The 57,671-nt window shown below is 32.5% G+C and carries 53 protein-coding genes (2 of these 53 running past the window's edge); 49 read left to right on the forward strand and 4 right to left on the reverse strand.

The features are described from left to right. The 3 genes from pyrE to JG553_RS03135 form a co-directional block, all read left to right on the forward strand. Positions 1 to 239, forward strand: the 3' end of a protein-coding gene (gene pyrE, locus JG553_RS03125; protein ID WP_001040251.1) for an orotate phosphoribosyltransferase. It extends 373 nt beyond the left edge of the window; 239 of the gene's 612 nt are visible here — the last part of the coding sequence; the start codon falls outside the window, past its left edge; it ends in the stop codon at positions 237 to 239. Positions 240 to 268: 29 nt separating this feature from the next. Continuing rightward, positions 269 to 481, forward strand: coding sequence for a hypothetical protein (locus JG553_RS03130; protein ID WP_000998557.1), 213 nt, complete (start codon positions 269 to 271; stop codon positions 479 to 481). 436 nt (positions 482 to 917) lie between these two features. Then, positions 918 to 1,319, forward strand: coding sequence for a VOC family protein (locus JG553_RS03135; RefSeq protein ID WP_000354184.1), 402 nt, complete (start codon positions 918 to 920; stop codon positions 1,317 to 1,319). 262 nt (positions 1,320 to 1,581) lie between these two features. On the opposite strand, the gene JG553_RS03140 is transcribed toward JG553_RS03135, so the two are convergent. Beyond that, entirely contained in the window at positions 1,582 to 3,279 is a 1,698-nt protein-coding gene (locus tag JG553_RS03140; protein ID WP_000312769.1) for an Rqc2 family fibronectin-binding protein, read from the reverse strand. 274 nt (positions 3,280 to 3,553) lie between these two features. Here JG553_RS03140 and gmk point away from each other — a divergent pair, with 274 nt between their 5' ends. The 5 genes from gmk (at position 3,554) to JG553_RS03165 (ending at position 9,677) form a co-directional block, all read left to right on the forward strand. Beyond that, entirely contained in the window at positions 3,554 to 4,177 is a 624-nt protein-coding gene (gmk, locus tag JG553_RS03145; protein ID WP_000368227.1) for a guanylate kinase, read from the forward strand. Next, positions 4,177 to 4,395: a DNA-directed RNA polymerase subunit omega gene (rpoZ, locus tag JG553_RS03150; protein ID WP_000933956.1), complete on the forward strand. Its 219-nt coding sequence runs from the start codon at positions 4,177 to 4,179 to the stop codon at positions 4,393 to 4,395. Before gmk ends, rpoZ begins: the two co-directional genes overlap by 1 nt. A 215-nt stretch (positions 4,396 to 4,610) precedes the next feature. Continuing rightward, a complete protein-coding gene (gene coaBC, locus JG553_RS03155) occupies positions 4,611 to 5,810 on the forward strand; it encodes a bifunctional phosphopantothenoylcysteine decarboxylase/phosphopantothenate--cysteine ligase CoaBC (protein ID WP_000722165.1) in 1,200 nt (399 codons plus the stop codon). Next, positions 5,810 to 8,218 carry a primosomal protein N' gene (priA, locus tag JG553_RS03160; RefSeq protein ID WP_000560841.1) on the forward strand — a complete coding sequence of 803 codons (2,409 nt, stop codon included), beginning with the start codon at positions 5,810 to 5,812 and terminating at the stop codon, positions 8,216 to 8,218. Before coaBC ends, priA begins: the two co-directional genes overlap by 1 nt. Before the next feature lie 505 nt (positions 8,219 to 8,723). Further along, positions 8,724 to 9,677, forward strand: coding sequence for a hypothetical protein (locus JG553_RS03165; protein ID WP_000751704.1), 954 nt, complete (start codon positions 8,724 to 8,726; stop codon positions 9,675 to 9,677). A 162-nt stretch (positions 9,678 to 9,839) separates the two neighbouring features. On the opposite strand, the gene JG553_RS03170 is transcribed toward JG553_RS03165, so the two are convergent. Next, positions 9,840 to 10,043: a TM2 domain-containing protein gene (locus JG553_RS03170; protein WP_001198024.1), complete on the reverse strand. Its 204-nt coding sequence runs from the start codon at positions 10,041 to 10,043 to the stop codon at positions 9,840 to 9,842. 298 nt (positions 10,044 to 10,341) lie between these two features. Here JG553_RS03170 and JG553_RS03175 point away from each other — a divergent pair, with 298 nt between their 5' ends. The 9 genes from JG553_RS03175 to JG553_RS03215 all read left to right on the forward strand — a co-directional run bounded on the left by JG553_RS03175 (position 10,342) and on the right by JG553_RS03215 (position 19,296). After that, positions 10,342 to 10,830, forward strand: coding sequence for a peptide deformylase (locus JG553_RS03175; protein WP_000985293.1), 489 nt, complete (start codon positions 10,342 to 10,344; stop codon positions 10,828 to 10,830). Next, a complete protein-coding gene (gene fmt, locus JG553_RS03180; RefSeq protein ID WP_000161299.1) occupies positions 10,823 to 11,758 on the forward strand; it encodes a methionyl-tRNA formyltransferase in 936 nt (311 codons plus the stop codon). Before JG553_RS03175 ends, fmt begins: the two co-directional genes overlap by 8 nt. Then, complete coding sequence (gene rsmB, locus JG553_RS03185) at positions 11,755 to 13,062, forward strand: 16S rRNA (cytosine(967)-C(5))-methyltransferase RsmB (protein ID WP_000572227.1); 1,308 nt, start codon at positions 11,755 to 11,757, stop codon at positions 13,060 to 13,062. The genes fmt and rsmB overlap by 4 nt, the downstream gene beginning before the upstream one ends. Positions 13,063 to 13,064: 2 nt before the next feature. Next, the gene (rlmN, locus tag JG553_RS03190; protein WP_000626897.1) at positions 13,065 to 14,159 is read left to right on the forward strand and encodes a dual-specificity RNA methyltransferase RlmN; all 1,095 of its coding nucleotides are present in this window, start codon (positions 13,065 to 13,067) and stop codon (positions 14,157 to 14,159) included. 6 nt (positions 14,160 to 14,165) lie between these two features. Further along, entirely contained in the window at positions 14,166 to 14,909 is a 744-nt protein-coding gene (locus JG553_RS03195) for a protein-serine/threonine phosphatase Stp1 (RefSeq protein WP_000888494.1), read from the forward strand. After that, a complete protein-coding gene (gene pknB, locus JG553_RS03200; protein ID WP_000579564.1) occupies positions 14,906 to 16,900 on the forward strand; it encodes a serine/threonine protein kinase Stk1 in 1,995 nt (664 codons plus the stop codon). The genes JG553_RS03195 and pknB overlap by 4 nt, the downstream gene beginning before the upstream one ends. A 227-nt stretch (positions 16,901 to 17,127) precedes the next feature. Then, entirely contained in the window at positions 17,128 to 18,003 is an 876-nt protein-coding gene (gene rsgA / locus JG553_RS03205; RefSeq protein WP_000847933.1) for a ribosome small subunit-dependent GTPase A, read from the forward strand. Beyond that, positions 18,004 to 18,648: a ribulose-phosphate 3-epimerase gene (gene rpe, locus JG553_RS03210; RefSeq protein ID WP_000164332.1), complete on the forward strand. Its 645-nt coding sequence runs from the start codon at positions 18,004 to 18,006 to the stop codon at positions 18,646 to 18,648. It abuts the gene before it with no gap. 6 nt (positions 18,649 to 18,654) lie between these two features. After that, positions 18,655 to 19,296: a thiamine diphosphokinase gene (locus JG553_RS03215; RefSeq protein WP_000547905.1), complete on the forward strand. Its 642-nt coding sequence runs from the start codon at positions 18,655 to 18,657 to the stop codon at positions 19,294 to 19,296. Between the two features lie 380 nt (positions 19,297 to 19,676). On the opposite strand, the gene rpmB is transcribed toward JG553_RS03215, so the two are convergent. After that, positions 19,677 to 19,865 (reverse strand): 50S ribosomal protein L28, encoded by a 189-nt coding sequence (rpmB, locus tag JG553_RS03220; protein WP_000517908.1) that lies wholly within the window; start codon positions 19,863 to 19,865, stop codon positions 19,677 to 19,679. 442 nt (positions 19,866 to 20,307) lie between these two features. On the opposite strand from rpmB, the gene JG553_RS03225 reads away from it, so the two are divergent. The 17 genes from JG553_RS03225 to rplS all read left to right on the forward strand — a co-directional run bounded on the left by JG553_RS03225 (position 20,308) and on the right by rplS (position 38,570). Continuing rightward, positions 20,308 to 20,682 (forward strand): Asp23/Gls24 family envelope stress response protein, encoded by a 375-nt coding sequence (locus JG553_RS03225; RefSeq protein ID WP_000171418.1) that lies wholly within the window; start codon positions 20,308 to 20,310, stop codon positions 20,680 to 20,682. A 14-nt stretch (positions 20,683 to 20,696) separates the two neighbouring features. Continuing rightward, positions 20,697 to 22,319, forward strand: a complete 1,623-nt coding sequence (fakA, locus tag JG553_RS03230) for a fatty acid kinase catalytic subunit FakA (protein ID WP_202106766.1) — start codon at positions 20,697 to 20,699, stop codon at positions 22,317 to 22,319. A 189-nt stretch (positions 22,320 to 22,508) separates the two neighbouring features. Then, the gene (gene recG / locus JG553_RS03235; RefSeq protein ID WP_001151499.1) at positions 22,509 to 24,569 is read left to right on the forward strand and encodes an ATP-dependent DNA helicase RecG; all 2,061 of its coding nucleotides are present in this window, start codon (positions 22,509 to 22,511) and stop codon (positions 24,567 to 24,569) included. Positions 24,570 to 24,771: 202 nt separating this feature from the next. Continuing rightward, a complete protein-coding gene (gene fapR / locus JG553_RS03240) occupies positions 24,772 to 25,344 on the forward strand; it encodes a transcription factor FapR (protein ID WP_001548538.1) in 573 nt (190 codons plus the stop codon). A 4-nt stretch (positions 25,345 to 25,348) separates the two neighbouring features. Continuing rightward, complete coding sequence (plsX, locus tag JG553_RS03245) at positions 25,349 to 26,335, forward strand: phosphate acyltransferase PlsX (protein WP_000239744.1); 987 nt, start codon at positions 25,349 to 25,351, stop codon at positions 26,333 to 26,335. Continuing rightward, the gene (gene fabD / locus JG553_RS03250; RefSeq protein WP_000047348.1) at positions 26,328 to 27,254 is read left to right on the forward strand and encodes an ACP S-malonyltransferase; all 927 of its coding nucleotides are present in this window, start codon (positions 26,328 to 26,330) and stop codon (positions 27,252 to 27,254) included. Before plsX ends, fabD begins: the two co-directional genes overlap by 8 nt. Further along, entirely contained in the window at positions 27,247 to 27,981 is a 735-nt protein-coding gene (fabG, locus tag JG553_RS03255; RefSeq protein WP_000167269.1) for a 3-oxoacyl-[acyl-carrier-protein] reductase, read from the forward strand. Before fabD ends, fabG begins: the two co-directional genes overlap by 8 nt. Before the next feature lie 242 nt (positions 27,982 to 28,223). Continuing rightward, entirely contained in the window at positions 28,224 to 28,457 is a 234-nt protein-coding gene (locus JG553_RS03260) for an acyl carrier protein (protein ID WP_000426914.1), read from the forward strand. A gap of 115 nt (positions 28,458 to 28,572) precedes the next feature. Beyond that, positions 28,573 to 29,304, forward strand: a complete 732-nt coding sequence (gene rnc, locus JG553_RS03265) for a ribonuclease III (RefSeq protein ID WP_000043237.1) — start codon at positions 28,573 to 28,575, stop codon at positions 29,302 to 29,304. Between the two features lie 146 nt (positions 29,305 to 29,450). Continuing rightward, positions 29,451 to 33,017, forward strand: coding sequence for a chromosome segregation protein SMC (gene smc, locus JG553_RS03270; RefSeq protein WP_000262704.1), 3,567 nt, complete (start codon positions 29,451 to 29,453; stop codon positions 33,015 to 33,017). Beyond that, complete coding sequence (ftsY, locus tag JG553_RS03275; RefSeq protein WP_000007683.1) at positions 33,017 to 34,267, forward strand: signal recognition particle-docking protein FtsY; 1,251 nt, start codon at positions 33,017 to 33,019, stop codon at positions 34,265 to 34,267. The genes smc and ftsY overlap by 1 nt, the downstream gene beginning before the upstream one ends. After that, the gene (locus JG553_RS03280; RefSeq protein WP_000531320.1) at positions 34,254 to 34,586 is read left to right on the forward strand and encodes a putative DNA-binding protein; all 333 of its coding nucleotides are present in this window, start codon (positions 34,254 to 34,256) and stop codon (positions 34,584 to 34,586) included. The genes ftsY and JG553_RS03280 overlap by 14 nt, the downstream gene beginning before the upstream one ends. 25 nt (positions 34,587 to 34,611) lie before the next feature. Then, positions 34,612 to 35,979, forward strand: a complete 1,368-nt coding sequence (ffh, locus tag JG553_RS03285) for a signal recognition particle protein (RefSeq protein WP_000863479.1) — start codon at positions 34,612 to 34,614, stop codon at positions 35,977 to 35,979. 434 nt (positions 35,980 to 36,413) lie between these two features. Further along, the gene (gene rpsP / locus JG553_RS03290) at positions 36,414 to 36,689 is read left to right on the forward strand and encodes a 30S ribosomal protein S16 (RefSeq protein ID WP_000268754.1); all 276 of its coding nucleotides are present in this window, start codon (positions 36,414 to 36,416) and stop codon (positions 36,687 to 36,689) included. 187 nt (positions 36,690 to 36,876) lie between these two features. Beyond that, a complete protein-coding gene (gene rimM, locus JG553_RS03295) occupies positions 36,877 to 37,380 on the forward strand; it encodes a ribosome maturation factor RimM (protein ID WP_001261987.1) in 504 nt (167 codons plus the stop codon). After that, positions 37,380 to 38,117 (forward strand): tRNA (guanosine(37)-N1)-methyltransferase TrmD, encoded by a 738-nt coding sequence (trmD, locus tag JG553_RS03300; protein WP_000687328.1) that lies wholly within the window; start codon positions 37,380 to 37,382, stop codon positions 38,115 to 38,117. The genes rimM and trmD overlap by 1 nt, the downstream gene beginning before the upstream one ends. 102 nt (positions 38,118 to 38,219) lie before the next feature. Continuing rightward, a complete protein-coding gene (gene rplS / locus JG553_RS03305; RefSeq protein WP_000181404.1) occupies positions 38,220 to 38,570 on the forward strand; it encodes a 50S ribosomal protein L19 in 351 nt (116 codons plus the stop codon). Positions 38,571 to 38,813: 243 nt separating this feature from the next. Here rplS and yfhO read toward each other — a convergent pair whose 3' ends face one another. After that, positions 38,814 to 41,420, reverse strand: a complete 2,607-nt coding sequence (gene yfhO, locus JG553_RS03310) for a lipoteichoic acid-specific glycosyltransferase YfhO (protein WP_000915229.1) — start codon at positions 41,418 to 41,420, stop codon at positions 38,814 to 38,816. A gap of 400 nt (positions 41,421 to 41,820) precedes the next feature. Between yfhO and ylqF the strand changes: the two genes are divergently transcribed. The 15 genes from ylqF to rpsB all read left to right on the forward strand — a co-directional run. Further along, complete coding sequence (gene ylqF, locus JG553_RS03315) at positions 41,821 to 42,705, forward strand: ribosome biogenesis GTPase YlqF (RefSeq protein ID WP_000236722.1); 885 nt, start codon at positions 41,821 to 41,823, stop codon at positions 42,703 to 42,705. Continuing rightward, on the forward strand, positions 42,689 to 43,456 hold the full coding sequence (locus tag JG553_RS03320) for a ribonuclease HII (RefSeq protein WP_000176394.1): 768 nt from the start codon (positions 42,689 to 42,691) through the stop codon (positions 43,454 to 43,456). Before ylqF ends, JG553_RS03320 begins: the two co-directional genes overlap by 17 nt. A 108-nt stretch (positions 43,457 to 43,564) precedes the next feature. Beyond that, a complete protein-coding gene (gene sucC, locus JG553_RS03325; RefSeq protein ID WP_001020801.1) occupies positions 43,565 to 44,731 on the forward strand; it encodes an ADP-forming succinate--CoA ligase subunit beta in 1,167 nt (388 codons plus the stop codon). Between the two features lie 21 nt (positions 44,732 to 44,752). After that, positions 44,753 to 45,661: a succinate--CoA ligase subunit alpha gene (gene sucD, locus JG553_RS03330; RefSeq protein WP_000110253.1), complete on the forward strand. Its 909-nt coding sequence runs from the start codon at positions 44,753 to 44,755 to the stop codon at positions 45,659 to 45,661. A 226-nt stretch (positions 45,662 to 45,887) separates the two neighbouring features. Continuing rightward, positions 45,888 to 47,006: a LysM peptidoglycan-binding domain-containing protein gene (locus JG553_RS03335; RefSeq protein ID WP_001041662.1), complete on the forward strand. Its 1,119-nt coding sequence runs from the start codon at positions 45,888 to 45,890 to the stop codon at positions 47,004 to 47,006. 27 nt (positions 47,007 to 47,033) lie between these two features. Next, the gene (fmhC, locus tag JG553_RS03340; protein ID WP_000672867.1) at positions 47,034 to 48,278 is read left to right on the forward strand and encodes a FemA/FemB family glycyltransferase FmhC; all 1,245 of its coding nucleotides are present in this window, start codon (positions 47,034 to 47,036) and stop codon (positions 48,276 to 48,278) included. Positions 48,279 to 48,450: 172 nt separating this feature from the next. After that, positions 48,451 to 49,323 carry a DNA-processing protein DprA gene (gene dprA / locus JG553_RS03345; protein ID WP_000593192.1) on the forward strand — a complete coding sequence of 291 codons (873 nt, stop codon included), beginning with the start codon at positions 48,451 to 48,453 and terminating at the stop codon, positions 49,321 to 49,323. A gap of 173 nt (positions 49,324 to 49,496) precedes the next feature. Then, on the forward strand, positions 49,497 to 51,572 hold the full coding sequence (gene topA, locus JG553_RS03350; RefSeq protein WP_001548566.1) for a type I DNA topoisomerase: 2,076 nt from the start codon (positions 49,497 to 49,499) through the stop codon (positions 51,570 to 51,572). A gap of 155 nt (positions 51,573 to 51,727) precedes the next feature. Then, positions 51,728 to 53,035, forward strand: coding sequence for a methylenetetrahydrofolate--tRNA-(uracil(54)-C(5))-methyltransferase (FADH(2)-oxidizing) TrmFO (gene trmFO, locus JG553_RS03355; protein ID WP_000195254.1), 1,308 nt, complete (start codon positions 51,728 to 51,730; stop codon positions 53,033 to 53,035). A 416-nt stretch (positions 53,036 to 53,451) separates the two neighbouring features. Beyond that, on the forward strand, positions 53,452 to 54,348 hold the full coding sequence (gene xerC / locus JG553_RS03360) for a tyrosine recombinase XerC (RefSeq protein ID WP_001015597.1): 897 nt from the start codon (positions 53,452 to 53,454) through the stop codon (positions 54,346 to 54,348). Next, on the forward strand, positions 54,345 to 54,890 hold the full coding sequence (gene hslV / locus JG553_RS03365) for an ATP-dependent protease subunit HslV (RefSeq protein WP_000072681.1): 546 nt from the start codon (positions 54,345 to 54,347) through the stop codon (positions 54,888 to 54,890). The genes xerC and hslV overlap by 4 nt, the downstream gene beginning before the upstream one ends. A gap of 65 nt (positions 54,891 to 54,955) precedes the next feature. Continuing rightward, a complete protein-coding gene (gene hslU / locus JG553_RS03370; RefSeq protein ID WP_000379054.1) occupies positions 54,956 to 56,359 on the forward strand; it encodes an ATP-dependent protease ATPase subunit HslU in 1,404 nt (467 codons plus the stop codon). Positions 56,360 to 56,383: 24 nt separating this feature from the next. Further along, complete coding sequence (codY, locus tag JG553_RS03375) at positions 56,384 to 57,157, forward strand: GTP-sensing pleiotropic transcriptional regulator CodY (protein ID WP_000055337.1); 774 nt, start codon at positions 56,384 to 56,386, stop codon at positions 57,155 to 57,157. A 50-nt stretch (positions 57,158 to 57,207) separates the two neighbouring features. Beyond that, complete coding sequence (locus tag JG553_RS03380; RefSeq protein ID WP_001790530.1) at positions 57,208 to 57,300, forward strand: hypothetical protein; 93 nt, start codon at positions 57,208 to 57,210, stop codon at positions 57,298 to 57,300. A 198-nt stretch (positions 57,301 to 57,498) separates the two neighbouring features. Beyond that, a protein-coding gene (rpsB, locus tag JG553_RS03385) for a 30S ribosomal protein S2 (protein WP_000268484.1) crosses the window boundary here: on the forward strand, positions 57,499 to 57,671 show its 5' portion. 595 nt of this gene lie beyond the right edge of the window; 173 of the gene's 768 nt are visible here — the first part of the coding sequence; the start codon lies at positions 57,499 to 57,501; its stop codon lies off the right edge, out of view.

The raw sequence follows: 57,671 nt of genomic DNA on the forward strand, positions 1-57,671 counted from the left end.
CAGGGGGATCTTCAGTCACAGCAGTTGAAGCCTTAAAACTAGCAGGTGCAGAAGTATTAGGTGTTGTAGCTATCTTTACTTACGGTTTGAAAAAAGCAGATGATACATTTAGCAATATTCAACTACCTTTTTACACTTTAAGTGATTACAATGAATTAATTGAAGTAGCTGAAAATGAAGGTAAAATTTCTAGTGAAGATATCCAAACATTAGTTGAATGGAGAGACAACTTAGCATAATATAGACACTAGAAGGAGGAATTCAACAAATGAATGACAAAACATCTAATGATTTATATGGGAAGATAAAACATTGTAACGAATTTATCAATCATTCAAATGATTCCAATCTATCTAGTAGTCACGATGTCGACGAAAGTTCAACGAAGCAAAAACATATAAAAAATAAAACAACTATAGATCATAATGATGATTTATTTAAACATGTAAAGGATATATTACGTAAACAAGGACAAATTTAAAAACAAAAAAGCTATAGTGTTTAATATCAGGGGCTGCTTAACCACATCCGAATATTACAAACACTATAGCTTTTATTATATAAAAAATTTATTAGCGGATAATTAACTTTATTAAAATCCAACCAATTAAGAATACGAGTAATAGGACTAATACTGGAATCACATAATGTAACATAACGTCCCTCCTTTAACTTAATTTTAATTGTAATCAAATTTGACAATAAGTCAAAACATTAATACCTATGATAAGTATCATTTATTAACATATGTATCATATTTTTAATCTTGCGTAATTTTTATCGTTAACTATGTGATTTAATCAACAGGCCAATAAGACGTTTGTCATTCGTGCACATAACGGTACGACGCGCTTTTGTCATTTTAATTATGTTAAGATAATAGTAGTTATAGAAGTTCAATCTATAGGAGGCATAGCATGGATATTCCAAAAATCACGACATTTTTAATGTTTAATAACCAAGCTGAAGAAGCTGTTAAACTATACACAAGCTTATTTGAAGATAGTGAGATTATAACAATGGCTAAGTATGGTGAAAATGGACCTGGTGATCCCGGGACTGTACAACACTCAATATTTACATTAAATGGACAAGTATTCATGGCGATTGATGCTAATAGTGGCACAGAATTACCAATGAATCCTGCGATTTCATTATTTGTTACAGTAAAAGATACTATTGAAATGGAACGACTATTTAATGGATTAAAAGATGAAGGTGCCATTTTAATGCCAAAAACGAATATGCCACCATACAGAGAGTTTGCTTGGGTTCAAGATAAGTTTGGAGTAAGTTTTCAATTAGCATTACCTGAGTAAAAGGATTCGCACAGCGTTGAATGATAAAGAAACACTTTTTCTTATGCATGCGTTTTACCTATGTATTTCTATTTTAAGTACACATTAGCATTTTAGTTTCGCTCATTTTTAAAATCACAAAGATAATTTGTAACTTAAATGATGATACGTTATTTAAAAACACGATACTTCGTTTCAATGAACGCATTAAATAATAAATAAACACCTCACCATAAGAAAGGACTACTTTCTTTTGTGAGGTGTTTATTTGTCGACAACTTGATTATGATTGTTTCATTTTTTGAATAAGTTCATAATCAGGTGTAGCATACAAAGTTTTTTGATTGTCATATGTTACAAACCCAGGCTTTGCACCTGATGGTTTATGCACATTTTTAATTAATGTATAATCAACAGGTATTTGTCCAGAATTACCAGCTTTTGAAAAGTATCCTGCTAACATAGCCGCTTCCTTGATTGTCGTATCACTTGGTGCATCATTAAATATAACGACATGTGAACCAGGAATATCTTTTGTGTGTAACCATGTGTGAGTTTTTTTAGCTTTTTTATTTGTTAAATAATCATTTTGCTTGTTATTCTTACCAACATATATATCGTCGCCATCAGTTGATACATAATGTTGTAATTGAATCTGCGCTTTCTTTTTCTTAGTTTGATTTTTACGCTGTTTCATAAAGCCTTGTTCTGCTAATTCATCTCTAATTTCATCAATGTCATGGACAGAAATATGATGTAATTGTTGTTCGATTGTTGAAAAATAATCTATATTGTCTTTCGTCAATTGAATTTGATGTTGTAATTCACGTTCTCTCGTTTTCATACGATTATATTGTTTATAATAATATTGAGCATTTGCTGATGGGGATTTTGTAGGATTTAAAGGAATGACAACTTCTTCATTCGTATAATAATTCAATGCCGTCACTTCTTTATCGCCTTGCTTAATTCGATATATATTAGCAGTGATCAATTCACCATATAACTGTTCAGTATCTTTATTTTTAGACTGCTCATATTCTTCAATCAACTTCGCTAATTTATTTTGATATTTGTGCAACTGCTGTTGAACAAATCGAACTAAATCATTCGCACGTTGTTTAACGCGTTCACGTTCGCCACGCGCATCATAAAAACGATCAAGCAAATCATTTAATGAATCGTATGTAACTGTATCATCATTAAATTGATTTAACTTTATAAAATAGAAATCCTCTTTACCTGTTTCATGATTTTTATGAAAAATAGGAGTAGGTGGTAACTTGGTTTCTGCCATTACTTCGTCAAATGCTTCTGGTAATGTTGATGAAGTCATAAATTGACGACGACTAACGATTTCATTCGTAATTAAAGGGCTAAATCCTTCAAACTGATTCAATAATTGTTTAGCAATATTACCTGCGTTAAAATCGATATATTTCAACACCTCTGCACCTGTAATATCATACGGATTTATTTTGTGCTGAGTAGGTGGTGCTTCATAATTAAATCCTGGCATTACTGTACGATAGTGATTCGTATTTGGTGTTAAGTGTTTAAATCCTTCAATTATTTTGCGATTTTCATCTACTAAAATTAAGTTACTATGTTTACCCATAATCTCAAGGATGACAGTGCGGTAAATAGTATCGCCAATTTCATCTTTACTCTTTATATCGATTTCAATGCGACGATCATTACCAATTTGCTTAATCGATTCGATAATACCACCTTCTAAGTGTTTTCTAAAAACACGCGCAAACATGGGTGGATTAAATGGATTATCATATTTTTTAGTAGTCAATTGTAATCTTGAAAAGTTTGGATGGATTGACAATAACAATTGATGGTTTTGTCTATTTTGACGTACAACCATTAGTATCGTGTCATTATCAGGTTGATTGATTTTGTGAACACGTCCTGTTGTTAAAAATTGTAGAGACTCAACCATTTTCTTTGTAAATAAGCCATCATAAGCCATAATTTATCTTCCACCTTCTTCATATCATTCGTTTCATTTTAACATGATTGTAACTTTTCAGTATAGTTATTGAACCATACATTATGCCATACATTTTACATTATCTAAAAGTTTGCAATTCAATTTATTTAATTAAAATTAATCGTGCAATATAACGATATTGTTAGACTTAATAGAAATTATGGCATGCAATTTCAAATATGCTATACAATATAAAGAACAATGTGATATCATATTTAAATAATAGAAGATTAGCTTAGAGAGGTCGTAAGGCATGGATAATGAAAAAGGATTGTTAATCGTTTTATCAGGACCATCTGGAGTAGGTAAAGGTACTGTTAGAAAACGAATATTTGAAGATCCAAGTACATCATATAAGTATTCTATTTCAATGACAACACGTCAAATGCGTGAAGGTGAAGTTGATGGCGTAGATTACTTTTTTAAAACTAGGGATGCGTTTGAAGCTTTAATCAAAGATGACCAATTTATAGAATATGCTGAATATGTAGGCAACTATTATGGTACACCAGTTCAATATGTTAAAGATACAATGGACGAAGGTCATGATGTATTTTTAGAAATTGAAGTAGAAGGTGCAAAGCAAGTTAGAAAGAAATTTCCAGATGCGCTATTTATTTTCTTAGCACCTCCAAGTTTAGAACACTTGAGAGAGCGATTAGTAGGTAGAGGAACAGAATCTGATGAGAAAATACAAAGTCGTATTAACGAAGCGCGTAAAGAAGTTGAAATGATGAATTTATACGATTACGTTGTAGTTAATGATGAAGTAGAACTTGCGAAGAATAGAATTCAATGTATTGTAGAAGCTGAGCACTTAAAAAGAGAGCGCGTAGAAGCTAAGTATAGAAAAATGATTTTGGAGGCTAAAAAATAATGTTAAATCCACCTTTAAACCAATTAACGTCACAAATTAAATCAAAGTATTTAATTGCAACAACTGCAGCGAAAAGAGCGCGTGAAATTGATGAACAACCTGAAACTGAATTATTAAGTGAATATCATTCATTTAAACCAGTTGGTAGAGCGTTAGAAGAAATTGCTGACGGTAAAATTCGCCCTGTTATTTCAAGTGATTATTATGGTAAAGAATAGTTTCGACCATTAAAAATATGTGAAGCTAGACGTACATCAAATACGTCAAGGCATATCCAAATCAAACGCACCTATGTAGGTGTGTTTTTTTAGTTTATCCAATGATTGATGTTATAATAATACTAAATTTGTATCTATAAAAAAGTAATGAGCATTTGTGCGCATATGATGATGTAAAGCGTAAATGTCATAGTGATATTTAAGGGAGATTGAATATGAAGAAAATATTATTAGCCGTTACAGGTGGCATTGCGGCATATAAAGCAATTGATTTGACAAGTAAGTTAACACAATCTGGGTATGAAGTTCGCGTTATGTTAACGAATCACGCACAAAAATTTGTGACACCATTAGCATTTCAAGCAATAAGTCGAAATGCTGTTTATACAGATACTTTTATAGAAGAAAATCCTTCAGAAATACAGCATATTGCATTAGGTGATTGGGCAGATGCAATCATTGTTGCACCTGCAACGGCAAATACAATTGCAAAATTGAGTGTAGGTATTGCTGATGATTTGGTGACATCAACGTTGCTAGCAACAGAGACACCGAAATTTATTGCGCCTGCTATGAATGTGCATATGTATGAAAATAAACGTACGCAGCAAAATATTAATATTTTAAAAGAAGATGGGTATCATTTTATCGAACCAGGAAGCGGATTTCTAGCATGTGGTTATGTTGCTAAAGGACGTATGGAAGAACCGCTTCAAATCGTTTCTGTAATTGATGCTCATTTTCAAAATAGTAATCGTTTAGCTAATAGTTCATTTCAAGATAAACGCGCATTGGTTACAGCAGGACCAACTATTGAAGTTATCGATCCAGTCAGATTTGTATCCAATCGTTCTTCTGGAAAAATGGGCTATGCAATAGCTGAAGCATTGCGAAATCGAGGAGCTATCGTGACGTTAGTTGCTGGTCCTACAACACTAGAGGATCCAAAAGATATTGAAGTTATTCATGTTCAAAGTGCTGAAGAAATGTTTGAACAAGTGACAAGCCGATTTGACGAACAAGATATTGTTGTAAAAGCAGCAGCCGTATCTGACTATACACCGGTTGATGTATTAGAACATAAGATGAAAAAGCAGGATGGTGATTTGTCAGTATCTTTTAAACGTACTAAAGACATTCTTAAATATTTAGGTGAACATAAAACATCACAGTATTTAATAGGCTTTGCAGCAGAGACTGAAGATATTGAAAATTATGCACAACAAAAATTACGCAAGAAAAATGCAGATGTGATTATTTCAAATAATGTTGGGGATATGTCTATCGGATTTAGTTCTGATGATAATGAATTGACAATGCATTTTAAAAATAATGAAAAAGTAAATATCAAGAAAGGAAAAAAAGTAGTATTAGCTGCACAAATTTTAGATGAACTAGAAACTAGGTGGCAATAATGATAGCGAAAGTCATAGTCGATGTCGCGTCGAAGAGCGTTGACTATAAATTTGATTATATAATTCCCGAACAACTCGAATCTGTCATCCAACCTGGTGTGCGTGTAATTGTACCTTTTGGACCAAGAACGATTCAAGGTTATGTAATGGAAGTAACAGCAGAACCTGATGCACAACTTGACGTTTCGAAGTTAAAAAAAATCATAGAAGTGAAAGATATACAACCAGAATTAACATCAGAATTAATAGCTTTAAGTGAGTGGATGGGTTCAACTCATGTCATTAAACGTATTTCTATGCTAGAAGTGATGCTTCCGAGTGCTATTAAAGCGAAGTATAAAAAAGCATTTAAGATGAAAGATGACATAGAGCTACCTTCAGCTTTATTACAAAAATTTGATAAGCATGGTTACTATTATTATAAAGATGCGCAAAAAAATAATGATATTCAATTGCTTATGAAGTTGTTAAAAGATGATATCGTTGAAGAAAAAACGATTCTCACACAAAATATAACTAAAAAAACCAAGCGTGCTGTTCGTGTCATTGAAGGGTATCATCCTGATGAAGTATTAGCTAAGTTGGAGAAAGTTATTAAACAATACGATTTGTATGCTTACTTGTCTGAAGAACAACATAAAACAATATTTTTAACTGATATTGAGGATATGGGCTTTTCAAAATCCAGTTTAGATGGACTTATCAAAAAAGGTTATGTTGAAAAATATGACGCGGTTGTTGAAAGAGACCCATTTAAAGATCGTGTTTTCGAACAAGAATCAAAACAGCAATTAACAGAAGACCAATATAAAGCATATGAAGCGATTAAAGCTAAAATTGTAAGCCAAGAGCAAGAAACATTTTTACTTCATGGTGTGACGGGATCAGGTAAAACAGAAGTATATTTACAAACGATAGAAGATGTTTTAAGCCAAGGAAAACAGGCGATGATGTTAGTTCCTGAAATCGCTCTAACACCGCAAATGGTTTTACGCTTCAAACGTCGATTTGGTGATGACGTTGCTGTATTACATTCTGGCTTATCTAATGGGGAACGTTATGATGAATGGCAAAAAATTAGGGATGGTCGTGCGAGAGTAAGTGTTGGTGCAAGGTCAAGTGTGTTCGCACCTTTCAAAAATTTAGGGTTAATCATCATTGATGAAGAACATGAATCTACATATAAACAAGAAGATTATCCGAGATATCACGCTAGAGAAATTGCCCAATGGCGAAGTGAATATCATCACTGTCCAGTCATTTTAGGAAGTGCAACACCATGTCTTGAAAGTTATGCACGAGCTGAAAAAGGCGTTTATCATTTGCTATCATTACCAAACAGAGTGAACCAACAAGCTTTACCTGAAATTGATATAGTAGACATGCGTGAAGAATTGAGTGAAGGTAATCGGTCAATGTTTTCAAAAGATTTACGTGAAGCCATACAATTAAGATTAGATCGACAGGAACAAGTTGTTTTATTTTTAAATCGACGTGGTTATGCATCGTTTATGTTATGTCGGGATTGTGGATATGTACCGCAATGTCCAAACTGTGATATTTCATTAACGTATCATAAAACGACAGACTTATTAAAATGTCACTATTGTGGTTACCAAGAGACGCCACCGAATCAATGTCCAAATTGTGAGAGTGAACACATTCGACAAGTAGGTACTGGTACTCAGAAAGTTGAAGAACTATTGCAACAAGAATTTGAAGATGCGCGCATAATTAGGATGGATGTAGATACAACCTCAAAGAAAGGTGCACATGAAAAGTTATTGACTGAATTCGAAAAAGGTAACGGTGACATTTTACTAGGTACTCAGATGATTGCGAAAGGATTAGATTATCCAAATATTACTTTAGTTGGTGTGCTGAATGCAGATACAATGTTAAATTTACCTGATTTTCGGGCGAGCGAACGTACTTATCAACTATTAACGCAAGTGGCTGGTAGAGCTGGTCGTCATGAAAAGGCAGGTCAAGTCATCATTCAAACGTATAATCCAGATCATTATTCAATATTGGATGTTCAAAAAAATGATTATTTAACATTTTATCGTCAGGAAATGGAATATCGTAAATTAGGAAAGTATCCACCGTATTATTATTTGATTAATTTCACAATCTCACATAAAGAAATGAAGAAGGTTATGGTAGCATCGCAGCATGTTCATAAAATTTTATTACAGCATTTAACAGAAAAAGCGCTTGTACTAGGTCCATCTCCGGCAGCACTTGCGAGAATCAACAATGAATTTAGATTCCAAATTTTAGTGAAATATAAAAGTGAACCTGGATTATTACAAGCCATTCAGTTTTTAGATGACTATTACCATGAAAAATTTATAAAAGAAAAATTAGCATTGAAGATTGATATTGATCCACAGATGATGATGTAACATTACTAATTATTAGAAACAAGTTCAGTATGTACGAGTATTTGAACCAGTGTTTGAATATTTACTTTAAGTACAGAAAAAGGGCAGAATATACAACTGTTAACTATTTAAATTAGCAGTTTATATTCTGTCTTTTTATATGGCTTTATAACTTACGTGATTTTGGTTTGATAAGGAATTTATTAGTATTTTCATTTACGAATTCTGATTTTAATGCAAGCGCCATACTTACTGATGAATAAAAGTACTAATGATTAAACAAACTATTTTTAAATGGCAAATTGAAATAGTGCGAATTTTAAACTTATAAATTAATGGCTATAAACTATTTTATATCTATCTATGTTTTAACTACTTAAATTATTAGACAAAACAATTTTCTTAAATTATCAATTAAAGTATTTAAAAATATTGATGGTTAATGTAAAATATCAATATAAATAAGTTTTTTAAATTTATGTATGTTTATTTGATTCAAACAAAATAACTTAAGAGGAGAAAGTTTATGAAAAAGACACTGGGATGTTTACTTTTAATTATGCTTTTAGTCGTAGCAGGTTGTTCTTTTGGTGGGAATCATAAATTATCATCAAAGAAATCAGAAGAATCAAAACAAGAAACTGTAAAAAAAGAATCGGAAGAAGAGAAAGATCCAGATTTAGAGAAATATGAAGAAATAGAGAAGAAAATGAAAGGAATTAAAGATGCGCCATCTCTTGATAAGTTGGATCCATTAATGACAGAAAAGTCGTTTACGAATAGTAAAGGGATTCAAGGATGGAAAGATTACAAAGAATTAATGGGTAAAGTGGAACTTGCAGATTATAGATTTACTAAAGATTCAAAAGGATCTTCAATAAAAGATGTTGATGCATTCTTTAAAGGTAAGAAAGGTATAAAAAGGAAAGTGATTGAAACACACGATGATGTAAAACAAGTTGATTATTGGTATGTAGATCCAGATGGAAAGAAAATTGGCAATTCAAACACACCTGTTTTTTACGCAGAAATTATGACAAAATATAAAGATGGAAAGTTAGTTTATGCATCAGTCGAACCAGGATCTTACGTAATACATAAAGATGATGCAATTAAATATGACGATTATTCTAAGTTAAAAAAATTAAGTCAGCTAACTAAACTTGATCATCCAAAACCAGTTCCATATAGCGTAGCTCAAATCAAATCTTTCGGAGTACCTTTAACAAGCGTTTCATTTATGACACATGGATCAAAGGATACTAAAGATGAAGTGTTGCCGGCATTGGCCTATTTCACTTTTTCACCAAAAAATTATGAAGACAAGTCTAATCCAGATCCAAAAGTTTTAAATTTAGTACATATGGATTTCTTAAATGCATCTAGTGATTTTGGTAACGCACATTTTGTTGTTTTAAGTAAATATATTAAAGAGTATGAATCAAACTATGAAACAGCGTCAGATGATTCTTTAAAATAGTATTTACTGTGTGAAAAATAAATAGTGTACTACATTAAATAATCGCAATAATAATCCCGATAAACAATCAGCATTACTGCTTATCACATAGAGTTCGTAATAACTATAACTCTATGATTCGCAAATAATAAATGATTGTCATCGGGATTTATTTTTATCAATTTATAAAGTGACATTACCTTGTTCATCAGCAGGTTTGAAAACAGTAATCACTGCACTAATAATTGCTAAAATGTGTGGGATACCTGTCCAACAGAATATTAAGTGTAGAATACCTTGCATATTCTTGCCGGCATAAAATTTATGAATACCAAAACTACCTAAGAACAATGCTAATAAAATATAAATAACTTTGTTTACTTGCATTTCTTTCCCTCCAGTTGAATTGCTTATAATGACATTAGCTTCTCTTTTTATTATACCCACTTTTAGTTCAAACATTCTAGTTTAAGCATTCCCAATCATCTAAATTTCAGTTATTCAATCCTTACAATAAATTTAGGATTACATTTCAGTTGCATTGTATTATTTTACGTGTGAAATATACGTAATGAATCACATGACAATCTTCAAATTGAAAAATATACATTCTATGATGTAAGGTCGCATTTTTAATATATTTACGTTATAATAGTTTGATGAATTTTATTGAGGAGTAAGAGTTATGGCGATTAAAAAGTTAGTACCAGCATCGCATCCTATTTTAACGAAAAAAGCGCAAGCAGTTAAAACATTTGATGATTCGTTAAAAAGATTATTACAAGATTTAGAAGATACAATGTATGCACAAGAAGCTGCTGGCTTATGTGCACCTCAAATTAATCAGTCATTGCAAGTGGCAATTATTGATATGGAAATGGAAGGATTATTACAACTTGTTAATCCGAAAATTATTAGTCAATCAAATGAAACAATAACAGACTTAGAAGGTTCAATTACATTGCCAGATGTTTACGGCGAAGTGACAAGAAGTAAAATGATAGTTGTCGAAAGTTATGACGTCAATGGGAACAAAGTTGAACTAACTGCACATGAAGATGTAGCAAGAATGATTTTGCATATTATAGATCAAATGAACGGTATCCCTTTTACAGAACGTGCGGACCGTATTTTAACAGATAAAGAAGTGGAGGCATATTTTATAAATGACTAAAATAATATTTATGGGTACACCAGACTTTTCAACAACTGTTTTAGAAATGCTTATTGCAGAACATGATGTCATTGCAGTCGTAACGCAACCAGATCGACCTGTTGGACGTAAACGTGTTATGACACCACCACCAGTTAAAAAAGTTGCAATGAAATATGATTTACCTGTATATCAACCTGAAAAATTAAGTGGATCAGAAGAATTAGAACAATTGCTTCAATTAGATGTAGATTTAATTGTAACTGCTGCTTTTGGACAATTATTACCTGAATCATTGTTGGCATTACCAAATCTTGGGGCAATTAATGTACATGCATCATTGTTACCGAAGTATAGAGGTGGTGCACCAATTCATCAGGCAATTATCGATGGTGAACAAGAAACCGGCATAACAATTATGTATATGGTTAAAAAATTAGATGCGGGTAATATTATTTCGCAACAAGCAATTAAAATAGAAGAAAATGATAATGTCGGTACGATGCATGATAAATTAAGTGTATTAGGGGCAGATTTATTAAAAGAAACTTTACCATCTATTATAGAGGGCACAAATGAAAGCGTACCTCAAGATGATACGCAAGCAACATTTGCTTCCAATATTCGACGCGAAGATGAGCGAATTAGCTGGAATAAACCAGGAAGACAAGTGTTTAATCAAATTCGTGGATTATCACCATGGCCAGTTGCTTATACAACTATGGATGACACTAACTTGAAAATATACGATGCTGAACTCGTTGAGACTAATAAGATAAACGAGCCTGGAACCATTATAGAAACGACTAAAAAAGCCATTATTGTTGCTACAAATGATAATGAAGCTGTTGCAATTAAAGATATGCAATTAGCTGGGAAAAAGAGAATGTTAGCTGCCAATTATTTAAGTGGTGCGCAAAACACACTAGTAGGGAAGAAACTTATATGATAGAAAACGTGAGAAGTCTTGCTTTTGACACGATTCAAGATATATTAAATGAAGGTGCGTATAGTAACTTGCGTATCAATGAAGTGTTGTCAGAAAATGAATTAAATGCAATGGATAAGGCTTTATTTACAGAAATTGTCTACGGAACCGTTAAAAGAAAATATACGTTAGATTTTTATTTAAAGCCTTTTGTGAAAACAAAGATTAAGGCATGGGTTAGGCAATTATTATGGATGAGTATTTATCAATATGTTTATTTAGATAAAGTTCCAAATCATGCCATTATTAATGAAGCAGTTGAAATAGCAAAAGAACGCGGTGGCTATCATAATGGTAATGTCGTAAATGGTATTTTACGTACAATGATGCGTAGTGACTTACCTGATTTTAATGAAATTGCAGATCCTAAAAAAAGAATGGCAATCGAGTATAGTATGCCGAAGTGGATTATAGATCATTGGGCAACACATTATGGTCTCGAAGAAACTGAAAAAATTTTACAGTCATTTTTAGAAACGACATCAACAACTGTGCGTGCCAACCTGACGCGAGCATCATTAGATGATATTATTGAAAAGTTGCAAGACGAAGGTTATGACGTTGAAAAAGATCATGACTTACCTTATTGTCTCCATATAGGAGGACAACCAATTATTCATTCTCGTTCATTTAAAGATGGATTCGTTTCAATTCAAGATAAAAGCTCAATGTTTGTTGCACACATTATGAATGTAGACCGACATGATCACGTATTAGATGCATGTAGTGCACCTGGCGGTAAAGCTTGTCACATTGCTGAAGTTTTAATGCCAGAAGGGCAAGTTGACGCTTCAGATATACATGATCACAAAATAGACTTAATTAATTTTAATATAAAAAAATTACGATTAACAAATATTAAAGCTTTTCAACATGATGCGACAAAACCTTATGATAAAACATACGATAAGATACTTGTTGATGCACCATGTAGCGGATTAGGTGTAATGAGACATAAGCCGGAGATTAAGTATACTCAAAGCAAACAACATATTGAGTCACTAGTTGAATTACAGCTTGAAATATTGGAAAATGTAAAAAACAATGTAAAAATAGGTGGAGAAATCATCTATTCAACATGTACAATTGAGCAACTAGAAAATGAAAACGTGATTTATACGTTTTTGAAAAATAATAAAAACTTCGAATTTGAACCGTTTCAACATCCGATAACTGGAGAGTTGGTCAAAACGTTACAAATCATGCCGCAAGACTTTAATTCAGATGGATTCTTTATCACTAAGATAAAAAGAAAGGACAATTAGGAATGATAACTGCTGAAAAGAAAAAGAAGAATAAATTTCTTCCAAATTTTGACAAGCAATCAATATATTCATTGCGATTTGACGAAATGCAAAACTGGCTCGTTGAACAAGGGCAACAAAAATTTCGAGCGAAACAGATTTTTGAATGGTTATATCAAAAAAGAGTAGATTCGATTGATGAAATGACGAACTTATCGAAAGACTTACGACAGCTTTTAAAAGATAACTTTACTGTTACAACTTTAACAACTGTAGTAAAACAAGAAAGTAAAGACGGTACAATTAAATTCTTATTTGAATTACAAGATGGCTATACAATTGAAACTGTTTTAATGAGACATGATTATGGAAATTCAGTATGTGTAACGACACAAGTAGGTTGTCGCATCGGATGTACGTTTTGTGCTTCTACACTTGGCGGCTTAAAAAGAAACCTTGAAGCTGGCGAAATTGTTTCACAAGTTTTAACAGTTCAAAAAGCCCTTGATGCTACAGAAGAGCGCGTATCTCAAATTGTCATAATGGGTATCGGTGAACCATTTGAAAATTATGATGAAATGATGGACTTTTTAAGAATCGTCAATGATGATAACAGTTTAAATATTGGTGCACGTCACATTACAGTATCAACATCAGGTATCATTCCTAGAATATATGACTTTGCGGATGAAGATATTCAAATTAATTTTGCTGTAAGCTTACACGCCGCAAAAGATGAAGTGCGATCACGCTTGATGCCAATTAACCGTGCATATAATGTTGAGAAGTTAATCGAAGCAATTCAATATTATCAAGAAAAAACAAATCGTCGTGTTACTTTTGAATATGGTCTGTTTGGTGGTGTGAATGACCAACTAGAACATGCAAGAGAATTAGCACATTTAATAAAAGGCTTAAACTGCCATGTTAACTTAATTCCTGTCAACCATGTTCCAGAAAGAAATTATGTGAAAACGGCTAAAAATGATATCTTTAAATTTGAAAAAGAATTAAAGAGACTAGGAATTAATGCCACAATACGTCGTGAACAAGGTTCGGATATTGACGCAGCTTGTGGTCAATTAAGAGCAAAGGAACGACAAGTAGAAACGAGGTAAAGACAAATGCTAGAGGCACAATTTTTTACTGATACTGGACAACATAGAGATAAGAATGAAGATGCGGGTGGTATTTTTTATAATCAAACTAATCAACAACTTTTAGTTCTGTGTGATGGTATGGGTGGCCATAAAGCAGGAGAAGTTGCAAGTAAATTTGTTACAGATGAGTTGAAATCCCGTTTTGAAGCGGAAAATCTTATAGAACAACATCAAGCTGAAAATTGGTTGCGTAATAATATAAAAGATATAAATTTTCAGTTATATCACTATGCACAAGAAAATGCAGAATATAAAGGTATGGGTACAACATGTGTTTGTGCACTTGTTTTTGAAAAATCAGTTGTGATAGCAAATGTCGGTGATTCTAGAGCCTATGTTATTAATAGTCGACAAATTGAACAAATTACTAGTGATCACTCATTTGTTAATCATCTTGTTTTAACGGGTCAAATTACGCCGGAAGAAGCATTTACACATCCACAACGTAATATTATTACGAAGGTGATGGGCACAGATAAACGTGTGAGTCCAGATTTGTTTATTAAGCGATTAAATTTTTATGATTATTTATTATTAAATTCAGATGGATTAACTGATTATGTTAAAGACAATGAAATTAAGCGTTTGTTAGTAAAAGAAGGTACAATAGAAGATCATGGTGATCAATTAATGCAATTGGCATTAGATAACCATTCGAAAGATAACGTTACTTTCATACTCGCGGCTATTGAAGGTGATAAAGTATGATAGGTAAAATAATAAATGAACGATATAAAATTGTAGATAAGCTTGGCGGCGGTGGCATGAGTACCGTTTATCTTGCTGAAGATACGATACTTAACATTAAAGTTGCAATTAAGGCGATTTTTATACCACCTAGAGAAAAAGAAGAAACATTAAAACGTTTTGAACGAGAAGTACATAACTCATCACAGCTATCACATCAAAATATAGTAAGTATGATCGATGTTGATGAAGAAGATGACTGTTACTACTTAGTAATGGAATATATCGAAGGTCCGACTTTGTCTGAGTATATTGAAAGTCATGGGCCATTAAGTGTTGACACAGCGATTAATTTTACGAATCAAATATTGGATGGCATTAAACATGCGCATGATATGCGTATTGTACATAGAGATATTAAGCCACAAAATATATTAATTGACAGCAATAAAACGTTGAAAATATTTGATTTTGGAATTGCTAAAGCTTTAAGTGAGACGTCTTTAACTCAGACTAATCATGTGTTAGGTACTGTGCAGTACTTTTCGCCAGAACAAGCAAAAGGTGAGGCAACGGATGAATGTACAGATATTTATTCTATAGGTATTGTGTTATATGAAATGCTTGTTGGTGAACCACCCTTTAATGGAGAAACTGCAGTTAGCATTGCGATTAAACATATTCAGGATTCTGTGCCAAATGTGACAACAGATGTACGTAAGGATATTCCGCAATCTTTAAGTAATGTCATTTTACGCGCTACAGAAAAAGACAAAGCGAATCGTTACAAAACAATTCAAGAAATGAAAGATGATTTGAGTAGTGTTTTACATGAAAATCGAGCGAATGAAGATGTCTATGAACTCGATAAAATGAAAACGATAGCGGTACCTTTGAAAAAAGAAGATCTAGCAAAGCATATTAGTGAACATAAGTCGAATCAACCTAAACGTGAAACGACGCAAGTACCTATTGTAAATGGGCCTGCTCATCATCAGCAATTCCAAAAGCCAGAAGGTACGGTGTACGAACCAAAACCTAAAAAGAAATCAACACGAAAGATTGTGCTCTTATCACTAATCTTTTCGTTGTTAATGATTGCACTTGTTTCTTTTGTGGCAATGGCAATGTTTGGTAATAAATACGAAGAGACACCTGATGTAATCGGGAAATCTGTAAAAGAAGCAGAGCAAATATTCAATAAAAACAACCTGAAATTGGGTAAAATTTCTAGAAGTTATAGTGATAAATATCCTGAAAATGAAATTATTAAGACAACTCCTAATACTGGTGAACGTGTTGAACGTGGTGACAGTGTTGATGTTGTTATATCAAAGGGCCCTGAAAAGGTTAAAATGCCAAATGTCATTGGTTTACCTAAGGAGGAAGCCTTGCAGAAATTAAAATCGTTAGGTCTTAAAGATGTTACGATTGAAAAAGTATATAATAATCAAGCGCCAAAAGGATACATTGCAAATCAAAGTGTAACCGCAAATACTGAAATCGCTATTCATGATTCTAATATTAAACTATATGAATCTTTAGGCATTAAGCAAGTTTATGTAGAAGACTTTGAACATAAATCCTTTAGCAAAGCTAAAAAAGCCTTAGAAGAAAAAGGGTTTAAAGTTGAAAGTAAGGAAGAGTATAGTGACGATATTGATGAGGGTGATGTGATTTCTCAATCTCCTAAAGGAAAATCAGTAGATGAGGGGTCAACGATTTCATTTGTTGTTTCTAAAGGTAAAAAAAGTGACTCATCAGATGTCAAAACGACAACTGAATCGGTAGATGTACCATACACTGGTAAAAATGATAAGTCACAAAAAGTTAAAGTTTATATTAAAGATAAAGATAATGACGGTTCAACTGAAAAAGGTAGTTTCGATATTACTAGTGATCAACGTATAGACATTCCTTTAAGAATTGAAAAAGGAAAAACAGCAAGTTATATTGTTAAAGTTGACGGTAAAACTGTAGCTGAAAAAGAAGTCAGCTATGATGATGTATAAATATAATTGAAGTAAATGTACCGAGGTTTCTATTTGGAAGTCTCGGTATTTTTATGTTGAGATTGCGGTAGTTTTAAAATGCTTCATGTCATCATATACAGGTGAGCATTGTCTATCAATTCTGTATCACTCTCACAATATTTATATCATTTGAAATGATCATTTATATATTAATTTTCCAGTCTTTGATATAATAAATGCAGTAAAATTAATCGAGAGGTGCCATTTTGAAGACAGGTCGAATAGTGAAATCAATTAGTGGGGTATATCAAGTAGACGTTAATGGCGAACGTTTCAATACAAAACCACGAGGATTATTTAGAAAGAAAAAATTTTCACCGGTAGTTGGTGATATAGTGGAATTTGAAGTTCAAAACATTAACGAAGGTTATATTCATCAAGTGTTTGAGCGGGAAAATGAGTTGAAAAGACCACCTGTAAGTAATATAGATACACTAGTAATTGTAATGAGTGCTGTCGAGCCAAATTTTTCAACGCAATTATTAGATCGATTTTTAGTTATTGCACATTCGTATCAGTTAAATGCGAGAATTTTGGTGACTAAAAAAGATAAAACACCAATTGAAAAGCAGTTCGAAATAAATGAGTTGTTGAAAATATATGAAAATATTGGCTATGAGACTGAATTTATTGGAAATGATGATGATCGAAAAAAAATTGTAGAAGCTTGGCCAGCTGGACTTATAGTACTTAGTGGTCAATCAGGTGTCGGTAAGTCCACTTTCTTAAATCATTATCGTCCAGAACTTAATCTTGAGACAAATGATATATCAAAATCATTAAATCGAGGAAAGCATACTACAAGACATGTCGAACTATTCGAACGTCAAAACGGTTATATTGCAGACACACCTGGATTCAGTGCTTTAGATTTTGATCATATAGATAAAGATGAAATAAAAGATTATTTTCTTGAATTAAATCGATATGGTGAAACATGTAAGTTTAGGAATTGTAATCATATCAAAGAACCTAATTGTAATGTTAAGCATCAATTAGAGATAGGGAATATTGCGCAATTTAGATACGACCATTATTTACAACTATTTAATGAAATTTCAAATAGAAAGGTTAGATATTAAATGACAAAACTATATCCATCATTATTATCTGTTGATTTTTTGGATTTACAACATGAATTAAAACGACTTGAAGAAGCAGGCGTCGACGGAGTTCATTTTGATGTTATGGATGGTCAATTTGTGCCTAATATATCTATTGGTTTACCAATATTAGATGCAGTAAGAAAAGGCACAACATTACCTATAGACGTACATTTGATGATTGAAAATCCAGAAAAGTATATTGCATCATTTGCAGAACATGGTGCCGATATGATTTCAATTCATGTCGAATCAACGCCTCATATTCATCGTGCTATTCAAATGATTAAACATTTAGATAAAAAAGCTGGTGTAGTAATTAATCCTGGTACACCAATATCACAAATTGAACCTATTTTAGACATTGTTGATTATGTACTAGTGATGACAGTTAACCCAGGGTTTGGTGGTCAATCATTTATTGATCAATGCGTAGAAAAAATAGCGGGTCTTAATGCTATTAAAATGGAACGTCAATTAAACTTTGATATTGAAGTTGATGGAGGCGTAAATACCGATACAGCGAAAGTTTGTGTTGAAAATGGTGCTACAATGCTAGTAACAGGTTCATTTTTCTTTAAACAAGAGGATTATAAAAAAGTCACACAAGCATTGAAAGGTTGAGTGTATATGCATATAAATTTATTATGTTCTGATCGACACTTGCCGCAAGATATTTGGGCCAAAAGTAATGAAGGTAAATGGGGCGGCGTTGATAGAGGTGCTTTGATTTTATTGAAGCATCAAATTATCCCTTTTTTCTCAGTGGGAGACTTTGATTCAGTCAGTAAAGAAGAACGCCAACTTCTAACAGAACAGTTACAAATCAAACCAGTTCAAGCTGAAAAAGCTGATACGGATTTAGCTTTAGCGGTTGATAAAGCTGTTGCACTTGGATTTGATAGTATTACAATTTATGGTGCAACAGGCGGACGATTAGATCACTTTTTTGGGGCAATTCAGTTATTATTGAAAAAAGCATATTATAAACATGATGTTCATATAGAAGTTATCGATCAACAAAATAAAATTGAATTATTGCCTAAAGGTCAACATACAGTTGAAAAAGATAAGAGTTATCCGTACATTTCATTTATACCGATGACTGATGATGTAGAACTTTCTCTAGCAGGTTTTAAATATAATTTAGCTAGACAAATGCTTAATATAGGTTCTACTTTAACTATTTCAAATGAAATTGAGTCTTTGCAAGCGAAAGTAACTGTACATGATGGGTTGATTTTGCAAATTAGAAGTACAGATTTAAATTAAGTATATTCAAATTTGTGAGGATTTTTAATAAAGTGCATGAGTTATTTAATAAAGTGACGTTTATAGATAGAATTTATAACATAATAATAGATGAATCACGCTGTAATTAATGAAGATTATGGCGTGATTTATTATTGAAAGGAAAATTGTAGGTCCTAGTACATTGATTTATGTGCCAAAATCGATATTGAACCCATAAGTCCAATTTGACAGAGAACCATTATTAAACGTATTAACCAAATTATATTGATAGTTCGAATTTCACTATGAACCATTATGTATTGTTTGGTAACAAAAAAAGAACTAAGAGGTTGAGCTCTTAGTTCTTAAGTAAATGTGTCCTCCACATAAGGTCACATTTTTTATGTGCAATATATTTATTAAACTCTAGTTACTTTACCAGATTTTAAAGCACGTGCAGAAACCCAAACTTTTTTAGGTTTACCGTCAACTAGGATTCTAACTTTTTGAAGGTTAGCGTTCCATCTACGTTTAGTAGAGTTTAAAGCGTGTGAACGTCTGTTACCAGTCGAAGCTTTACGACCTGTTACGAAACATTGTTTACCCATATGAGTACCTCCTTTAATAAATATAAATACACATAACTACTTATATACTTAATTAAGATAGCATAGTTTCATTTGAAAAACAATGAATAATTTTCACATAAAAGTCAAAAATACTGAGTTTTGTGATATAATTGTAGACTGTGAAGTTATGTAGTATGATATTTTAGAGAAATAAGTGAATGAAACATTTAAAATTTTTATTTAATGATACTACATCTATTAAAAGAAAACGCCTATAGATAATCGTCATGAGTGTAAATTCAGTTTACTCAAAATATAATAGGTGATTTAAGCGTAAGTCATTCTGATAAGTTGTACCATTGATATTTTATAAAAATAATCAATGAAACTTAAAGCGTTTATGACTACACTAAGTGGTAAAATTTTAAAAGTGATTAGGGAAAACGAATAATAAACTTTGAAATTTAGGAGGGACAAAGATATGACATTAGAGATTTCAAATGATTACGGTAAAATTGATATTTCAAACGAAGTGATTGCTTCGGTTGTAGGTGGAAAGGCCGTTGAATGTTATGGTATTGTAGGTATGGCATCTAGACAACAAGTTAGAGATGGTATTGCGGAAATACTAGGACATGAAAATTATGCTAAAGGCATCAAAGTAACTGAAAATAATGGCGTAGTGGATATAGATATGTACATTATTGTAAGTTACGGTGTGAAAATATCTGAAGTTGCCAATAATGTACAATCAACAGTGAAATATACTTTGGAAAAATCACTTAATGTATCAGTAAATTCAATCAATATATATGTACAAGGTGTACGTGTGAATAATACAGGCAAGAAAGCTTAGGAGGACAACTTGAAATGATTAGCAAAATTAATGGTAAATTATTTGCCGATATGATTATACAAGGGGCACAAAATTTATCTAACAATGCAGATTTGGTAGATTCTTTGAATGTGTATCCAGTGCCAGATGGTGATACAGGAACAAATATGAATCTTACTATGACTTCAGGTCGCGAAGAAGTAGAGAATAATTTGTCGAAAAATATCGGCGAATTAGGTAAAACATTCTCGAAAGGTTTACTAATGGGTGCAAGAGGTAACTCTGGTGTCATCTTGTCACAATTATTCAGAGGATTTTGTAAAAATATTGAAAGTGAATCTGAAATTAATTCAAAATTGTTAGCTGAAAGTTTTCAAGCTGTTATGAAACCAGTTGAAGGTACAATACTTACAGTTGCAAAAGATGCTGCGCAAGCTGCAATAGAAAAAGCAAATAATACTGAAGATTGTATAGAATTAATGGAGTACATTATTGTAAAAGCCAATGAATCACTTGAAAACACACCAAACTTATTAGCTGTACTTAAAGAAGTTGGTGTTGTTGATAGTGGCGGTAAAGGTTTGTTATGCGTTTACGAAGGATTCTTAAAAGCGCTTAAAGGTGAAAAAGTTGAAGCCAAAGTTGCAAAGATAGATAAAGATGAATTTGTACATGATGAACATGATTTCCATGGTGTAATTAATACTGAAGATATTATTTATGGCTATTGTACTGAAATGATGGTTCGTTTTGGAAAGAATAAAAAAGCCTTTGATGAACAAGAATTCAGGCAAGATATGAGTCAATTTGGTGATTCTTTATTAGTCATTAATGATGAAGAAATTGTGAAAGTTCACGTGCATACCGAATACCCAGGTAAAGTGTTTAATTATGGTCAACAATATGGTGAATTAATTAAACTTAAGGTTGAAAATATGAGAGAACAGCACCGTGAAGTGATTCGAAAAGAACAGCACACAGCTAAACCGAAAATGGAAACGGTTGAAACAGCAATTATTACTATTTCTATGGGTGAAGGTATTTCAGAGATATTTAAATCAATGGGTGCCACACATATCATTAGTGGTGGACAAACGATGAATCCTTCTACAGAAGATATCGTTAAAGTCATTGAACAATCAAAATGTAAACGTGCAATTATTTTACCGAATAATAAAAATATCTTAATGGCAAGTGAACAAGCAGCGAGTATTGTTGATGCAGAAGCTGTTGTTATTCCAACGAAATCTATTCCTCAAGGTATAAGCGCACTATTCCAATATGATGTGGACGCAACACTTGAAGAAAATAAAGCGCAAATGGCTGATTCAGTAAATAACGTTAAATCTGGTTCATTAACGTACGCTGTTCGTGATACGAAAATTGATGGCGTTGAGATTAAAAAAGACGCGTTTATGGGCTTGATTGAAGATAAGATTGTAAGCAGCCAAAGTGATCAATTAACAACGGTTACTGAGTTGTTAAATGAGATGTTAGCAGAAGATAGTGAAATATTGACTGTGATTATTGGTCAAGATGCAGAGCAAGCAGTTACAGATAACATGATAAACTGGATCGAAGAGCAATATCCAGATGTAGAAGTGGAAGTTCATGAAGGTGGACAACCAATTTATCAATATTTCTTTTCAGTAGAATAAAAATTTAAAATAAAAAACTACCAATGATAAATCATCAGTTGGTAGTTTTTTATTTTGCTATTTTAGTGATATTGCGGGTTAAAAGTATCGTTCTCGAGTTGCTAACAATGTCATGTTCAACTTAGTCATGATAAAATAAATAACATACTAAATGATACGTAAAATCAAATAAAACATAGGTGATTTATTTTGGCTAAAGTAAACTTAATAGAAAGTCCATATTCTCTTTTACAATTAAAAGGTATAGGTCCTAAGAAAATAGAAGTATTGCAACAACTAAATATTCATACAGTGGAAGATCTTGTTCTTTATTTGCCAACTAGATATGAAGATAATACAGTGATTGATTTGAATCAAGCAGAAGATCAATCTAACGTTACGATAGAAGGACAAGTATATACAGCTCCAGTAGTTGCATTTTTTGGAAGAAATAAATCAAAATTAACCGTTCATTTAATGGTAAATAATATTGCTGTCAAATGTATTTTTTTCAATCAACCGTATTTAAAAAAGAAAATCGAATTAAATCAAACTATAACTGTTAAAGGTAAGTGGAATAGGGTTAAACAGGAAATTACTGGTAATAGGGTTTTCTTTAATTCACAAGGGACACAAACTCAAGAAAACGCAGATGTTCAATTAGAACCAGTCTATCGTATTAAGGAAGGTATTAAACAAAAGCAAATACGAGACCAAATTAGACAAGCGTTAAATGATGTGACAATTCATGAATGGTTAACTGATGAACTAAGAGAAAAATATAAATTAGAGACCTTGGACTTTACTTTGAACACATTACATCATCCTAAAAGTAAAGAGGATTTATTACGTGCTCGTAGAACCTATGCATTTACTGAACTGTTTTTATTCGAATTACGTATGCAATGGCTAAATAGATTAGAAAAGTCATCTGACGAAGCAATTGAAATTGATTATGACATAGACCAAGTTAAATCATTTATTGATCGTTTACCTTTTGAACTAACTGAAGCACAGAAATCCAGTGTTAATGAAATTTTTAGAGATTTAAAAGCACCAATACGTATGCATCGATTACTTCAAGGTGATGTAGGTTCAGGAAAAACAGTAGTTGCTGCAATTTGTATGTATGCGTTAAAAACTGCTGGTTATCAATCAGCATTGATGGTACCAACTGAAATTTTAGCAGAGCAACATGCTGAAAGTTTAATGGCTTTATTTGGAGATTCTATGAACGTTGCATTGTTAACTGGGTCAGTAAAAGGTAAGAAACGAAAGATACTTTTAGAACAACTTGAAAATGGTACGATTGATTGTTTAATTGGAACCCATGCTTTGATTCAAGATGATGTGATTTTCCATAATGTTGGTTTAGTAATTACAGATGAACAACATCGATTTGGTGTGAATCAACGCCAGCTTTTAAGAGAAAAAGGTGCAATGACGAATGTGTTATTTATGACAGCAACGCCGATACCAAGAACACTAGCAATATCAGTTTTTGGTGAGATGGATGTGTCTTCAATTAAACAATTACCAAAAGGTCGTAAACCTATCATTACTACTTGGGCAAAGCATGAGCAATACGATAAAGTTTTGATGCAAATGACCTCAGAGTTGAAAAAAGGTCGTCAAGCATATGTCATTTGCCCGCTAATAGAAAGTTCTGAGCATCTCGAAGATGTTCAAAATGTTGTCGCATTGTACGAGTCTTTACAACAGTATTATGGTGTTTCCCGTGTAGGGTTATTGCATGGTAAGTTATCTGCCGATGAAAAAGATGAGGTCATGCAAAAGTTTAGTAATCATGAGATAAATGTTTTAGTTTCTACTACTGTTGTTGAAGTAGGTGTTAATGTACCGAATGCAACTTTTATGATGATTTATGATGCGGATCGCTTTGGATTATCAACTTTACATCAGTTACGCGGTCGTGTAGGTAGAAGTGACCAGCAAAGTTACTGTGTTTTAATTGCATCCCCTAAAACAGAAACAGGAATTGAAAGAATGACAATTATGACACAAACAACGGATGGATTTGAATTGAGTGAACGAGACTTAGAAATGCGTGGTCCTGGAGATTTCTTTGGTGTTAAACAAAGTGGATTGCCAGATTTCTTAGTTGCCAATTTAGTTGAAGATTATCGTATGTTAGAAGTTGCTCGTGATGAAGCAGCTGAACTTATTCAATCTGGCGTATTCTTTGAAAATACGTATCAACATTTACGTCATTTTGTTGAAGAAAATTTATTACATCGTAGTTTTGACTAATTGCCATGCTGATTTGTCAATTTGAGTGCAACACTTCGTTAATTGAGTGATATGACACTTGAACTATTTAAATGTAAAGTGGTATTTTAACAATTTATAAATTTTCGACTAAATAATAGCTAAATATTACAGTTATTTGTTGAGTCGGTTAAATAGAAAGTGTTATGATATGTGAGGAATGTTTAAGACTAGGTACTAAAAAATGAGGGGTGAGACGTTGAAACTAAAGAAAGATAAACGTAGAGAAGCAATCAGACAACAAATTGATAGCAATCCCTTCATCACAGACCATGAACTAAGCGACTTATTTCAAGTGAGTATACAAACAATTCGTTTAGATCGCACTTATTTAAACATACCAGAATTAAGGAAGCGTATTAAATTAGTTGCTGAAAAGAATTATGACCAAATAAGTTCTATTGAAGAACAAGAATTTATTGGTGATTTGATTCAAGTCAATCCAAATGTTAAAGCGCAATCAATTTTAGATATTACATCGGATTCTGTTTTTCATAAAACTGGAATTGCGCGTGGTCATGTGCTGTTTGCTCAGGCAAATTCGTTATGTGTTGCGCTAATTAAGCAACCAACAGTTTTAACTCATGAGAGTAGCATTCAATTTATTGAAAAAGTAAAATTAAATGATACGGTAAGAGCAGAAGCACGAGTTGTAAATCAAACTGCAAAACATTATTACGTCGAAGTAAAGTCATATGTTAAACATACATTAGTTTTCAAAGGAAATTTTAAAATGTTTTATGATAAGCGAGGATAAAATTATGGTTAAATTAGCAATTGATATGATGGGTGGCGACAATGCGCCTGATATCGTATTAGAAGCCGTACAAAAGGCTGTTGAAGACTTTAAAGATCTAGAAATTATACTTTTCGGTGACGAAAAAAAGTATAATCTGAACCATGAACGAATCGAATTTAGACATTGTTCTGAAAAGATTGAAATGGAAGATGAGCCTGTTAGAGCGATTAAACGTAAAAAAGATAGCTCAATGGTAAAAATGGCTGAAGCTGTGAAATCTGGTGAAGCAGATGGATGTGTGTCAGCAGGTAATACTGGTGCTTTAATGTCAGCTGGTTTATTCATTGTTGGACGTATTAAAGGTGTAGCTAGACCGGCTTTAGTAGTAACATTGCCAACGATTGATGGAAAAGGTTTTGTCTTTTTAGACGTTGGTGCAAATGCTGATGCTAAACCTGAACACTTATTACAGTATGCGCAACTAGGGGATATTTATGCTCAAAAAATTAGAGGTATTGATAATCCGAAAATCTCATTATTAAATATAGGAACCGAGCCAGCTAAAGGTAATAGTTTAACGAAAAAATCATATGAGTTATTAAATCATGATCATTCATTGAATTTTGTTGGGAATATTGAAGCGAAGACATTAATGGATGGCGATACAGATGTTGTAGTTACCGATGGCTATACTGGGAACATGGTCCTTAAAAATTTAGAAGGTACTGCAAAATCAATCGGTAAAATGTTAAAAGATACGATTATGAGTAGTACTAAAAATAAATTAGCAGGTGCAATATTGAAGAAAGATTTAGCTGAATTCGCTAAAAAGATGGATTACTCAGAATACGGTGGTTCCGTATTATTAGGATTGGAAGGTACTGTAGTTAAAGCACACGGTAGTTCAAATGCTAAAGCTTTTTATTCTGCAATTAGACAAGCGAAAATCGCAGGAGAACAAAATATTGTACAAACAATGAAAGAGACTGTAGGTGAATCAAATGAGTAAAACAGCAATTATTTTTCCGGGACAAGGTGCCCAAAAAGTTGGTATGGCGCAAGATTTGTTTAACAACAATGATCAAGCAACTGAAATTTTAACTTCAGCAGCGAACACATTAGACTTTGATATTTTAGAGACAATGTTTACTGATGAAGAAGGTAAATTGGGTGAAACTGAAAACACACAACCAGCTTTATTGACGCATAGTTCGGCATTATTAGCAGCGCTAAAAAATTTGAATCCTGATTTTACTATGGGGCATAGTTTAGGTGAATATTCAAGTTTAGTTGCAGCTGACGTATTATCATTTGAAGATGCAGTTAAAATTGTTAGAAAACGTGGTCAATTAATGGCGCAAGCATTTCCTACTGGTGTAGGAAGCATGGCTGCAGTATTGGGATTAGATTTTGATAAAGTCGATGAAATTTGTAAGTCATTATCATCTGATGACAAAATAATTGAACCAGCAAACATTAATTGCCCAGGTCAAATTGTTGTTTCAGGTCACAAAGCTTTAATTGATGAGCTAGTAGAAAAAGGTAAATCATTAGGTGCAAAACGTGTCATGCCTTTAGCAGTATCTGGACCATTCCATTCATCGCTAATGAAAGTGATTGAAGAAGATTTTTCAAGTTACATTAATCAATTTGAATGGCGTGATGCTAAGTTTCCTGTAGTTCAAAATGTAAATGCGCAAGGTGAAACTGACAAAGAAGTAATTAAATCTAATATGGTCAAGCAATTATATTCACCAGTACAATTCATTAACTCAACAGAATGGCTAATAGACCAAGGTGTTGATCATTTTATTGAAATTGGTCCTGGAAAAGTTTTATCTGGCTTAATTAAAAAAATAAATAGAGATGTTAAGTTAACATCAATTCAAACTTTAGAAGATGTGAAAGGATGGAATGAAAATGACTAAGAGTGCTTTAGTAACAGGTGCATCAAGAGGAATTGGACGTAGTATTGCGTTACAATTAGCAGAAGAAGGATATAATGTAGCAGTAAACTATGCAGGCAGCAAAGAGAAAGCTGAAGCAGTAGTCGAAGAAATCAAAGCTAAAGGTGTTGACAGTTTTGCGATTCAAGCAAATGTTGCCGATGCTGATGAAGTTAAAGCAATGATTAAAGAAGTAGTTAGCCAATTTGGTTCTTTAGATGTTTTAGTAAATAATGCAGGTATTACTCGCGATAATTTATTAATGCGTATGAAAGAACAAGAGTGGGATGATGTTATTGACACAAACTTAAAAGGTGTATTTAACTGTATCCAAAAAGCAACACCACAAATGTTAAGACAACGTAGTGGTGCTATCATCAATTTATCAAGTGTTGTTGGAGCAGTAGGTAATCCGGGACAAGCAAACTATGTTGCAACAAAAGCAGGTGTTATTGGTTTAACTAAATCTGCGGCGCGTGAATTAGCATCTCGTGGTATCACTGTAAATGCAGTTGCACCTGGTTTTATTGTTTCTGATATGACAGATGCTTTAAGTGATGAGCTTAAAGAACAAATGTTGACTCAAATTCCGTTAGCACGTTTTGGTCAAGACACAGATATTGCTAATACAGTAGCGTTCTTAGCATCAGACAAAGCAAAATATATTACAGGTCAAACAATCCATGTAAATGGTGGAATGTACATGTAATATATTTGAGCTAAAGCTCATTGACGCAGTGGTTGACTGGTCATCCAATGGAGAATTGTCTGACCTAGTCAACTTTGCGGGGGAAATTCTAAGCAACCTAGATAAGGTTCCAGAATTTCTCCCTAAGAAACACTAATCAATAAATTGATAAGTGTTTCTAAAATTTCTACTTGTTTTTTAGAATTTAAAATGGGAAAATATAGTAGTCTATGTATAGGCATTTTTAAAGGAGGTGAATCGACGTGGAAAATTTCGATAAAGTAAAAGATATCATCGTTGACCGTTTAGGTGTAGACGCTGATAAAGTAACTGAAGATGCATCTTTCAAAGATGATTTAGGCGCTGACTCACTTGATATCGCTGAATTAGTAATGGAATTAGAAGACGAGTTTGGTACTGAAATTCCTGATGAAGAAGCTGAAAAAATCAACACTGTTGGTGATGCTGTTAAATTTATTAACAGTCTTGAAAAATAATAAATCTTACATCTGGGTCGTCAGTATTGTCGACTCAGTTTTTTTCTTTAATTATCAATAGTTTTAACGTAAAATTAAAGATGATTCAAGAGCAACACATAAAGGAGATAAAATAATGTCTAAACAAAAGAAAAGTGAGATAGTTAATCGTTTTAGAAAGCGCTTTGATACTAAAATGACAGAGTTAGGCTTTACTTATCAAAATATTGATTTATACCAACAAGCATTTTCGCATTCGAGTTTTATTAATGATTTTAATATGAATCGTTTAGACCATAATGAGCGTTTAGAGTTTTTGGGTGATGCGGTATTAGAATTGACGGTTTCACGATATTTATTTGATAAACATCCCAACTTGCCAGAAGGGAATTTAACAAAAATGCGTGCCACTATTGTATGTGAGCCCTCACTTGTAATATTTGCGAATAAAATTGGATTGAACGAAATGATTTTACTTGGTAAAGGTGAAGAGAAAACAGGGGGACGTACAAGACCATCATTAATATCAGATGCATTCGAAGCATTTATTGGGGCATTGTATTTGGATCAAGGACTAGATATAGTTTGGAAATTTGCTGAGAAAGTCATTTTCCCACATGTAGAACAAAATGAGTTATTAGGCGTGGTAGATTTTAAAACACAATTCCAAGAATATGTGCACCAGCAAAATAAAGGTGATGTAACCTATAATTTAATAAAAGAAGAGGGACCGGCACATCATCGTCTATTCACTTCAGAAGTTATTCTGCAAGGGGAAGCAATAGCTGAAGGTAAAGGGAAAACGAAAAAAGAATCAGAACAACGTGCTGCTGAAAGTGCCTATAAGCAATTAAAACAAATTAAATAGAAATTTATATGATACGACATATAGGTGTTCGATTTAGGATTTAAGGAAGAATTTTTAATATTTTATGGAACAACTTCGAAATTTAATATACAAATACTAAAATATCGTATACATGTGTTCTTTAAAATTGTGATAAGGAGTTTAGGATGGTTTATTTAAAATCAATAGATGCCATTGGATTTAAGTCTTTTGCAGATCAAACCAATGTTCAATTCGATAAAGGTGTAACTGCAATTGTTGGTCCAAATGGAAGCGGTAAAAGTAATATTACAGATGCTATTAAATGGGTGTTGGGTGAACAATCGGCTAAATCATTACGTGGCTCAAAAATGGAAGATATTATCTTCTCAGGTGCAGAACATCGCAAAGCTCAAAATTATGCTGAAGTACAGTTAAGATTAGATAATCATTCTAAAAAGCTCAGTGTTGATGAAAACGAAGTTATTGTAACAAGAAGATTGTATCGAAGTGGTGAAAGTGAGTACTACATAAATAATGACCGTGCAAGATTAAAAGATATTGCCGATTTATTTTTAGATTCTGGATTGGGAAAAGAAGCGTATAGCATTATCTCGCAAGGTAGAGTTGATGAAATACTAAATGCTAAACCAATTGATAGACGTCAAATTATTGAAGAATCGGCTGGTGTACTTAAATATAAAAAACGTAAGGCTGAATCATTAAATAAACTTGACCAAACAGAAGATAATTTAACGAGAGTAGAAGACATTTTATATGATTTGGAAGGTCGCGTAGAACCTCTAAAAGAGGAGGCAGCTATAGCTAAAGAATATAAGACACTTTCACATCAAATGAAACATAGTGACATTGTAGTTACAGTGCACGATATTGATCAATATACAAATGACAATAGACAATTAGATCAACGTTTAAATGATTTACAAGGCCAACAAGCAAATAAAGAAGCTGACAAGCAACGTTTAAGCCAACAAATTCAACAATATAAAGGTAAACGTCATCAACTTGATAATGATGTTGAATCGCTTAATTATCAATTAGTAAAAGCTACGGAAGCCTTTGAAAAATATACGGGACAATTAAATGTTTTGGAAGAACGTAAGAAAAATCAATCTGAAACAAATGCACGATATGAAGAAGAACAAGAAAATTTAATGGAGCTTTTAGAAAATATATCAAATGAGATTTCTGAAGCTCAAGATACTTATAAGTCTCTGAAAAGTAAACAAAAAGAACTCAATGCTGTCATTCGTGAACTTGAAGAACAACTATATGTTTCAGACGAAGCACATGATGAAAAATTGGAAGAAATTAAAAACGAATACTATACATTAATGTCAGAGCAATCAGATGTTAACAATGATATTCGTTTTTTAAAGCATACTATAGAAGAGAATGAGGCTAAAAAATCAAGACTAGATTCTCGATTAGTTGAAGTTTTTGAGCAATTGAAAGATATTCAGGGTCAAATAAAAACGACAAAAAAAGAATATCAACAGACCAACAAAGAACTTTCTGCTGTAGATAAAGAAATTAAAAATATAGAAAAAGACCTCACTGATACAAAAAAAGCACAAAATGAATACGAAGAGAAATTGTATCAAGCATATCGATATACCGAAAAAATGAAAACACGTATTGATAGTTTGGCAACGCAAGAGGAAGAATATACTTATTTTTTCAATGGCGTCAAACATATTTTGAAAGCTAAAAATAAAGAATTAAAGGGTATTTATGGTGCAGTTGCGGAAATTATTGATGTGCCATCTAAATTAACTCAGGCAATTGAAACAGCATTAGGTGCTTCATTACAACATGTCATTGTAGATTCAGAAAAAGATGGACGCCAGGCTATTCAATTTTTAAAAGAACGTAATTTAGGTCGTGCGACGTTTTTACCATTAAATGTTATACAGAGTAGAGTGGTAGCGACTGATATTAAATCTATTGCTAAAGAGGCAAACGGATTTATTAGTATCGCTTCGGAAGCAGTTAAAGTAGCACCAGAATATCAAAATATTATCGGGAATTTATTAGGTAATACGATTATCGTTGATCATTTAAAGCATGCAAATGAATTGGCACGTGCGATTAAATATCGAACTCGTATTGTTACTTTGGAAGGTGATATTGTAAATCCTGGTGGTTCTATGACTGGTGGTGGCGCTCGTAAGTCAAAAAGTATTCTGTCTCAAAAAGACGAGTTGACAACAATGAGACACCAATTAGAAGATTACTTGCGTCAAACAGAATCATTTGAACAACAATTTAAAGAGTTGAAGATAAAAAGTGATCAATTAAGTGAACTGTATTTTGAAAAAAGTCAAAAGCATAATACACTTAAAGAGCAAGTGCATCATTTTGAAATGGAGCTCGATAGATTAACTACACAAGAAACACAAATAAAAAATGATCATGAAGAATTCGAATTTGAAAAAAATGATGGTTATACGAGTGACAAAAGTCGACAAACTTTGAGTGAAAAAGAAACTTATCTAGAAAGTATTAAAGCATCTTTAAAACGACTAGAAGATGAAATTGAACGCTACACAAAACTTTCTAAAGAAGGTAAGGAAAGCGTTACTAAAACACAACAAACCTTACATCAGAAACAATCTGATCTTGCTGTGGTTAAAGAGCGTATTAAAACACAACAACAGACAATAGATCGATTAAATAATCAAAATCAACAAACTAAACATCAATTAAAAGATGTTAAAGAAAAAATTGCATTCTTTAATTCGGATGAAGTGATGGGCGAACAAGCTTTTCAAAATATTAAAGATCAAATTAATGGTCAACAAGAAACGAGAACACGCTTATCAGATGAATTAGATAAATTGAAACAACAACGTATTGAGTTGAATGAACAAATCGATGCGCAAGAAGCTAAACTACAAGTTTGTCACCAAGATATTTTAGCTATCGAAAATCACTACCAAGATATTAAAGCTGAACAATCAAAGCTAGATGTATTAATTCATCATGCGATAGATCATTTAAATGATGAATATCAATTGACTGTTGAACGTGCGAAATCTGAATATACGAGTGATGAATCGATTGACGCATTACGTAAAAAAGTTAAGTTAATGAAGATGTCGATTGATGAACTAGGTCCTGTAAACTTAAATGCAATTGAACAATTTGAAGAGTTAAATGAACGTTATACATTTTTAAGTGAACAACGTACAGATCTTCGTAAAGCTAAAGAAACATTAGAGCAAATTATAAGTGAAATGGATCAAGAGGTTACTGAAAGATTTAAAGAAACTTTCCATGCTATTCAAGGACATTTTACAGCTGTGTTCAAACAATTGTTTGGTGGAGGCGATGCAGAATTGCAATTAACTGAAGCCGATTATTTAACAGCTGGTATTGATATTGTGGTACAACCACCGGGTAAAAAGTTGCAACATTTATCGTTACTGAGTGGTGGTGAGCGTGCATTAACTGCTATTGCTTTACTATTTGCAATTTTAAAAGTAAGATCTGCACCTTTTGTTATATTAGATGAGGTTGAAGCTGCACTAGATGAAGCAAATGTTATTAGATACGCAAAATATTTAAATGAGTTATCAGACGAAACACAATTCATTGTTATTACACACCGTAAAGGAACAATGGAATTTGCAGATAGGTTATACGGTGTAACAATGCAAGAATCAGGTGTTACTAAACTTGTGAGTGTGAATTTAAATACAATAGATGATGTGTTGAAGGAGGAGCAATAATGAGCTTTTTTAAACGCTTAAAAGATAAGTTTGCAACAAATAAAGAAAATGAAGAAGTTAAATCCTTAACAGAAGAACAAGGTCAAGACAAATTAGAAGATACACATTCTGAAGGTTCAACGCAGGACGCAAATGATTTAGCAGAAAATGCTGAAGTGAAAAAGAAGCCACGCAAGTTGAGTGAAGCGGATTTTGATGACGATGGCTTAATATCAATTGAAGATTTTGAAGAAATTGAAGCTCAAAAAATGGGTGCTAAATTTAAAGCAGGACTCGAAAAATCTCGTCAAAATTTCCAAGAACAATTAAATAATTTGATAGCGAGATATCGTAAAGTAGATGAAGACTTTTTTGAAGCTTTAGAAGAAATGTTAATCACTGCAGACGTCGGTTTTAATACAGTGATGACGTTAACTGAAGAATTACGTATGGAAGCACAACGACGTAATATTCAAGATACTGAAGATTTGCGTGAAGTCATTGTTGAAAAGATCGTAGAGATTTACCATCAAGAAGATGATAATTCAGAAGCTATGAACTTAGAAGATGGTCGTTTAAATGTCATTTTAATGGTTGGTGTGAATGGTGTTGGTAAAACAACAACAATTGGAAAATTAGCTTACCGATATAAAATGGAAGGTAAAAAAGTAATGTTAGCTGCGGGCGATACTTTTAGAGCGGGTGCTATTGATCAATTGAAAGTTTGGGGCGAACGTGTTGGTGTAGACGTAATTAGCCAAAGTGAAGGTTCTGATCCAGCTGCTGTTATGTATGATGCGATTAATGCCGCTAAAAACAAAGGTGTTGATATTTTAATCTGTGATACCGCTGGACGTTTACAAAATAAAACAAATCTAATGCAAGAATTAGAAAAAGTTAAGCGTGTAATTAATCGAGCAGTGCCAGATGCGCCTCATGAAGCATTACTATGTTTAGATGCTACAACTGGTCAGAATGCGTTGTCACAAGCTAGAAACTTTAAAGAAGTAACAAATGTTACAGGTATTGTATTAACGAAATTAGATGGTACAGCCAAAGGTGGTATCGTATTAGCCATTCGTAATGAATTGCACATCCCAGTTAAATATGTAGGTTTAGGTGAGCAATTAGATGACTTACAACCATTTAACCCTGAAAGTTATGTCTACGGCTTATTCGCTGATATGATTGAACAAAATGAAGAAATAACAACAGTTGAAAATGATCAAATTGTAACAGAAGAAAAGGACGATAATCATGGGTCAAAATGATTTAGTTAAAACGTTACGAATGAATTATTTGTTTGATTTTTATCAATCCTTATTGACGAATAAACAACGTAATTATTTGGAATTATTTTATCTTGAAGATTATTCTTTAAGTGAAATCGCAGATACTTTTAATGTGAGTAGACAAGCAGTTTATGATAATATAAGAAGAACTGGCGATTTAGTTGAAGATTATGAAAAGAAATTGGAATTATACCAGAAATTTGAGCAACGCCGAGAAATATATGATGAAATGAAACAACATTTAAGTAATCCAGAACAAATACAACGTTATATTCAACAATTAGAAGACTTAGAATAGATATAAATTGAGGGAGGACATCGATATGGCATTTGAAGGGTTATCAGAACGCTTGCAAGCGACGATGCAAAAAATGCGTGGTAAGGGTAAACTTACTGAAGCTGATATAAAGATAATGATGCGTGAAGTAAGATTAGCGTTACTTGAGGCTGACGTAAACTTTAAAGTGGTAAAAGAATTTATTAAAACAGTATCAGAACGCGCATTAGGTTCCGATGTAATGCAATCATTAACACCAGGGCAACAAGTTATTAAAATAGTTCAAGATGAATTAACGCAGTTGATGGGTGGAGAAAATACGTCGATTAATATGTCAAATAAACCACCTACTGTTGTTATGATGGTTGGTTTACAAGGTGCTGGTAAAACAACAACTGCAGGTAAATTAGCATTATTGATGCGTAAAAAATACAACAAAAAACCTATGTTAGTTGCAGCAGATATTTATCGTCCAGCAGCGATAAATCAATTACAAACAGTAGGGAAACAAATTGATATTCCTGTATACAGTGAAGGAGATCAAGTAAAGCCACAACAAATTGTAACTAATGCATTAAAACATGCTAAAGAAGAACATTTAGACTTTGTAATCATTGATACAGCAGGTCGATTACACATCGATGAAGCATTGATGAACGAATTAAAAGAAGTAAAAGACATTGCTAAACCAAACGAAATTATGTTAGTTGTCGATTCAATGACGGGTCAAGATGCTGTCAATGTTGCAGAATCTTTTGACGATCAACTTGATGTCACAGGTGTTACCTTAACTAAATTAGATGGTGATACACGTGGTGGTGCAGCTTTATCTATTCGTTCGGTGACACAAAAACCAATTAAATTTGTTGGTATGAGTGAAAAGTTAGATGGTTTAGAGCTATTCCATCCTGAACGTATGGCATCACGTATTTTAGGTATGGGTGATGTGTTAAGTTTAATTGAAAAAGCGCAACAAGATGTGGATCAAGAAAAAGCAAAAGATTTAGAGAAAAAGATGCGTGAGTCATCGTTTACTTTAGATGATTTTTTAGAACAACTTGATCAGGTGAAAAATCTAGGACCACTGGATGATATTATGAAAATGATTCCAGGTATGAATAAAATGAAAGGGCTAGATAAGCTTAATATGAGTGAAAAGCAAATTGATCATATTAAAGCGATTATCCAGTCAATGACGCCGGCTGAAAGAAACAATCCAGACACATTGAATGTATCACGTAAAAAGCGTATTGCTAAAGGGTCTGGTCGTTCATTACAAGAAGTCAATCGTTTGATGAAACAATTTAACGATATGAAGAAAATGATGAAACAGTTCACTGGTGGCGGTAAAGGTAAAAAAGGTAAACGCAATCAAATGCAAAATATGTTAAAAGGTATGAATTTACCGTTTTAATGTTTAATATAACACGCTGATTTTTGTTGCAATGAGATGTGCATCCCGAAAGTTATACTAAAGAATATAACTTTATGGGGTGCATATTTTTAGATACACAATAATAATTAAAAACTGAAATTGCTGATTTGCTAGAACATGAGGTTATTGTTGCTAATATTAATAAGTTATATTGGGGGAACGTGTGCGGTAGAAGTGGTACCATTCATGTCCTTACGAGATAAATTAACTTAACACGTAGGTGGTGAAATTTACTATGAATTTTTATAACCTATTAACAGTCTAATTTAGTAATCACATAGTTATTATTGTAAGAAAAAGGTTCAATAATTTTCCTGGTAAAGAAAAAACTCTTTACAAACATTCATACACCTGTTAATATTATTTCTTGTAGAAAATAAAAATTAAAACATGACTTAAAGGAGATTTTATAAATGGCAGTTAAAATTCGTTTAACACGTTTAGGTTCAAAAAGAAATCCATTCTATCGTATCGTAGTAGCAGATGCTCGTTCTCCACGTGACGGACGTATCATCGAACAAATCGGTACTTATAACCCAACGAGCGCTAATGCTCCAGAAATTAAAGTTGACGAAGCGTTAGCTTTAAAATGGTTAAATGATGGTGCGAAACCAACTGATACAGTTCACAATATCTTATCAAAAGAAGGTATTATGAAAAAATTTGACGAACAAAAGAAAGCTAAGTAATTTAGCGTAAAATTGTTCTAACAATAAGAATAACTCGTTTACACTGACAGTTATTACTCAATGATACGTTGGGAATATCACATGTTAGTAATATAGAACGTATTGGGTACCATAATGGTGCCCTTTTTCTTTGAATTATTTTCAATTAAAATAGAAGTGTTCAAAGCATAGAGTTGGAGGTAATAGAATGAGAGTTGAAGTTGGTCAAATTGTTAACACACATGGTATTAAAGGTGAAATTAAAGTAAAATCCAATTCAGACTTTACAGACGTTCGTTTTCAACCCGGTCAAGTGCTGACAGTTGTGCATAACAATAACGACCTTGAATATACTGTTAAGTCACATAGAGTGCATAAAGGGCTTCATATGCTTACATTTGAAGGTATTAATAATATTAATGATATTGAGCATTTAAAAGGGAGTTCTATTTATCAAGAGCGTGATCATGAAGATATCGTACTTGAGGAAAATGAATTTTATTATTCAGATATTATAGGATGTACAGTTTTTGATGATCAAGAAACACCAATAGGTCGTGTAATTAATATATTTGAAACAGGTGCGAATGATGTGTGGGTGATTAAAGGATCTAAAGAATATTTGATTCCTTATATTGCTGATGTTGTAAAAGAAGTGGATGTTGAAAATAAAAAAATTATCATCACGCCAATGGAAGGATTGTTGGATTAATGAAAATTGATTATTTAACTTTATTTCCTGAAATGTTTGATGGTGTTTTAAATCATTCAATTATGAAACGTGCCCAAGAAAACAATAAATTACAAATCAATACGGTTAATTTTAGAGATTATGCAATTAACAAGCACAACCAAGTAGATGATTATCCGTATGGTGGCGGACAAGGTATGGTGTTAAAGCCTGAACCTGTTTTTAATGCGATGGAAGACTTAGATGTCACAGAACAAACACGCGTTATTTTAATGTGTCCACAAGGCGAGCCATTTTCACATCAGAAAGCTGTTGAATTAAGCAAGGCCGACCACATCGTTTTCATATGCGGACATTATGAAGGTTACGATGAACGTATCCGAACACATCTTGTCACAGATGAAATATCAATGGGTGACTATGTTTTAACTGGTGGAGAATTGCCAGCGATGACCATGACTGATGCTATTGTTAGACTGATTCCAGGTGTTTTAGGTAATGAACAGTCACATCAAGACGATTCATTTTCAGATGGGTTATTAGAGTTTCCGCAATATACACGTCCGCGTGAATTTAAGGGTCTAACAGTTCCAGATGTTTTATTGTCTGGAAATCATGCCAATATTGATGCATGGAGACATGAGCAAAAGTTGATCCGCACATATAATAAAAGACCTGACTTAATTGAAAAATATCCATTAACTAATGCAGATAAGCAAATATTAGAAAGATATAAAATAGGATTGAAAAAAGGTTAGTATTGTGCTAACATAATCTGAGTGTGGAAACACTAAAATCACTATGATCCGCTGCTATATATTTGTCGAGGCAAGAACATAGGTTGAAGAGGAGAATTTATAATGACAAATCACAAATTAATCGAAGCAGTAACTAAATCACAATTACGTACAGACTTACCAAGTTTCCGTCCTGGTGATACTTTACGTGTACACGTACGTATCATTGAGGGTACTCGTGAGCGTATCCAAGTATTCGAAGGCGTTGTAATTAAACGTCGTGGCGGTGGCGTTTCTGAAACGTTTACAGTTCGTAAAATTTCATCAGGTGTTGGCGTGGAACGTACATTCCCATTACACACACCAAAAATTGAAAAAATCGAAGTTAAACGTCGTGGTAAAGTACGTCGTGCTAAATTATATTACTTACGTAGTTTACGTGGTAAAGCTGCTAGAATCCAAGAAATTCGTTAATCAGCATTTAAACAAAGCTATGTATGAGTCAAATTCGACTCAAACAATAAAGCCATCTAGGTCACTTTTATGGAGTGATATAGATGGCTTTTTTTGCTGTTTAGTTAATGTAAAGTTGATAATGTAATTGTTTATTCCTTCTCTATTCATAACGTGTTTGCTCAAAATGGTTATATAAACAAAAATCTACTAAGTGCCATTGAAAAGGACTTAGTAGATTTATTAAATATATGCGTAGCAACATTATTTTTGTCTTGCCCATCTCGTGAAAATAATACTACATATAATGCCAAATATAGTAATTGTTATAAGTAAATAATAGTATGGTGGGGTATAGCTCAATTGAATCTTTGTTATATTTTTAGGTGCTTTAATGCCGGTCATAACACCATTTACTTGTTCAACTTTAAGACTTTGATCACCTGATGTCGCTTTCATACCTTGATTATATGCTGTTGGCAAAACAATATACCCAGATGAATTTTTATTTTTAGTAATAGTATAACCATGCTTTGTCTTACTAACTTTGACAGCTTCTAATGAATTTGAAGCGTCTTTAAGCGTGGTATAATCTTCGCCGTATATCCCTTTTAAATTTACTCGATACTTACCTTTAGGCAATGATAATCTAATTCTATCTGGAGCTTTAATGCGTATCGTTACGGGTGTTACAACGCGTCGATATTTATAAGTGAGTTTATTTCTTTCTTGTGTATATTCATTCACTTTAACATCATGAGCTTTATCCGGCGAAAGTAATTCTAAATCCATTTCAAAATACAAATCTTTAAATTGATTAGAAACTGATTTTGGCAACTGTACAGTTAGACCACCATTATTTTGTTTAACTTGTAATAAATGTTTTGTAGGAGATTGCCAGGCTGCACTATTTAATTTAATTGTTGAATCTGATAGTAAATTTTTATTGGCTTTAAAATGTGTATTAACATCTTTAATATTGTTAGAAACAATCCCTTGCAACATTGCTTGTTCTTTATCTAATGGAGATTTTAATTCTTTATTGGAAAAGACCTTATTTGTAATATGTGCACTTGGATAATGGATGGTATTTTTAGAATGAATCCAACGAACTTTATTGTCTTTGTGTTCAGACTTAATTTTAAATCCATATGGTAAGTTGTCATCATGATTCACTCTAATTCGATCATTAACATTCCAAAGTGATAGTAAATTTTGACGATTGCCAAGTAATCTATAAGTGCTGTTTTTATCGATTGGCATATTAATTTGGAGTGTCTTGTCATAATATTTTAAAATGTCTCCATTAAAAATACTAGAATATAATGAAATGCCATTATAATGATATATAAATGGTGAATTTAATGCATAGTCTGACATATAATCAATGCGATTAAATGAGCCTGTTGCATTTTGATTTATCTTTTTTATAAGCTGGTTTACATAGTTACTATGGTAATCATGTTGTTTCAACGTTGATAATGATTGTTGATAAGGTTTGATTGCCATGTTTTTGTTGTTATCTAAAATGACGATTTGTTGAATCATAACGATTAATACTAATATTGCAACGGTTAATTTTTTATAACGCCATAAACTAAATTTTAAAATAACGGCAAGCACTATTAGCAGGATAATACCTACTATAAGTGCAAGTGGGTGTGTCGGTGATAGTAATACATAAAGTATTGCGATGATGCATACGGGTATTGTTCTGATTAAATAATATTTCATATTTAATGTTGATAAATGTTGAATAAACAATCCGCAAAGAGCACTTGATGATAGTGCTAAGATATACACCCAACGCCTTTCTGGAAATGAAAAACCATTAAAAGCACTGTCGAAATACTGTGATAATGAACCTATAAATAATATCCATGTTACTATTGCGAAAAGTCTATAAAAGTAAAAACGATACAGTTTGAATGACAATAATGCAACGATAGTAAGAATTGAAATCGTAATATAAAATCCATCGCTAAAGAAAAAATAATGATAATCAAGTGGTGTCAAAAACGGTATATCAACATTGGGATTTTGCTTTCTGTCATTTTCCAAAAACGCAGAAATGCCAGTGAATAAACCAAATACACTTGATAACACACTCAAAACTGTAGCAGATATGACGCAAATTAATTTTTGTGTTCTAGAGACAATGTCATATTTGTAAGTGAAAATGAGTCGATATAAATAGTAGCAACCTATAATAATAGCTTGATAATAACTGAAATAAAAATTGCTAAATAGTGTTAAGGCTATCGCAACAATGAAAATACCGATTTTGCGTTGTTGAAAATATCTTTCCAAACCAAGAATCGATAATGGCAATAAATATAATAAATTTCCATAAAATGACCAAGTAAAATTAAAGTATATAACGACAGTTGACATGCCGTATAAAATCGTAGCGATCATATTTGCTGAGCGTTTAAAGTGTAATATTTTAAATAAGTAGAAGGTCACGACAAATGTTATGATAGCTCGTATCATAGCCATAATAAGTTGGTTTGTCGGCCAAAAATGTATTGTCGTCGGATTAAATATACCAACCGTTTCTCCTATTTTAATGAATAGAAAATTTAGCCACATTAAAGGTGACAGCGAATAATAATATGATAGTCCTTTCATATAATCGCCACCTAATCCAAACGATGCATCATATAAACTAGAAAAACTACGTAGATGTTCATACAAATACATTTGAAATGGCATCATTTGACGGAATCCATCTCCAGCCCCGCTAAAAACAGTACCATTCACAATATAATCATAGATATGAGTAGAAAATAAAATAAGCGTTAATATTACACTAATGAAAGTTATAACAAAGAATTGTTTGACGTTTGAATTTAGCCACTTTTTTAACACAACATTATCCTCAACTTTCAAATTTAAAATTAAGTTTAACTGAAACTAAAGTTAATGAGGTTCTTGATAGGTAAAGACGAAGATGACTGTGGAACAGATACCTTATCATAGTTACTTAAACTTTGGATCATTTTCAGTTTATCATTAAACAAATATATTGAATAATAAAAATGTCATACTGATAAAGATGAATGTCACTTAATAAGTAACTTAGATTTAACAAATGATGATTTTTAATTGTAGAAAACTTGAAATAATCACTTATACCTAAATCTAAAGCATTGTTAAGAAGTGTGACAATGTTAAAATAAATATAGTTGAATTAATGAATTTGTTCTATAATTAACAGGTTATAGATTTTAATAATGAGAAAAGAATTGACGAAAGTAAGGTGAATTGAATGGTTATTCAATGGTATCCAGGACATATGGCGAAAGCCAAAAGAGAAGTAAGTGAACAATTAAAAAAAGTAGATGTAGTGTTTGAACTAGTAGATGCAAGAATTCCATATAGTTCAAGAAACCCTATGATAGATGAAGTTATTAACCAAAAACCACGTGTTGTTATATTAAATAAAAAAGATATGTCTAATTTAAATGAGATGTCAAAATGGGAACAATTTTTTATTGATAAAGGATACTATCCTGTATCAGTGGATGCTAAGCACGGTAAAAATTTAAAGAAAGTGGAAGCTGCAGCAATTAAGGCGACTGCTGAAAAATTTGAACGCGAAAAAGCGAAAGGACTTAAACCTAGAGCGATAAGAGCAATGATCGTTGGAATTCCAAATGTTGGTAAATCCACATTAATAAATAAACTGGCAAAGCGTAGTATTGCGCAGACTGGTAATAAACCAGGTGTGACCAAACAACAACAATGGATTAAAGTTGGTAATGCATTACAACTATTAGACACACCAGGGATACTTTGGCCTAAATTTGAAGATGAAGAAGTCGGTAAGAAGTTGAGTTTAACTGGTGCGATAAAAGATAGTATTGTGCACTTAGATGAAGTTGCCATCTATGGATTAAACTTTTTAATTCAAAATGATTTAGCGCGATTAAAGTCACATTATAATATTGAAGTTCCTGAAGATGCAGAAATCATAGCGTGGTTTGATGCGATAGGGAAAAAACGTGGCTTAATTCGACGTGGTAATGAAATTGATTACGAAGCAGTCATTGAACTGATTATTTATGATATTCGAAATGCTAAAATAGGAAATTATTGTTTTGATATTTTTAAAGATATGACTGAGGAATTAGCAAATGACGCTAACAATTAAAGAAGTTACGCAGTTGATTAATGCGGTTAATACAATAGAAGAATTAGAAAATCATGAATGCTTTTTAGATGAGCGAAAAGGTGTTCAAAATGCCATAGCTAGGCGCAGAAAAGCGTTAGAAAAAGAACAAGCTTTAAAAGAAAAGTATGTTGAAATGACTTACTTTGAAAATGAAATATTAAAAGAGCATCCTAATGCTATTATTTGTGGGATTGATGAAGTTGGAAGAGGACCTTTAGCAGGTCCAGTCGTTGCATGCGCAACAATTTTAAATTCAAATCACAATTATTTGGGCCTTGATGACTCGAAAAAAGTACCTGTTACGAAACGTCTAGAATTAAATGAAGCACTAAAAAATGAAGTTACTGCTTTTGCATATGGGATCGCGACAGCTGAAGAAATAGATGAATTTAATATTTATAAAGCTACTCAAATCGCCATGCAGCGAGCTATTGATGGATTATCAGTACAACCAACGCATTTATTGATAGACGCGATGACGCTTGATAATGCACTGCCTCAAGTATCTTTAATCAAGGGTGATGCAAGAAGTGTGTCCATTGCAGCTGCAAGTATCATGGCAAAGGTTTTTCGTGATGATTATATGACACAGTTATCTAAAGATTATCCTGAATATGGTTTTGAAAAAAACGCGGGTTACGGTACCAAACAACATTTACTAGCAATCGATGATATTGGCATTATGAAAGAGCATAGAAAAAGCTTTGAACCTATAAAATCGTTACTGTAAATCGTAAAATTCAATTAAATGATAAAAAAGTAGCATTTAAGTTTACAATAGCGCTTACATTTTTTATAATTGTAAGGGAACTTAACCTAAGTAACAGGAGGATGGAAGATGAATATCCACGAGTATCAAGGTAAAGAAATATTTCGTTCAATGGGCGTTGCAGTTCCAGAAGGACGAGTAGCATTTACTGCTGAAGAAGCGGTGGAGAAAGCAAAAGAATTAAATTCTGATGTTTATGTTGTAAAAGCACAAATTCATGCTGGAGGTAGAGGTAAAGCAGGCGGAGTAAAAATTGCTAAATCTTTATCTGAGGTAGAAACATATGCAAAAGAATTATTAGGGAAAACTTTGGTGACACATCAAACTGGTCCAGAAGGTAAAGAAATTAAGCGTTTATATATCGAAGAAGGTTGTGCTATTCAAAAAGAATATTACGTTGGATTCGTTATTGATCGTGCGACTGACCAAGTAACATTGATGGCGTCTGAAGAAGGGGGCACTGAGATTGAAGAAGTTGCTGCGAAGACTCCTGAAAAGATCTTCAAAGAAACTATCGATCCAGTAATCGGACTTTCACCATTCCAAGCAAGACGAATTGCGTTTAATATTAATATTCCTAAAGAATCTGTTAACAAAGCTGCTAAATTCTTATTAGCACTTTATAATGTATTCATTGAAAAAGATTGTTCAATCGTAGAAATCAACCCATTAGTTACAACAGCTGATGGTGATGTATTGGCATTAGATGCTAAAATTAATTTTGATGATAATGCATTATTCAGACATAAAGATGTTGTAGAATTACGTGATTTAGAAGAAGAAGATCCGAAAGAGATTGAAGCGTCTAAACATGATTTATCATACATTGCATTAGATGGTGACATCGGATGTATGGTTAATGGTGCAGGTTTAGCCATGGCAACAATGGATACGATTAATCATTTCGGTGGAAACCCAGCCAATTTCTTAGATGCAGGCGGAAGCGCTACTAGAGAAAAAGTAACTGAAGCATTTAAAATCATTTTAGGTGATGAAAATGTTAAAGGTATTTTTGTAAACATTTTCGGTGGCATTATGAAATGTGATGTTATCGCAGAAGGTATCGTTGAAGCTGTAAAAGAAGTAGATTTAACTTTACCACTAGTTGTACGCCTAGAAGGTACAAATGTTGAGTTAGGTAAAAAAATCTTAAAAGACTCAGGATTAGCAATTGAACCAGCAGCAACAATGGCTGAAGGTGCACAAAAAATTGTTAAACTAGTCAAAGAAGCATAAGGAAAGGATGGGAGCACTAAGATGAGTGTATTTATAGATAAGAATACTAAAGTAATGGTACAAGGTATTACAGGGTCTACTGCCCTTTTCCATACAAAACAAATGCTTGATTATGGTACGAAAATAGTAGCAGGTGTGACGCCTGGTAAAGGTGGTCAAGTTGTTGAAGGCGTTCCTGTTTTCAACACTGTTGAAGAAGCTAAAAATGAAACTGGGGCAACGGTTTCAGTCATTTACGTTCCAGCACCATTTGCTGCAGACTCAATTTTAGAAGCAGCTGATGCAGACTTAGATATGGTTATTTGTATCACTGAACATATTCCTGTATTAGACATGGTTAAAGTTAAACGCTACTTACAAGGTAGAAAAACACGTTTAGTTGGTCCGAACTGTCCAGGTGTGATTACAGCAGATGAATGTAAAATTGGTATTATGCCTGGCTATATTCACAAAAAAGGTCATGTTGGTGTAGTATCTCGTTCAGGTACATTAACATATGAAGCAGTGCACCAATTGACTGAAGAAGGTATTGGTCAAACTACAGCTGTTGGTATTGGTGGAGACCCAGTCAACGGAACAAACTTTATTGATGTTTTAAAAGCATTCAATGAAGATGACGAAACGAAAGCAGTTGTTATGATTGGTGAAATCGGTGGTACGGCTGAAGAAGAAGCAGCTGAATGGATTAAAGCGAATATGACAAAACCAGTTGTAGGCTTTATCGGTGGACAAACAGCACCTCCTGGAAAACGTATGGGACATGCTGGTGCAATCATTTCAGGTGGTAAAGGTACTGCTGAAGAGAAAATTAAAACATTAAATAGTTGTGGTGTGAAAACAGCGGCAACACCTTCAGAAATTGGTTCAACATTAATTGAAGCTGCTAAAGAAGCAGGTATTTATGAATCATTATTAACTGTTAATAAATAAAGTTAAAAGATGATATAAATGGCTATAGCCCATTCCATACTTTATAAAAGTATCGGAAATGGGCTATTTGTCGTGCGATGAATTTTAGTACACTTTTCATATTTTGGAAAGACAAGTTAATTATTTTACCTCCTACAATAGCTTTATAAAACAAAGAAAATTTTAATTAAAATATATAGCGCACTATGTTATAATGTTTGTATATTATTGTAAGGAGTGTTTCATCATGAATAAACAACAAAGTAAAGTACGCTATTCAATTAGAAAAGTTAGTATTGGAATTTTGTCAATTTCAATAGGTATGTTTTTGGCATTGGGTATGTCGAACAAAGCATATGCAGATGAAATTGATAAATCTAAAGATTTTACAAGAGGGTATGAGCAAAATGTATTCGCGAAATCAGAGTTAAATGCTAATAAAAATACGACAAAAGACAAAATAAAAAATGAAGGTGCTGTTAAAACATCGGACACAAGTTTAAAGTTAGACAACAAATCAGCAATTTCAAACGGAAATGAAATTAATCAAGATATAAAGATTTCAAATACTCCGAAAAACTCAAGCCAAGGTAACAATCTAGTTATTAATAACAATGAACTTACTAAAGAAATTAAAATTGCAAACTTGGAAGCTCAAAATTCTAATCAGAAGAAAACGAATAAAGTTACTAATAATTACTTTGGTTACTACAGTTTTAGAGAAGCTCCAAAAACACAAATCTATACTGTAAAAAAAGGAGACACACTTAGTGCTATAGCATTAAAATACAAAACTACAGTTTCAAATATTCAAAATACAAATAATATAGCAAATCCTAATTTAATATTTATTGGTCAAAAATTAAAAGTGCCAATGACACCATTAGTAGAACCAAAACCAAAAACAGTGTCTTCAAATAATAAAAGTAATAGTAATAGCAGTACATTAAATTATTTGAAAACATTAGAGAATAGAGGATGGGATTTCGACGGTAGTTATGGATGGCAATGTTTCGATTTAGTTAATGTATATTGGAATCATCTTTATGGTCATGGATTAAAAGGATATGGAGCTAAAGATATACCATATGCAAATAATTTTAATAGTGAAGCTAAAATTTATCACAACACACCAACTTTCAAAGCTGAACCTGGGGACTTAGTGGTTTTTAGTGGAAGATTTGGTGGAGGATATGGTCATACAGCTATTGTCTTAAATGGTGATTATGATGGAAAATTAATGAAGTTCCAAAGTTTAGATCAAAACTGGAATAATGGTGGATGGCGTAAAGCAGAGGTTGCACATAAAGTTGTTCATAATTATGAAAATGATATGATTTTTATTAGACCATTTAAAAAAGCATAATTTAAATCGAAGGCAGGACATTGAAATATGAAATTTTCAACTTTAAGTGAAGAAGAATTTACCAACTACACCAAAAAGCACTTCAAACATTATACGCAGTCTATAGAATTATATAATTATAGAAATAAAATAAATCATGAAGCACATATTGTGGGAGTGAAGAATGATAAAAATGAAGTTATAGCTGCATGTTTATTAACAGAGGCACGAATTTTTAAATTCTACAAATATTTCTACTCTCATAGAGGTCCTTTACTTGATTATTTCGATGCTAAATTAGTTTGTTACTTTTTTAAAGAATTATCTAAATTCATTTATAAAAATAGAGGAGTATTTATTCTTGTTGATCCATATTTAATAGAGAATTTAAGAGATGCAAATGGTAGGATAATAAAGAATTATAATAATTCAGTGATAGTAAAGATGCTAGGGAAAATTGGGTATCTCCATCAAGGTTATACAACAGGATATTCAAATAAAAGTCAAATTAGGTGGATTTCTGTATTGGATTTAAAAGATAAAGATGAGAATCAACTTTTAAAAGAAATGGAATACCAAACTAGAAGAAATATAAAAAAGACTATTGAGATTGGTGTTAAGGTTGAAGATTTATCTATTGAAGAAACAAATCGATTTTATAAATTGTTTCAAATGGCTGAAGAAAAACATGGTTTTCATTTCATGAATGAAGATTATTTTAAACGAATGCAAGAAATATATAAAGATAAGGCAATGTTAAAGATAGCTTGTATAAATCTTAATGAATATCAAGATAAATTAAAAATACAATTATTGAAAATCGAAAATGAAATGATGACTGTGAACAGAGCATTAAATGAAAATCCAAATTCTAAAAAAAATAAATCAAAATTAAATCAGTTAAATATGCAATTATCTAGTATTAATAATAGAATTAGTAAAACCGAAGAACTAATATTTGAAGATGGACCTGTTTTGGATTTAGCTGCTGCTTTATTTATATGTACTGATGATGAAGTTTATTATCTATCAAGTGGATCAAATCCGAAATATAATCAGTATATGGGTGCATATCATCTACAATGGCATATGATAAAATATGCAAAATCACATAATATTAATAGGTATAATTTTTATGGAATAACAGGCGTCTTTAGTAATGAGGCGGATGATTTTGGTGTTCAACAATTTAAAAAGGGTTTTAATGCACATGTTGAAGAATTAATTGGTGATTTCATCAAACCAGTAAGACCAATTCTATATAAATTTGCAAAACTTATTTATAAGGTTTAATTATAAAGTATGTTGGAAATTGAAATTTTAAATTCTTTCCAACATACTTTTCACTTTTTAAGTCAGTATTTTTACTCCTTAAAATAACATTACATCGACAATGTTTTTGTATTAGAAATGTAAAACAAAAATAGAATATGATTTTGTATGATTACAAAAAGGAGTTGATTTATTGATTAAACTATTTTTGCTTAAGTTATACTGGGCACACTTTTCGACTAAACAAATTCATCAATTTTTAATGGCATATCCTAATGTAATTAAAGAGGAGGGAAGAAAAAAAGATAGTTATTTATGTGAATGGGTGAATAGGGAAGAAAATGTTCATTTATTACGTAAATACTATGCTTTTATAAAACTTGATCATAACGATATTATTAAAGAACTGCAGAAATTAAAAGTAAGTTACATTACATATATGGATTCTGAATACCCAGTGCTATTAAAAGAAATATATCAATTTCCATTACTTCTTTTCTATAAAGGGAACATCAAATTAATAAATAATATGCATCATTTGGCAGTAGTAGGTGCAAGAGATTCTACAAGTTATACCCAACAGTCTTTAGAATTTTTATTATCAAATGATAAAAGCAAATATTTAACAATTGTTTCCGGCCTTGCTCAAGGAGCTGATGCAATGGCACATCAAATAGCTTTAAAATACAATCTCCCTACAATTGCAGTTTTAGCCTTTGGCCATCAAACACATTATCCCAAAAGTACATTAGCATTAAGAAATAAAATAGAAGAAAAAGGTTTAGTTATATCTGAATATCCACCACATACACCAATCGCTAAATATAGATTTCCTGAGCGCAATAGAATTATCAGCGGTTTGTCAAAAGGGGTTTTAATTACTGAGGCTAAGGAACAAAGTGGCAGTCACATCACGATAGATTTTGCATTAGAGCAAAATAGAAATGTTTATGTTTTACCTGGATCTATGTTTAATCCTATGACAAAAGGTAATTTATTACGTATCCAAGAAGGTGCTAAGGTAGTATTAAACGCTAATGATATATTTGAAGACTACTATATTTAAAACTAAAAATAACGAGTTGCTTCATATTTCTTTTGTTTCCCTTTGTAATTTATTTTTTAATAAAATCTATAAAAAATAGACAGGGAAAATGATTTGTTTAGATATAAAACGTTGACAAAAGCAAAATTAAGCGTTTATCATTTATCTTTAGTAATTAGATTAGCGAGGGGGAAATGACATTGGCAGATAATTTAGTCATTGTTGAATCGCCTGCAAAAGCAAAAACCATTGAAAAGTATTTAGGTAAGAAATATAAAGTTATAGCTTCAATGGGACACGTCAGAGACTTACCAAGAAGTCAAATGGGTGTCGACACTGAAGATAATTACGAACCAAAATATATAACAATACGCGGAAAAGGTCCTGTTGTAAAAGAATTGAAAAAACATGCAAAAAAAGCGAAAAACGTCTTTCTCGCAAGTGACCCCGACCGTGAAGGTGAAGCAATTGCTTGGCATTTATCAAAAATTTTAGAGCTTGAAGATTCTAAAGAAAATCGCGTTGTTTTCAACGAAATAACTAAAGACGCTGTTAAAGAAAGTTTTAAAAATCCTAGAGAAATTGAAATGAACTTAGTCGATGCACAACAAGCGCGTCGAATATTAGATAGATTAGTTGGCTATAACATCTCGCCAGTTCTTTGGAAAAAAGTAAAAAAAGGGTTGTCAGCGGGTCGAGTTCAATCTGTTGCACTTCGTTTAGTCATTGACCGTGAAAATGAAATTCGAAACTTTAAACCAGAAGAATATTGGACTATTGAAGGAGAATTTAGATACAAAAAATCAAAATTCAATGCTAAATTCCTTCATTATAAAAATAAACCTTTTAAACTAAAAACGAAAAAAGATGTTGAGAAAATTACAGCTGCATTAGATGGAGATCAATTCGAAATTACAAACGTGACTAAAAAAGAAAAAACGCGTAATCCAGCAAACCCATTTACAACTTCTACATTACAACAAGAGGCGGCACGTAAATTAAACTTTAAAGCAAGAAAAACAATGATGGTCGCACAACAATTATATGAAGGTATAGATTTGAAAAAACAAGGTACGATTGGTTTAATAACATATATGAGAACCGATTCTACACGTATTTCAGATACTGCCAAAGTTGAAGCAAAACAGTATATAACTGATAAATACGGTGAATCTTACACTTCTAAACGTAAAGCATCAGGGAAACAAGGTGACCAAGATGCCCATGAGGCTATTAGACCTTCAAGTACTATGCGTACGCCAGATGATATGAAGTCATTTTTGACGAAAGACCAATACCGATTATACAAATTAATTTGGGAACGATTTGTTGCTAGTCAAATGGCTCCAGCAATACTTGATACAGTCTCATTAGACATAACACAAGGTGACATTAAATTTAGAGCGAATGGTCAAACAATCAAGTTTAAAGGATTTATGACACTTTATGTAGAAACTAAAGATGATAGTGATAGCGAAAAGGAAAATAAACTGCCTAAATTAGAGCAAGGTGATAAAGTCACAGCAACTCAAATTGAACCAGCTCAACACTATACACAACCACCTCCAAGATATACTGAGGCGAGATTAGTAAAAACACTAGAAGAATTGAAAATTGGGCGACCATCAACTTATGCACCGACAATAGATACGATTCAAAAGCGTAACTATGTCAAATTAGAAAGTAAGCGTTTTGTTCCTACTGAGTTGGGAGAAATAGTTCATGAACAAGTGAAAGAATACTTCCCAGAGATTATTGATGTGGAATTCACAGTGAATATGGAAACGTTACTTGATAAGATTGCAGAAGGCGACATTACATGGAGGAAAGTAATCGACGGTTTCTTTAGTAGCTTTAAACAAGATGTTGAACGTGCTGAAGAAGAGATGGAAAAGATTGAAATCAAAGATGAGCCAGCCGGTGAAGACTGTGAAATTTGTGGTTCTCCTATGGTTATAAAAATGGGACGCTATGGTAAGTTCATGGCTTGCTCAAACTTCCCGGATTGTCGTAATACAAAAGCGATAGTTAAGTCTATTGGTGTTAAATGTCCAAAATGTAATGATGGTGACGTCGTAGAAAGAAAATCTAAAAAGAATCGTGTCTTTTATGGATGTTCGAAATATCCTGAATGCGACTTTATCTCTTGGGATAAGCCGATTGGAAGAGATTGTCCAAAATGTAACCAATATCTTGTTGAAAATAAAAAAGGCAAGACAACACAAGTAATATGTTCAAATTGCGATTATAAAGAGGCAGCGCAGAAATAATATTTTTATTTCCTAGATACATTTTAAGATTGTTAAATAGAATCATTAGTGAATCTTATTTTAAAGATAGTAAAGGATTAATCTAAATAAGTGCGGATAATATAAACATAACAACATAATTAAAAGACATAAATGACAATAAAAGGAGTATAGAAATGACTCAAACTGTAAATGTAATAGGTGCTGGTCTTGCCGGTTCAGAAGCGGCATATCAATTAGCTGAAAGAGGAATTAAAGTTAATCTAATAGAGATGAGACCTGTTAAACAAACACCAGCGCACCATACTGATAAATTTGCGGAACTTGTATGTTCCAATTCATTACGCGGAAATGCTTTAACTAATGGTGTGGGTGTTTTAAAAGAAGAAATGAGAAGATTGAATTCTATAATTATTGAAGCGGCTGATAAGGCACGAGTTCCAGCTGGTGGTGCATTAGCAGTTGATAGACACGATTTTTCAGGTTATATTACTGAAACACTTAAAAATCATGAAAATATCACAGTTATTAATGAAGAAATTAATGCCATTCCAGATGGATACACAATTATCGCAACAGGACCACTTACTACAGAAACCCTTGCGCAAGAAATAGTGGACATTACTGGTAAAGATCAACTTTATTTCTATGATGCGGCTGCTCCAATTATTGAAAAAGAATCTATTGATATGGATAAAGTTTACTTAAAGTCCCGTTATGATAAAGGTGAAGCTGCATATTTAAACTGTCCTATGACTGAGGATGAATTTAATCGCTTTTATGATGCAGTATTAGAAGCTGAAGTTGCGCCTGTAAATTCATTTGAAAAAGAAAAATATTTCGAGGGTTGTATGCCTTTTGAAGTAATGGCAGAACGCGGACGCAAGACATTACTATTTGGACCAATGAAACCAGTAGGATTAGAAGATCCAAAGACTGGGAAACGTCCTTATGCGGTGGTTCAATTAAGACAAGATGACGCTGCTGGTACACTCTACAATATTGTTGGCTTCCAAACGCATTTAAAATGGGGAGCTCAAAAAGAAGTCATTAAATTAATTCCAGGCTTAGAAAATGTTGATATTGTTAGATATGGTGTGATGCATAGAAATACCTTCATTAATTCACCGGACGTATTAAACGAGAAATATGAATTGATTTCACAACCAAACATACAGTTTGCGGGACAAATGACTGGTGTTGAAGGTTATGTAGAAAGCGCAGCTAGCGGCTTAGTTGCAGGTATCAATCTTGCGCATAAAATATTAGGCAAGGGTGAGGTAGTATTTCCGAGAGAAACAATGATTGGAAGTATGGCTTACTATATTTCTCATGCTAAAAACAATAAGAATTTCCAACCTATGAATGCTAACTTCGGGTTATTACCATCTTTAGAAACTAGAATTAAAGATAAAAAAGAACGCTATGAAGCACAAGCTAATAGAGCTTTGGATTACTTAGAAAATTTCAAAAAAACTTTATAAAATAGTTAGAAAGACTAGATATGCTATTCATTCTTAAGTCATCAACGAGTAAGTAATGACTTTCTAAATGGAAAATACTTATCCTAGTCTTTTTAATTTTGGAATTGTTACGTATTTCTGACAATTTAGAATTCGCATTCAAAAAATATCTAAATAAATAACACGCAATAAGTTGATTGATGTAACATGTAAGAGAATGTTTTAAATAAACTTTATTTAAAAGGCAATGAAATAATAAATGGCAAGGCTATTAATAAAGACTTTTAGTAATTAATTTAAAAAAGAGGTATTCTAATTAACAGGTTTTCCGATTAGTTACAATTATTTAATTCTCAAAAGATTTAGAATTGATTATCAAATTACTGTAAGCCCTTTGCTGTATATGCTACAATTCTTATTGATGGAGGGTAAATGTATTGAATCATATTCAAGATGCGTTTTTAAATACATTGAAAGTTGAACGGAATTTTTCGGAACACACATTGAAATCATATCAAGATGACTTAATTCAGTTTAATCAATTTTTAGAACAAGAACATTTAGAGTTGAATACTTTTGAATACAGAGATGCTAGAAATTATTTGAGCTATTTATATTCAAATCATTTGAAAAGAACATCTGTTTCTCGTAAAATCTCAACGTTAAGAACTTTCTATGAATATTGGATGACGCTTGATGAGAACATTATTAATCCATTTGTTCAATTAGTACATCCGAAAAAAGAAAAATATCTTCCGCAATTCTTTTACGAAGAAGAAATGGAAGCGTTATTCAAAACTGTAGAAGAGGACACTTCAAAAAATTTACGGGATCGAGTTATTCTTGAATTGTTGTATGCTACAGGCATCCGTGTTTCGGAATTAGTAAATATTAAAAAACAAGATATAGATTTTTACGCGAATGGTGTTACCGTATTAGGAAAAGGGAGCAAAGAGCGCTTTGTACCGTTTGGTGCTTATTGTAGACAAAGCATCGAAAATTATTTAGAACATTTCAAACCAATTCAGTCATGCAATCATGATTTTCTTATTGTAAATATGAAGGGTGAAGCAATCACTGAACGCGGTGTACGATATGTTTTAAATGATATTGTTAAACGAACAGCAGGCGTAAGTGAGATTCATCCCCACAAGCTCAGACATACATTTGCAACGCATTTATTGAATCAAGGTGCAGACCTAAGAACAGTACAATCGTTATTAGGTCATGTTAATTTGTCAACAACTGGTAAATATACACACGTATCTAACCAACAATTAAGAAAAGTGTATCTAAATGCACATCCTCGAGCGAAAAAGGAGAATGAAACATGAGTAATACAACATTACATGCAACAACAATTTATGCTGTAAGACATAATGGGAAAGCAGCTATGGCTGGAGATGGGCAAGTAACGCTTGGTCAACAAGTCATCATGAAACAAACGGCAAGAAAAGTGCGACGTTTATATGAAGGTAAAGTGTTAGCTGGTTTCGCAGGTAGTGTAGCAGATGCGTTTACGTTATTTGAAAAATTCGAAACAAAATTACAACAGTTTAGTGGTAACTTAGAAAGAGCTGCTGTTGAATTGGCACAAGAATGGCGAGGCGATAAACAATTACGTCAATTAGAAGCTATGCTAATTGTAATGGATAAAGATGCTATTTTAGTTGTCAGTGGAACTGGCGAAGTTATTGCTCCAGATGATGACCTTATCGCTATTGGATCAGGAGGCAACTACGCATTAAGCGCAGGACGTGCATTGAAACGCCATGCATCGCATTTGTCTGCTGAAGAAATGGCATATGAGAGCTTGAAAGTAGCGGCTGATATTTGTGTCTTTACCAACGATAATATTGTTGTCGAAACACTATAATAATCAGAGCACGATAAATAATTACGAGCAATTAATTTTAGTTAAAAGACGGAGGAATGAAATTAATGGATACAGCTGGAATAAGATTAACTCCAAAAGAAATCGTATCTAAATTAAATGAATACATCGTTGGACAAAATGATGCTAAACGTAAAGTGGCAATTGCCCTACGTAATCGATACAGAAGAAGTTTATTAGATGAGGAATCAAAGCAAGAAATTTCACCTAAAAATATTTTGATGATTGGACCAACCGGCGTTGGTAAAACTGAAATTGCAAGAAGAATGGCCAAAGTTGTCGGCGCGCCATTTATAAAAGTAGAAGCTACTAAATTTACTGAGGTAGGTTATGTAGGACGAGATGTTGAAAGTATGGTTAGAGATCTTGTTGATGTTTCAGTAAGATTAGTCAAGGCGCAGAAAAAATCATTGGTACAAGATGAAGCAACAGCTAAGGCCAATGAAAAACTTGTTAAGTTATTAGTTCCAAGTATGAAAAAGAAAGCGTCTCAAACGAATAATCCTTTAGAGTCACTTTTCGGAGGTGCAATTCCAAATTTCGGACAAAATAACGAAGATGAAGAAGAACCACCTACTGAGGAAATTAAAACAAAACGTTCTGAAATTAAGAGACAGCTAGAAGAAGGCAAACTTGAAAAAGAAAAGGTAAGAATTAAAGTCGAACAAGATCCTGGTGCTTTAGGTATGCTAGGTACAAATCAAAATCAGCAAATGCAAGAGATGATGAATCAATTAATGCCTAAAAAGAAAGTTGAGCGAGAAGTTGCTGTTGAGACGGCAAGGAAAATCTTAGCTGATAGTTATGCGGATGAACTAATTGATCAAGAAAGCGCTAACCAAGAAGCGCTTGAATTAGCAGAACAAATGGGTATCATCTTTATAGATGAAATCGACAAAGTTGCGACGAATAATCATAATAGTGGTCAAGATGTCTCAAGACAAGGTGTTCAAAGAGATATTTTACCTATACTTGAAGGTAGCGTTATTCAAACCAAATATGGTACTGTGAATACTGAACATATGCTGTTTATAGGTGCTGGAGCTTTCCATGTATCTAAGCCGAGTGACTTGATACCAGAATTGCAAGGTCGTTTTCCGATTAGAGTTGAACTTGATAGTTTATCGGTAGAAGATTTTGTAAGAATTTTGACAGAACCAAAATTGTCATTAATTAAACAATATGAAGCATTGCTTCAAACAGAAGAAGTTACTGTAAACTTTACCGATGAAGCAATTACTCGCTTAGCTGAGATTGCTTATCAAGTAAATCAAGATACAGACAACATTGGTGCACGTCGACTTCATACAATTTTAGAAAAGATGCTAGAAGATTTATCATTCGAAGCACCAAGTATGCCGAATGCAGTTGTAGATATTACCCCACAATATGTTGATGATAAATTAAAATCAATTTCAACAAATAAAGATTTAAGTGCATTTATTCTATAAAAATATACAAAAGGAGAAAAATTCATGAGCTTATTATCTAAAACGAGAGAGTTAAACACGTTACTTCAAAAACACAAAGGTATTGCGGTTGATTTTAAAGATGTAGCACAAACGATTAGTAGCGTAACTGTAACAAATGTATTTATTGTATCGCGTCGAGGTAAAATTTTAGGATCGAGTCTAAATGAATTATTAAAAAGTCAAAGAATTATTCAAATGTTGGAAGAAAGACATATTCCAAGTGAATATACAGAACGATTAATGGAAGTTAAACAAACAGAATCAAATATTGATATCGACAATGTATTAACAGTATTCCCACCTGAAAACAGAGAATTATTCATAGATAGTCGTACAACTATCTTCCCAATTTTAGGTGGAGGGGAAAGATTAGGTACATTAGTACTTGGTCGAGTACATGATGATTTTAATGAAAATGATTTGGTACTAGGTGAATATGCTGCTACAGTTATTGGTATGGAAATCTTACGTGAGAAGCATAGTGAAGTAGAAAAAGAAGCGCGCGATAAAGCTGCTATTACAATGGCAATTAATTCATTATCTTATTCTGAAAAAGAAGCGATTGAACATATCTTTGAAGAACTTGGCGGTACGGAAGGCCTATTAATCGCATCAAAAGTTGCAGATAGAGTTGGTATTACTAGATCTGTAATTGTAAATGCACTACGTAAATTAGAAAGTGCTGGTGTAATTGAATCACGTTCTTTAGGAATGAAAGGTACTTTCATTAAAGTTAAAAAAGAAAAATTCTTAGATGAATTAGAAAAAAGTAAATAAGTCGATGAGTCTGGGACATAATTCAATGTCCTAGTCGTGACGATGTTATCTTGGCGGTAGTCAATGAAATGACTTTGATGATTATGTTGAAGTCATTTCTTTATTTTTGTCTAATTTTCAATCAAATTGATATTTCACATTAACTTGATAGAATTACCTTTAAATTTATGGAAAAATGCTTGAAAAACATTTGCTTTAGACACGGCATTATGTTATATTTATTTTCGGCTATAAAGCCAATACACACATATCAAACGTGATTGTGTAAAGGGTGCAATATTTATATATTGTCTTTACAATAGTTTGCTATGGAGGTAATTAACCAATAGGAGGAATTTATAATGGCAGTAATTTCAATGAAACAATTACTAGAAGCGGGTGTTCACTTCGGTCACCAAACACGTCGTTGGAACCCAAAAATGAAAAAATATATCTTCACTGAGAGAAATGGTATTTATATCATCGACTTACAAAAAACAGTGAAAAAAGTAGACGAGGCATACAACTTCTTGAA

The organism is Staphylococcus sp. T93 (genome assembly GCF_016743875.1).
GTDB classification, from domain to species: Bacteria; Bacillota; Bacilli; order Staphylococcales; family Staphylococcaceae; genus Staphylococcus; species Staphylococcus aureus.

Coding starts and splice junctions, on each gene's coding strand:
- JG553_RS03140 (WP_000312769.1), bottom strand. CDS start 3,279: ATGGCTTATGATGGCTTATTTACAAAGAAAATGGTTGAGTCTCTACAA.
- trmD (WP_000687328.1), top strand. CDS start 37,380: ATGAAAATTGATTATTTAACTTTATTTCCTGAAATGTTTGATGGTGTT.
- priA (WP_000560841.1), top strand. CDS start 5,810: ATGATAGCGAAAGTCATAGTCGATGTCGCGTCGAAGAGCGTTGACTAT.
- JG553_RS03225 (WP_000171418.1), top strand. CDS start 20,308: ATGACATTAGAGATTTCAAATGATTACGGTAAAATTGATATTTCAAAC.
- hslV (WP_000072681.1), top strand. CDS start 54,345: ATGAGTAATACAACATTACATGCAACAACAATTTATGCTGTAAGACAT.
- JG553_RS03215 (WP_000547905.1), top strand. CDS start 18,655: ATGCATATAAATTTATTATGTTCTGATCGACACTTGCCGCAAGATATT.
- rimM (WP_001261987.1), top strand. CDS start 36,877: ATGAGAGTTGAAGTTGGTCAAATTGTTAACACACATGGTATTAAAGGT.
- JG553_RS03170 (WP_001198024.1), bottom strand. CDS start 10,043: ATGCAAGTAAACAAAGTTATTTATATTTTATTAGCATTGTTCTTAGGT.
- JG553_RS03135 (WP_000354184.1), top strand. CDS start 918: ATGGATATTCCAAAAATCACGACATTTTTAATGTTTAATAACCAAGCT.
- rpmB (WP_000517908.1), bottom strand. CDS start 19,865: ATGGGTAAACAATGTTTCGTAACAGGTCGTAAAGCTTCGACTGGTAAC.
- sucC (WP_001020801.1), top strand. CDS start 43,565: ATGAATATCCACGAGTATCAAGGTAAAGAAATATTTCGTTCAATGGGC.
- fabG (WP_000167269.1), top strand. CDS start 27,247: ATGACTAAGAGTGCTTTAGTAACAGGTGCATCAAGAGGAATTGGACGT.
- topA (WP_001548566.1), top strand. CDS start 49,497: ATGACATTGGCAGATAATTTAGTCATTGTTGAATCGCCTGCAAAAGCA.
- fmt (WP_000161299.1), top strand. CDS start 10,823: ATGACTAAAATAATATTTATGGGTACACCAGACTTTTCAACAACTGTT.
- trmFO (WP_000195254.1), top strand. CDS start 51,728: ATGACTCAAACTGTAAATGTAATAGGTGCTGGTCTTGCCGGTTCAGAA.
- rplS (WP_000181404.1), top strand. CDS start 38,220: ATGACAAATCACAAATTAATCGAAGCAGTAACTAAATCACAATTACGT.
- coaBC (WP_000722165.1), top strand. CDS start 4,611: ATGAAGAAAATATTATTAGCCGTTACAGGTGGCATTGCGGCATATAAA.
- gmk (WP_000368227.1), top strand. CDS start 3,554: ATGGATAATGAAAAAGGATTGTTAATCGTTTTATCAGGACCATCTGGA.
- rpoZ (WP_000933956.1), top strand. CDS start 4,177: ATGTTAAATCCACCTTTAAACCAATTAACGTCACAAATTAAATCAAAG.
- rnc (WP_000043237.1), top strand. CDS start 28,573: ATGTCTAAACAAAAGAAAAGTGAGATAGTTAATCGTTTTAGAAAGCGC.
- JG553_RS03130 (WP_000998557.1), top strand. CDS start 269: ATGAATGACAAAACATCTAATGATTTATATGGGAAGATAAAACATTGT.
- sucD (WP_000110253.1), top strand. CDS start 44,753: ATGAGTGTATTTATAGATAAGAATACTAAAGTAATGGTACAAGGTATT.
- hslU (WP_000379054.1), top strand. CDS start 54,956: ATGGATACAGCTGGAATAAGATTAACTCCAAAAGAAATCGTATCTAAA.
- pknB (WP_000579564.1), top strand. CDS start 14,906: ATGATAGGTAAAATAATAAATGAACGATATAAAATTGTAGATAAGCTT.
- fapR (WP_001548538.1), top strand. CDS start 24,772: ATGAGGGGTGAGACGTTGAAACTAAAGAAAGATAAACGTAGAGAAGCA.
- ftsY (WP_000007683.1), top strand. CDS start 33,017: ATGAGCTTTTTTAAACGCTTAAAAGATAAGTTTGCAACAAATAAAGAA.
- JG553_RS03195 (WP_000888494.1), top strand. CDS start 14,166: ATGCTAGAGGCACAATTTTTTACTGATACTGGACAACATAGAGATAAG.
- plsX (WP_000239744.1), top strand. CDS start 25,349: ATGGTTAAATTAGCAATTGATATGATGGGTGGCGACAATGCGCCTGAT.
- fmhC (WP_000672867.1), top strand. CDS start 47,034: ATGAAATTTTCAACTTTAAGTGAAGAAGAATTTACCAACTACACCAAA.
- fabD (WP_000047348.1), top strand. CDS start 26,328: ATGAGTAAAACAGCAATTATTTTTCCGGGACAAGGTGCCCAAAAAGTT.
- rlmN (WP_000626897.1), top strand. CDS start 13,065: ATGATAACTGCTGAAAAGAAAAAGAAGAATAAATTTCTTCCAAATTTT.
- fakA (WP_202106766.1), top strand. CDS start 20,697: ATGATTAGCAAAATTAATGGTAAATTATTTGCCGATATGATTATACAA.
- JG553_RS03165 (WP_000751704.1), top strand. CDS start 8,724: ATGAAAAAGACACTGGGATGTTTACTTTTAATTATGCTTTTAGTCGTA.
- JG553_RS03175 (WP_000985293.1), top strand. CDS start 10,342: ATGGCGATTAAAAAGTTAGTACCAGCATCGCATCCTATTTTAACGAAA.
- JG553_RS03320 (WP_000176394.1), top strand. CDS start 42,689: ATGACGCTAACAATTAAAGAAGTTACGCAGTTGATTAATGCGGTTAAT.
- ylqF (WP_000236722.1), top strand. CDS start 41,821: ATGGTTATTCAATGGTATCCAGGACATATGGCGAAAGCCAAAAGAGAA.
- rpe (WP_000164332.1), top strand. CDS start 18,004: ATGACAAAACTATATCCATCATTATTATCTGTTGATTTTTTGGATTTA.
- codY (WP_000055337.1), top strand. CDS start 56,384: ATGAGCTTATTATCTAAAACGAGAGAGTTAAACACGTTACTTCAAAAA.
- JG553_RS03280 (WP_000531320.1), top strand. CDS start 34,254: ATGGGTCAAAATGATTTAGTTAAAACGTTACGAATGAATTATTTGTTT.
- ffh (WP_000863479.1), top strand. CDS start 34,612: ATGGCATTTGAAGGGTTATCAGAACGCTTGCAAGCGACGATGCAAAAA.
- smc (WP_000262704.1), top strand. CDS start 29,451: ATGGTTTATTTAAAATCAATAGATGCCATTGGATTTAAGTCTTTTGCA.
- rsmB (WP_000572227.1), top strand. CDS start 11,755: ATGATAGAAAACGTGAGAAGTCTTGCTTTTGACACGATTCAAGATATA.
- JG553_RS03335 (WP_001041662.1), top strand. CDS start 45,888: ATGAATAAACAACAAAGTAAAGTACGCTATTCAATTAGAAAAGTTAGT.
- rpsP (WP_000268754.1), top strand. CDS start 36,414: ATGGCAGTTAAAATTCGTTTAACACGTTTAGGTTCAAAAAGAAATCCA.